Here is a 54090-nt window from a genome sequence, read left to right on the forward strand (position 1 = left end):
GCCGCCAGGTGACACTGCAGCGGCTGCGCGTGCCGGCCCATGCGCCGCTGGATTTTGAGCTGCCACCCCTGGCGCCGGACTCTGCCGTCTGCCTGGGGCTGACACTGGACTGGACACTCGAGCGCGTCTTTCACCCGGCCCTGGCGGCGCATACCGCCACCTGCGAACATGCGCGCGCTGCGCGTTTTGTGCAGGGGCGCGATGCGCTGCGCCACCTCGCGGGGCGCAGCCTGCTGCGGCGTCTGGCCAGCGCCTATGGCGGCATGCCGGCGCTGGCGCCGCTGGCACTCAACTCCTTTGGTCGGCCCGATTTCGCGGCCTTCGGGCTGGGTTGCAACCTGAGCCACAGCGGCAACCAGGTCTGGGCCGTGGCCACGCGCTGCACCACGGCAGGCATCGACGTCGAATCCGCCCAGGCACCCCCTGACTTCCTGGGCATTGCGGCCTGTTTCCACCCCACGGAGAAGCGGGCCATCGAGGCCCTTGCCGAAGAGGCGCCCGGTGCGGCCATGCGCTGCTGGGCGCGCAAGGAGGCAGTGTCCAAGGCAGTGGGCCAGGGGCTGTCGCTGCCGCTGGATGCCTACGCCGTGGACTGCGGGCCTGCCGCCTCCGGTTGGCTGTGCCATGCTCCGGCCGGCATGGCGCCACAGGACTGGACCACGCTGGATCTGCCTGTGCCGGCCGGCTATGTGGGCGCGCTGGCCGTGGGGGCGCCGGGAGTCCAGGTGCAAGTGCTGCTGCTGGAGATGGTGGCCTGAGCGGGGCTGATCCCGGCGCGCCGTGCATACCATGCGTGAAACGAGGGCTGAACCATGACCATTTCCCGAGCCTTGACCCGCAATGGCCTGCGCCGGCTGCGTGCGCGCGAAGTCATCCGCAATCACACGCTGATGACCGCTGCCAGCGCTGCGGCGCCTCCCGGCATGATCAGCGCGGCCGTCGCCATGGCCGTGCAGCTGCGCATGGCGCAGCGGCTGTGCCTGCTGTTCGGCGCGCCTTTCACACAGGAGCTTGCGGTGCAGGTCATCACCGGGCTCGTGCAGGCCATGGAGCCGCCGCGCCTGGGCACGCAGGTGCTGCGCCTGGCTTCCATTGCCAGCTGGTTTACCGGACCGATGACTTGTGCAGGCATCAATGCCGCCTATACCTGGGCCATCGGCGAGGCCTTGCTGGAGCAACTGGCCACGCATGCCAGCCTGGGAATGCCGCCTGCCAGCCCGCGCCTGCCGGCTTGACGGCGCGCGACCTGCAACGGGCTGCGCACTGCGGCCTGGCAAGGTCGCCCTTGAGACGCTGTTGCGCGCGGCAAGGCCCGCAGGCGCGTCGTACGCGGCTACCATCAGGGTTACTGCTGCGCCGGGTGCTGTGGGCGCTGCCTAGAATCTGTTGCAGTGCAATAGATCAATTGCCCGTACAAGCACGTACAAGAGGAGAAGCATTGCAATGCAAGAGACGACAACAGCCGCCGCCCCCAGCGCACAGCGCGTGATCAAGAAATACCCCAACCGCCGTCTCTACGACACCAACACGTCCTCCTACATCACGCTGACGGAAGTCAAGCAGCTGGTGATGGGCAACGAGCCCGTGGTGGTCAAGGACGCCAAGACGGGCGAAGACCTCACGCGCAGCATCCTGCTGCAGATCATTCTGGAAGAAGAGGCGGGCGGCGCCCCCATGTTCTCCGAGACCGTGCTGGCCAACATCATCCGTTTCTACGGCCACGCCATGCAGGGCTACATGGGCTCCTACCTGGAAAAGAACGTGCAGATGTTCACCGACTTCCAGAACAAGCTGGCCGAGCAGGCCCAGGGTACGTCGCCCGAGGCCTGGAGCCAGTTCATGCGCATGCAGCCGCCCGCCATGCAGAACATGATGAGCAGCTACATGGAGCAGTCGCAGAACATGTTCGCCCAGATGCAGGAGCAGATGCAAAAGCAGACCGAGCAGATGCTGGGCGCGCTCGGGATCAAGCGCAATAGCTGAGCTTGCAGGGATAAGTTCGGGGGCGGTTTACCAAGTTCGCGCAGAACTGGGACAATATCGCCCCTATGACCCCCACGAGCGACGCAACAACCATGACAACCCCTGCCGGCGCGGCCGCTCCGCGCGTGGGCTTCGTCTCCCTCGGGTGCCCCTGAGTGATTGTAAATATATCAATTTAACCGAATTTTAACTGGGTGTATGATTGATTAACCTTAGCAATCGACAGGACGATCTTAGCTAGCCTTAGTTGTCTACATCTTGCGACCAACTGCGTGGCCTTAAAAAGGGGCTTGGTAGGCGATGCCATGAGGTTAGCCTAGTCAGCTGGGGGTCAGTTTTCTCATCCTGAGCGGCTTGTATATGCTACGGAGTCTTTTGTGTAGAAGATTTCTTGCATAGAGAGCGCAAATCATCACCCCTGCAAAGAAGATTGCCAAAATGATAATTCCGCCAAAAGCCATCGACCTTATGCAAGGAGTATCGCCCATACTAAATCTGTCTGATAGAGAAATTTTTAATCCGGAAGGCGTGGGTTTTGATTTGCGTCTCTCTACTGTCCATACTTTATATGGCAGAGGGGCGCTTTTGGTGGATACTCGGAAAACACCGAAGGCCGCGCAGTTGGATCATGATTCAGATGGAGTTTTTAGTTTAAAGCCAAAAAAGTGGTATTTGGTGACGACAGTGGAAACCATGAATTTGCCTAAGAATATGGCTGCTGTTGTATTTCCCCGAAGTACTCTTTTCCGTAGTGGTGTTGAATTACATACTAGTATTACCCCTCCAGGGTACGAGGGGGCTCTGACATTCGGTCTTTCAGTTAGTCATGAGGATGGCTTTCTTATTGAAAAAGGGGCGCGTTTCTGTCACTTGGTGTTGTTTGAGGTTCAAGAAGGTTCTACTAACTACCGTGGGCAATGGAATAGAGGTCGTATAGACTCACCTAACGAAGAGAGGCAAGTGTAGTGAGCGTTATCCATGTTAAAAAGAGATCTACAAAAGATTACAAAATTTTCAATGAAAGCTCATCTTCTGATAAAAGCTTACTTTGGTTATCCGATAAGGCCGATGTCGAGTCATTCTCAATAGACCTTACCGTAGGTCAGGAGTGGAGTGAGAAGTATGGGCCGGAATCGAATGCGATGCACGAAATTACCGAGGCAGGCATTCAGATACTTAGGCACGGCTCAGTTGTTGTGGCTGCAGCAGAAGAAATCCGGGTTCCATATAATATGTATGGAATACTCGTTCCTACCGGAAGTCTTTTTTTGGATAAAGGTGTGCTTATCGCACCTGCAAAAGTGGAGCCTGCTTTTCAAGGGAATTTGAAGCTTCGTCTTTTTAATACTACGGGAATTAAGCATAGATTAAAAAAGGGGGATAAACTCGGTTCTGTTGTTTTCTTCTCTACTGAAACTACCCAATTCCAGGAGCCAATAACGAAGAAGAGCATATTGGTTGCTGAGCCTGTGCCTATAGGACGTCGAGTGCTAGGATGGTTTAGGGCATATGGAGGTTCTATTGCGAAGTATTTATTTTTATTTTGTAGTGGGTCGGTCGGCGCTGCTTTGTTGCTTCACTTTGTTTTGCAGCCATATTTCCCAAATAATAGTGCATCGGCTACATCGGCTACATCGGCTACATCGGCTACATCGGCTACATCGGCTACATCGGCTACATCGGCTACATCGGCTACATCGGCTACATCGGCTACCCCATCTACTGGCTCGCCAGCATCTACTCCTACTCAGCGTCCGAAAAATAAACCATGATTGTTGTGTCTGAAAATTTGGCAGGTATCGTACGATCGCTTCAAATCTGCGATCAAGCGCTTGTTGAAGAGTTTTCAATAAAAATTCGCCTTGATCGTAAGATTTATCGACTGCAGAAGCCTGTTGATGATCTGCCTTCTATTAAATATGGTTCCCATATTGATCATAAATTGTATTTTGGTGATTTGGAGACAATCACGGAGACGTTGACTCTTGGTCCAGGAGAATGCGCTCTGGCATGTTCACAAGATAAATATATTATGCCAGCGGGATATTTCGGACTGATACAAACCAAGGGAAGTCTGGCTAGAATCTTCGTTTCAGCCACAGCGAATGATGGTCAGGTTGAGCCGGGGTACTCTGGAAAAATTACCTTGGAACTAATAAATCACTCACCGTTTTCGATAGAAATTCGCCCCAGTGCCATCGTTGCCCAGATGTTTGTTTTTCGGTGCAGCAGCGAGGCCTCTAAGCTTTACAACGGACGTTATCAGGGCGCGGAAGGTCCTACGTTGCCAAATTTCGATTCTATCTGAGCTAGCCAATTTTCATGAAATTTTCGTGCTTTATGTTGGATGGGTATTTCATGATTATATAGCCCAGTGTTATTTTGAAAATTTAATGTTTCAGTATAATAATATTATCTAATCTGAATTGCTTTATATATTTTTTAGGGTGAGTTATTAACAATCTAAGTTTCTTCGTCCATTTACTCTGATAAACCTATGTTGATAGGCTTGCTCAGAATACGTAGGAAACCCTTACCCTGCAAAAAGTTGCGGTAGCAGTTGATAGCCACCGCCTGCGCCTCGCGTGCCACCTCTTTGCCAGCGGCGATGACTTGGCCATCCTCCGTGATGATGGCCAAGCGCCCGGGCTTGCCATTGATGCTCACGCTCAGCCCCTCATGGCTCACCGCACTGATTTGTACGCCGTCAATGTTGCCGGTAGGTTGGGTGCCGATCATGCGTATACCTCCTCTCGACTATTGCGGTACGGTTTGGTTGTGCTGAGGTCGCTATTAACTTGGAGCATTTCGCCACCGCCGCTCTCTGTACGAGCGATCAGCCTGCGCGTCACTTCTTGGATCTCGTGAGCCGTCAACTGCTGCAACTGGAATTCATGCAGGTCAATCGCGGTTGTGAGAGCGTCCAGCTCGTAGAAGTGCACAGCGCTTGGATGCCATGCGCTGCCGGTGCGGCAGCGTGCGAAGTAGGCTTCGCATGCTGCCTGGGCACTGTCGAAATGTTCGGCCAAGCCGTGGACGATGCCCCCGCGTTCTATCTCCTGGGCCACCTGAATAGTGCTGTGCATGACGGTGGCATGTAGCTCCGTGGCTGTACCGGCGCGGATCTGCGCGAAGCATTCGCGCACGGGGTCGATGATGGAGGCGATCTCTTTGCTCGTCAGCTTGGTGCCGTGGTGATTGATCACGGCAAACGTGTCGGGACGACCCGCCCAGCGACTGCGGAAAGGTTTGCGGCGTCCGTTCATGCCAGGCTCTCCAGTTCCTTGGTATCGAAGATTGAAGCCTTGGCCACGGTGCCAGGCTTTCCCGAGAACTCCACTTTCCAGCCGTCTGCCGTGCATGCCCTGATCGTGCCTTCTCGCCAGCGATAGGCGCTATCCGGATTGAGCACGCGCACGCGCTGGCCCACGATGGGGTCTGCTGTGTAGCACTCCAGCTCCTCTGGCTCAAAGCCTGTGCGTTGGCCGACGCCGGCGCCAAATTCCACGATCAGTGCCAGATCTCCAAGGCGCACCACGCCTACGCGGCCGCACTCTTTACGCGGGCGCCCGGTCGTGCCCTTGAGGCCAGCTTTCACGCGCACCAGGTCACCGGCCGCGAACGTGGGCGCCTGGCTGGTGGCTGCTTGATCTGCTGCCCCGGTGTCGGCGTGCGCACTGTCCTGGCCATCGTTAGCGGTGGCAGTCTGCGCGGGCGCAGACTGCTGCGTGTCAGGGGTCTTGGCTTGGTCAACATCAGCGGCCGCAGGGGAGGGCGGCAGGCCCTGCGCAGCGTCAGCTGCGACTGGGCCTGCGTCGTCGCCCTGTGCGGCTGCAGCCGCACCTTGATCTTGGTCTTGGAGCGCGGCCGCGATAGCGGCCGAGGCTTCGGCGGCAGTCGTCTTCGGCTCGGCGCTCGCACGCGCAGCGGGGGATTTTTTGGCTTTGCCCTTCGCGCGACTCTCGCCAGCGCGCGCAGCGGGATCAAGGGGTAGATCCGCCTTCGGAGCTGCAGATTCGGAGGCCTTCGCGGCTGCTTTCGCCTGGGCCTGTGCTTCGGCGGCGCGCTGATTGGCCTTGGTCTTGGCCTTGACGGCTGCGATGTCTACGCTCCAATGCGCAGCAACCAGGTGCAGGCCTTTGTTTGCGTCGGCGTCGTCATTGAGCCAGTGGCGGTATTCAACGTCTCCATACATCACCAGCAGCTGCAGCAGGTCGCCGGGCGCATCGTTGTCGGCGATGTGCTGCAAGAGGCCCTCTACGGGCGCAACCTTGCCCAGATCCAGCAGCTTGCACAGCTTCTTCGCGCGGTCCTGGCTGTAGGTTCTGGCAATGTTGCGGGCGCAGTAGCGCAGCAATTCATCGGACACCGGCGCGCCGCCAAGTTCGCTGAGCGCGGCCCAGGTTTCGGTGAGCACGTCCCAGCGCCATTGCGTTTCGTAATCGCTTTTTCGCTTCTGGTCGGCGGCATACTTGGCTTGCTGTTGCTCGCGTTGGGCTTCCTGCTGGATCTTCTCGGCAGCCTCTTCCTGCTGAGCCTCTTTGAGCAGTAGTTGTGCCTGGTCTGCTGTGATCACCGCGACAAGTTCGCCATTCTTGTGGGGATTGGCGATCAGGGTGGGCAGGATGCCCTGCCTTTCCATGGCTTTGCCGATCAATTTGCGCAGGGGCTTTTCGGTGGGGCTGTCGCGCTTGTCATCGAGGCGCAGATAGCCGGCCACTTCACCGGACCAGGCGCTTGGCATCAGGGTCTTGGCTTCGCGGCCTTCGATGATGTGCTGCCCGCGCTCTACCGCTGTGCGCTTGATGGCGATGGCGTGGGCCTCTTCTTTCTCGCGGTAGCACTTGGGGTCGGTGCACACGTCTGCACTGACATCCGTAAACAGGTCCGGATTGGCGCCGGTGCGTTTGGGGCAGGCCTTGCAGCTTCCTGCGGCCGGTAGCAGAGCCTCGTCCGTCATCTTGAACGGGGCACTGTGCAGATTGAGCATGTAGTTTTGCTGGACATGCTCGGCGCAGGAGCGATAGCTGGGGGTGTCGCCTCTGTAGTTGGCCTCCGCGCAGTAGCTCAGCGCCTTGAGCTGCAGCCCTTCGTCGGGAATGCGAGCGATCAACTGCGCCTTGCTGAAATCGATCTTGCCCTGGCGCAGTGCGTCGCGGCCTTCCTCGCACAGGTCGAGCACCTTCATCACGTTGAAAATATAGGTGCGGCTTTTGCCCACGTCCTTGGCGATTTCTTCGGCAGTGGTATTGCCCAGATCCAGCAGCTCGCGGTATCCCTCGGCCTCCTCCAGCTTGGTCACGTCCTCGCGCTGCAGGTTCTCTATGACAGCGGCCCGCAAAGCCTCCGCGTCGGACATCGGGCGAATCATCGCGGGGATCTCTGCCATGCCAGCGATCTGGCTGGCGCGCCACCGGCGCTCGCCTGCAACCAGCTCATACTGCGCGCGCTCGCGCTTTTCGGCCTTGGCCCATGCTTGCTCATCGGCAATGCGAGATTCGGGCAGCGGGCGCAGCAGGATGGGCTGGTGCACGCCCGTGGCCTTGATGGACTCAGCCAGTTCCTGCAGCTTTGTGGCGTCGAAGTGCTTGCGCGGGTTGCGCAGGCTGCGGGCGATGCTCAGGACGGGCACATGCAGCATCAGCGCGCCGGCGCCGGGTGTGGGTAGTGCGGCTGTCGGGTTGTCGTTGGCGGTGGTCATGCTGCAAGGCCCTCCTGATGTCCCTTGATGCCGATGGCGCGGCGCGCTGCGTTGCGGACCTCGGCGCTTACGCTGTGCCCGAACTCCTCCGGGTCCAGCAGATCGCGCACCAGGGCAACGCAGGCGGCTGTGTCGGGATCGACGCGCGGGCTGTCATAGATCACGCGGCGGCAGGCCGGTTGCCGCTGGATGTGCTGGATCATTTCCAATGCTGCGGATTCCTGGGGAGCCAGAGGTGCGCCTACGCGGGGTGTGCGCAGATCCGATTCGACTTGGACTGCACCAGGGCCGACATGCTTGATTTCGATGACGATTGCTTTAGCCATGAGCGGCCTCCAGAAGTTGCATTTGGGGTTGGATGGGGGCGGGCTCATGCAGGGGCTGTATGTCGCTGCAGTGGCCCAAGGTGTGGCGGATCTGGTGGACGGGCGCGGTGATGGATACACGCATACCGCGCTTGAATGACTTGGCGCGCTGCTGGGCCTGCGCGCGGGCTGCTGGCGGGTAGACCTGCTCGGCTTTGACAGGCAATTGGCCGGGGCCGTCGCTGTCGATGAGCAGACACAGGACCGGCATGGGTGTGCTGTCCACGCCTTGGGGCAGCGTGCGCACTTCTGCGTCCTGCACCAGGGTGCCGGTGATGAGGATCAGAGCCATGGCGCGCCCCCGAACTTGATGGCAACGAGGGCGCCGAACATGGCCAGGACCAGCCAGCGCAGCACAGTGCGGCGGACGCGGCGCGGCAGGTATGGGCCTTCCATCTGGATGGGCGGGCGGCTCATCGTGCTGCCCTTGCGCTGATGGGATGTCCGTGCCCGAAGAGGTCCATGGCGCGGGCGATGGCATCCGCTGCGCCCGTGGCGCGGATCGTGTGGCGAGTCCGGCCGCATGTGACGGTGTAGAGGGTCATCACTCGCCCCTTGCGTCGTCCGTCAGCTCGACGCCGGCCAGGCCGGGGATGGACATCAGCACGTCGATGACGTGGCAGTCCGGGGGCGGGATGTCGAGGGCGATGTATGCCTCGCCGGCGGCGTGCAGGATGCCTTGCTGCACCCGCGCATTGGCGGCGTCGCACATGGCGGCGAGTCGATAGGGCCAGAGCAGGCGTTCAGGCTGCTGGATGTGCCGCTGCAGCGGCGTCGTGTCTACGGCGAGAGAGAGGGTGCAGACGTGTGCACTGTCTGCTGTACTGCTGCATTGCATGCCGGGCCTCCTGTGCGGTGGAGGGCGCGCGGCGATGCAGGCCAGTGCGCCCGCCTGGGCGATAGCTCAGGCAGGCGAATTACAAATCAATTTGTTGGTTGTGTCAACAAGGCAATTTGTAGATCAAGGAAGCGTTCCGAAAGATGCATCCACAACTATCCCGCTGAACGTGTCTCCGGGTTTCATTTCCAGGTACTTGTGCGGCCAGTCGGGATTGATGGCTTCAAGGTACGGTTTGCCATCGATGACCGTGTAGCGCTTGAAGGTTGCTTCGTTGTCGGCTTCTCTTCGCGCGATCACGAACTGACCAGGAGTGGGGTCTTTGTCGGGATTGACAAACAGCAGCATCCCCTCGGGAAAGGAATAGCGCCCTTGACGATTCGTCATGGAATCGCCTCTAACGCGCAACACATAGCCTCGCGGGCCGAGGTTGTGCGGACTCATGTACCAGTGTTCCGCTTGATAAGGGGTGAATGCTTCGCAGTTTCCATTCCACGCGCCAGCCTGCACCCAGGTGATGAGCGGATAGAGAGCACCCTGTCGGACATCGGGACCGGGTTCAATGTTCGAGGGAGCAGATACATCCGTCGGCTCCCCCTGGCCCGTCGCAAGCCATACAGCACTCACTTTCAGTGCTTCTGCGATCTTCACCAAGTGTTTGCTGCCGGTCGCATTGTTCTTAGGGTCCAGCAAATACTGAATTGCCTGCGGCTTCACGCCCACCACACGTGCTAGCTCGCTCTGGCTGGGCGTGTTGGCACGTTCCATGGCTATGCGGATGCGTTCGGCAAGTTGTGGATTCTGTTCAGGCATGGACTGATGCTACAAATTTCTTTGTTTTGTCGGTTGCAAAATTCTTTGTAGTAAGATACAAAGCAGCTTGTTATGAACCAACAAACTGCTTTGAATCCTCACGACGCGCTCCTTGCTGCCATCAAGAAGGCAGGTGGCCAAGCCGCGCTTGCTCGTCTCCTCGGCAAGAAGCAGGGGCATGTGTCGTATTGGCTGGACTCTGGGAACGGAGTCCCAGCTGAGTACTGCCCTCTCATCGAGGAGGGCACTGGGGTTCTCTGTGAACAGTTGAGGCCGTGTGTGCGCTGGGACGTTCTGTTGCGCCGTGGCGCTCATACGGTGGGAGACACCAGTGCATAGCCTTTTCTCCCCCTCCAGCCTCCCGGCAACGTCGCCCGGGATTCGTCTCCTTCCCCAACTTGGTGCTGCACGCGCGGGAAGGCGTGTGTGGCTTGCGTTGCTGGCTGGAGTGGGGCTTTTTTTTATTCGTCCACAGGAGGGTTCCCATGGCTGAGCCACGATGCCAATTCGGCGCACTTGTGCCCCTGTTCGTGAAATGGCTGGCAGCGGCGTGTGCCCGCGTCGAGCGGACTACCGCTCGAGTCACCCTCGATCGTCGCGCTGCTGGGCTTCTTTCGAAAGATGAGATAGCAGCAGCCGAGAACCAAAGTCCATGCCAGCACGGTATTGGTCGCTGACCGGAATATCCAAGGTGGTCTCGGTCCAAATTTCTACGTTCTTGGCAAACACTTCGTTGAATACCTTCAGCGGCACCGTGTCCTGCATGCGCATAAACGTTGTGAATGCCAGCTCCAACGCTCGCAAACGTCCTTGGTCGAAGGTCTGCTGGTGTGACCGGTCGATGTCTTGTTTCATGCCCGTCCTCCTTGACATTGGTTGTGTTGGAGCTTCCATCGTAGCTCAGGGTGCAGCGGGCACCTTTTCCCACTCCAGTCCTTCGGCAACGTTGCTTGCTGGAGTGGGGCTTTCTTTTCGTCATGCCCGCAGTGTCTTGCGCATTGCGGGTTGTCGCCATCCTGAAATTTCAACTGCTCAAGGGGAGCGCGTATGTCCTTGAAGAAATCATTGTCCGAATCGGATTCGCAAATGAACATCCTTGCAATGGCCTGCAAGGATGATGTTCTGCTTGCAGAAGTCAGCGTGCCTTTCCTGAGCCGCGCCGACGCGCCGGAGCTACACGCACTTGCTCAGGTTCGGATTCGGGAACCGTTTCTTTCCGAATCTCGGCTAGTTGTTGTTGACGCTTCGCGTCTGCGCGCTCCATGAACATGGGCAGCAGTGCAAGTGCGTGCTCAGGGGTGGCCTTCTTTTCAAAGACGGCCTGGGCTGCTGCCCAGCACAGGTCCAGCGTGTCTGTCAATTCAATCGCCGCATCCCGGACGGAATGTGGCATGGACTTCTGTACCTCAATCTTCGTGTCAAACGGATTCACTGTTTTCACATCATTCCCTTTCAATGCCAATGGCGGCAAGTCATTGTGCCTTGAAGCTTTTTGCGGAAAACAGTTTCTAGGGCATCTGCAATGACTTACCGGTATGTGAGTGCCGATTGGCGTGACGTTCTTTACAACACCGTGCGTCAGGCTCAGGGGGGTGTGAATGCTGCTGCTGCCTTTCTGACGGAGCGCCGCGAACGCTCAATCCACCCTGAAGATCTGAGAAGGCGGTTGCGAGGCGCGGATGGTGAAACGCTCAGCACAGAGATGCTTGAGTTGTTGACCGAGTGGCTGATTGATCAAGGCCGAGTCGATGCGCGCCGTTGGCTTCAATCGTTCAATGCGCGGTTTTCTATGGCGGCGGCATATCTGCCTCCACCACCTGAGGGCGGGTGGGCCTGTGAGTCTTCGGCCATTCGGGAAAAGCTGCTGCAGATCACTGCTCATAACGGTGCCCTCGCAACGATTGGCATGAGCGCGACAGCCGACGGCCGGATTGATGGCAGAGAGTGTGATGAGCTGGAGGCGCAATGCATGCAGGCCATCGAGCTGCTGTGGCGCCTGCGCCGCAATGCGCGCCGTGCTGCTGGTCGGTCGGAGGACTTCACATGAGGCCTGCAGGCGAAGTGAGCACCACGCTGCTGCATGTGGTGGAGAGCCTTTGGACGCCCGAGCGCGGTCCAACGCTCAGCGAGATTTCAGCGGCGGCTGCTGTCGCTGGTGTCGCGGTATCTGCGGCCCGCACCACGGTGGCCAACATGAAGCGCTATGGCCGCCTGGTCATTTGCGGGGAGCGCAAGGTGCCAGGGCGCAACAGGCCGGCAGCCGAGTATGGCCTGCCCCAACCAATTTCAAAAACCGCCGCGAACGATGCGGCTTTCGGCCTGGCACAGGCCATTCAACTTTGGGGGTAGTTCTCTGATGGGTTCGTTGCATGTCGTCGGTGTTGGGGACGCCGATGTGATGTTTTCGTGGGTGCGTGGAGGCCGCTATGTCTGACGAAAAGCCAGCATTGCCCGCCGCCCCGGTCCCGGTGTGGGACAGCATTCCCGCTGAACTTGCGCAGCGTCAGCAATGGGTGCTGTGGAAGTTTGAATGGGATGCCCGTCGCTCGGCATGGCTCAAGGTGCCCTATTACGTGGGCGGTGGACGCCGTTCCGGCGATCAGGGCAGCGACAGGGACCGCCAGCGGCTTGCAACACTGCCGGTGGTGCGTTCGGCCTTCGAGCGCAAGCAGGGGCTTGCGGATGCGTGGAGTGGGATCGGCTTCGGCTTCCTGCCGGGCGATGGCCTGATTGGCATTGACCTGGACAAGCATGTGGACCCAGCCACCGGGGAGATGTCTGAGCGCTGCAAAAAGATCATTGCGGCCTTCCACACGTTCACGGAAATTTCTCCCAGCGGCACGGGCGTGCATCTGTACCTGCAGGGGCATACGCAGACGGCCAAGAGCAATGACATCGGCGTGGAGATGTTTTGCGAGCGGCAGTATTTCACGGTCACGGGCAGGCATGTGGCGGGCACGCCCTTGGAGGTGTCGCAGGCGGATGAATCGGCAATCCGCCGCATGCACGCCACGATTCAAGAGGCGAAGGAAAAGCGGCAGACGCCTGGATCTCCCCAGCCTTCCCGGCCAGCGCAGCAGGTCGCAGGGGTCGGTGAGGGCCGCAATGATTTTGCTCACGTCAACGAGCAGGCGATGCGTGCCTTGCACGTCTGGGTGCCTGCCCTGTTTGGAGGGCGTGAGCAAAAGAGCCCGAAGGGCTATCGCATCACATCCAAAGCGTTGGGCCGAGACCTTCAAGAAGACATCTCCATCCATACCGATGGAATGGACGATGGAATCATGGATTGGGGTGTGGCGGATATGGGCGATGCGCGCGGAGGCCGCCGCTCGCCCATTGATCTTGTCATGGAGTGGGGTCCGGGTACGTCCAAGCCTGCCGAGGCCTTGAAGTGGCTCGCTGGCGTGCTGGGCATCGTGCTCCAGCCCCCAAAACCAAATCGCGCGAACGAGCGTGCTCCCGCTGGGGGGGATGCTGTTGCGGCAGGTGCTGCTGAGACTGCTGCCGCGGACGGCGGCGATGCCGACAAGCCCAAGAAGGGCAAGCGCAAGCCGAGTCATGACGGCGAGTTGACGGCGCTCTATGACAAGCTGGTGTGGGGCAAAAACTCGTACATGGACTGCCGTCCCAACGTGATGTATTGCCTTCAGCTGGACCCAGCCCTGGCAGGCCTGGCCCGATACAACACCTTCACGATGGCCGTAGACCGCAGCCGCGAGGCGCCATGGGGACGGGAGGCGGGCGCCTGGGATGAAGAGGACGACATGATGCTGGGCGAGTATCTGCTGCAGTCGCACTCGCTCAACATCAACTCCAAGGGCACGCTGCGGGACGGTGCTGTCATGGCAGCGCTGCAGGACAAATACAACCCCATTGAGGAGTTGATCCGCGCTGAGGTTTGGGATGGTGAGCAGCGTCTTGAGCACTGGCTGACGAAGGTGTACGGCATTGAAGAGCGTCCATACACGCGCCTCATCGGCAAGTGCTTCATGATGGGATTGGTTAACCGGGCCATCAACCCAGGTTGCAAGTTCGACTACATGTTGATCATCAAAGGCGACCAAGGCCTGAAGAAAACTTCCGCTTGGCGAGCCATTGCCTACCCCTACTACACGGATAACGCGATTCGTGTTGGCGATAAGGACAGCCAGCTGGCCCAGCAGATGGCCTGGATTGTGGAGTCGGCCGAGCTGGAGTCTCTGAACAAGGCTGAGTCCACGGCGATCAAGCAATACCTCTCAGCACAAGAGGACTGGTTCCGCCCGCCGTATGGCGCGCAGATGGTCAAGTCCAAGCGCCATTTCGTCAACGTGGGCACCACGAATGCCGACACCTTCCTGCGTGATGCCACGGGTGATCGCCGCTTTTGGCCTCTGGAGGTGCGCCAGGTCAACGCGGACGCATTGATCGAGATGCGCGGCCAATTGCTGGCTGAGGCGCTGCACCGGCTCAATTCCGGCGAGCGCTATTGGCCGGACAGGGACGAGGAAAAGACCTTGATCTTTCCTGAGCAGGAGCCTTTCAAGCGGTCCGATCCATGGGAAGACCTGTTGGATGCCTATGTCAACGGCAACGATGGCCTGCACGTCAACGATCCCGCGCCGTTGCGGCGCCAGTTCTTCCCGCGCACTGAGCTGTATCAGGTGCTGCAGATCAAGCCCGACAGGGTGGACAACGCAGGCCAGATGGACACGCGGATCAGCAATGCCATGAAGTCGCTGGGCTTCAAGGTGCACAGGGAAAGCACCGGCCTGCGCAAGCGCGGCTTTCTCCGGCAGCCCAAGGATGCAGTCACGCCGGTGCTGGCGGCCGCTCCTGCTGCGCAGGAAGCGCCTCAGTGGCCCTATGACGCTCCGGGGGAGGGTGATGACCTCCCGATCTGATTTCAACGCTGTGGAGCACAGCGGGATGCCTTGCGGGCTGGTCACGCCCCGGCTGAGTGGATGCGTCTGCATCCGCGTTGCCGGTCCTGTCGCCACCGCCGTCCTGCCGTCCACCGTTCGTCCACCCCGGGGTGGACGGCGTAAGTGATTGATTTTTATGGGTGAATCGGCGATCCGTCCAGCCGTCCACCGCCGCGTGCAGACGTGTGCACATAGGCGTGTGTGCGGACAGGCGGGCGCGTGTCTGCGCGCTCGCGTGCGGGCAGTTTTTTATTTTTTTCTGTGGTCGGGATGGACAGATGGACGGATTGAGGATTGGCGCGGGTTTGCGCCGTCCTCCCCTCGTCCACCAGCCGTCCATGCCGTTGATCTGTTGGGGAGTTGGGAATGAACAAACCAGCCAGCTTGAGAGACCGGATGCCTGAGACAGCGGATTGGGTGGACCAGAAGCGTGTCGAGTGGGGCAGGGACTACGTGGACCAGTGCATCCGCCGATCCTTGCGCGGCGAGCCGGGGTGGTTCTATGCGATGGAGGGCGGCAAGGTGCTCGGCACGCCCTGGCCCATGGATGTCCTGGCGCCATTGGTCGGCAGCGGCACCCGCACAGTGGCACAGCTGCAGGCTGCTGCGGTGCTCCTGGGCGTTGGCTTCGCTGGGTTCATGCGTGAGCCGGAAGGGAATGCACATGGCGCGCATTGAGCGAATCAGGCAGCGGCTGGAGAACTGGGCACTTTGGAGATCCAGGCTCGACAGCAACAGCCTGGGGTATCACACGGTCAACGTGCTGGCGGTGGATGTCTGGGGACGCAACAGCTACAACGGCAGCCAGATTCCGCACGTCGAGCAGGAAGCAGAGGAGACAGACCAGGCTGTGCAGGCAATGGAGCAGGCGAAGGCTCATCTTTATGACACGGTCTATGCCTACTACCTGCAAGACCTGGGAGTGTCGAGCATCGCCCGCACCTTGGGCAAGGGGCAGAGCACTGTCCATGCTCAGCTTGGCCAGGCAGACCAGTTCATCGACCGATGGCTGCAGGAGCAGCAACGCATCAAGGAAGAGCGCGAGGCACTGGCGCGTGGCCGTGAGTACATGCGGCGCGCGGGGAGTTTTACAACATAGAGAGTTGGGCTACATTTGCGGCAAGCTAGTGCTCAGTGACCCCAACCACTGGACACATGCCAGCCCCGCCCGGTGCAGACCCGGCGGGGCTTTTCTTTTTGTCCCCCTCGGAGCATCTATGACGCCGGAGACCCGCCGAGCCATCAGCCGCCAGGACCACGATGAGCGGCGAGGCTCCGCTTCGTCGCGTGGCTACGGTGCCGCATGGCGCGCTGCTCGGGACCAGTTCTTGCGGGATCACCCGCTGTGTGCTGAGCACGGAAAGCGTGGCGAGTCGATCCCGGCCCAGGTCGTGGATCACATCGTCGCGCCTCGCCTTGCTGAAGCCCGGGAATCTGGAGACCCGGAGCGCATGGGCGAAGCGCAGCGGCTTTTCTGGAGTCGGTCCAACTGGCAGCCGCTGTGCAAGCTGTGCCACGACTCTGACAAGCAGCGCCTTGAGAAGTCCGGGCGCATTGCCGGCTGTGCACCTGATGGTCGGCCGCTGGACCCGCGTCACCCGTGGAATCGGCCCGCCGCATCGACGATTTCGGCGTTTTTGGCCCGATCCGCCCCAAAACCGGCTCCGAGGGGGTAGGGGGGGTGAAAAACTTTCGCCCTTTTTAGCAAGAGACCGACCGTTCCTCTCCGTACGCAAAATGCGGGAAATATGGGGAGGGGGGTATACGACAGGAGGCACCCCAATGGCTGGAAACGCCAATTCCGGGCGCAGTGCAAAACCGCCGTTCCTGCATCTGGCGGGTGGCAACCCCGGAAAAAAAGACGCGGCTGCACTGCTGCGCGAGCAGGAGGCCAACACGGTTTCCGCCAGCGAGCCCGACATGCCCGAGGTGCTCACGCCGGAAGCCCGCGAAGAGTGGAAGCGCGTGATGCCCGACTTGCTGCTGCTGGGCTGGGTGCACCGTATCGATGTAATGGCGCTTTCGTCCTACTGCGAGGCGGTGGCGGACTGGCGGCGCTTTCGCGCGCTGATCGTCAAGAAGAATGCAGAGCAGGCCGAGGCCGGCGATGTGCAGACCTATGCGACGGGCGCCAAGCAAATCAGCGTGTGGCGGCAACTCGCCAACGATGCCGAAAAGCGGGCAAATGCCGCCGGCGCGTTGTTCGGTATGTCGCCCCTGGCGCGACGAAACATGAAGGCCCAAGCGGCACCGCAAGGGGAGTTGTTCGGCAATGACGAAAAGGACGCTGCCGCTCGCTACTTCTGACTGCCGAGTGAAGAAGTTCGCCCGCCGCGTGCTGCAGGGGCGAATCATTGCGGGGCCATATGTGCGGGCCGCGTGCAAGCGCCATCTGCTGGACCTGAAGCAGGGACACAAGCGTGGCCTGGTTTGGGATCAGGCGGCAGCAGATCGAGCCATCGGATTTTTCGAGGATGTGCTCAAGCTCAACGGCGGCGAATACGAAGGCAGGCCTTTCCTACTGGCCCCCTGGCAGGCGTTCATCGTGGGCAGTCTGTACGGCTGGTACACCGAGGACGGCTACCGGCGCTTCCGCGTTGTCTACATCGAAACCGGAAAGGGGTCGGGCAAAAGCCCGCTTGTCGCTGGAATCGGGCTGTACGGCCTGACTGCCGACAAAGAGCAGCGCGCCGAGATCTACGCTGCCGCGACCAAGAAGGACCAGGCGCAGATCCTGTTCCGCGATGCCGTGGCAATGGTCAACCAGTCGCCGCATTTGCAATCGCGCCTGGTCCAGTCGGGTCGTGATGAGAAGGTTTGGAACCTCTTCTATGCGGAGACGAACAGTTTCTTCAAATGCATCTCTGCAGATGAGGGGCAGTCCGGCCCGCGTCCCCATGTCGGGCTGATCGACGAAGTGCATGAGCACAAGACGGCGACGGTGATCGACATGATGGTGGCCGGCATGAAGAGCCGCCGGCGTGCCATGGTGGTGATGATCACCAATAGCGGCAGCGACAAGACGACGCCGTGCGGCCAGTACCACGACTACGGTGCAGACGTGTGCACTGGGCGTGCACAGGATGACCATTTCTTTGGCTTCATCTGCTCGCTGGACAAGGGCGATGACCCGTTCAAAGACGAACGGTGCTGGCCGAAGGTCAACCCGTCGCTGCGCTTTCGCCTGGCAGGGCAGCGCGAGGGCATCCCCGGCTATCAGTATCTGCGTGCCCAGGTGCAGAACGCGCGAGGCATGCCGGCGAAGTTGGCCAAGGTCTTGCGCCTCAATTTCTGTGTGTGGACGCAGGCCGAATCGCCTTGGCTCGACTGGGAGATATGGGCGGCGGCAGAGGGGAAAGTGCCGCTGCAGCTGCTGCGACATCGCAAGGCGGTGGGCGCGCTGGACCTGTCCAGTACGACCGACCTGACGGCCTTCGTTCTGCTGTTCTTTCCGACGCTGGAAGATCCTTATTGGCGGCTGATGCCGTATTTCTGGATTCCAGATCACGACCTGGACGAGCGGGAGAAGCGCGACAAGGTGCCCTATCGGCAGTGGATTGCCGAGCGCTGGCTGGAGACAACACCAGGCCGAGCGGTGAGCCGGCTGTTTGTGCTGCGGCGCCTGCAGGCCATCAGCGCCTATTTCACGGGGCTGGAGCGCATCGCGTTCGACCGCTGGCGTATCGAAGATGTGATTCAGCTGATGGCCGAGCACGGGATAACGCTGCCGCCCCTGATTGGCTTCGGTCAGGGGTACGAGTCTTTCGGGCCGGCCGTCGATGAGTTTGAACGCCGGCTGCTGGGTGCGCCTGTGGATTCGGGAAGTGCAGACGAGCCGGCCGAACCACTCGCCGAAGTGGAGCAACTGCGCCATGACGGCAACCCGGTGTTGACGTGGAACGCCGCCAATGCGGTGTTGACCCATGACCCGGCCAATAACCGCAAGGTAGACAAAGCCAAGTCCGTGGGCCGGATTGACGGCGTTGTGGCCTCAATCATGGCCTGTGGCATCAGCGGCAAGGGTCGCAAGTTGGGCGGCCCGTCCGTCTATGACAAGGGGATAAAGATATGACGTTTCAGCTGCCGAGTTTTCGGATGGCACTGGTGCTGCTGTCGCTGCTGTGCGGCCTGCTGGGCTTCGGCCTGGTGGTGGCGGGCATTTGGCGCATGCATCCACCAACGGCCATGGTGGTGGCGGGTGTCGCCCTGGTTGCCTACGCCTGGCGCGTTGACCGCGCCGCATCTGGCTTGGCTGCGCTGGCGGCTGCGCGAGGGGAGGGGTAAGACATGTTCTTTTCTTCCTTGGTTGGCGCCAATGAGGGCTTGGTTTCTGATGGCTCCAGCGGCTTTTGGCGTGGACTGATCGGGGCTGCTCGCAGCAGCTCCGGCATGCGCGTGACGCCAGAAACTGCGTTGGCCCTGCCGATCATTCAGAACTGCGTCACGCTGCTGGCCGAAAGCCTGGCGCAACTGCCGCTTGAACTCTACGAGCGCAAGGGCGGCGGGCAACGCGAGTCGGCGAGCAGCCATCCGCTGTATCAGGTGCTGCGCTACACGCCCAACCCGTTCCAGACGCCGTATGACCGGGTGGAGCTGTCGCAGATGTCCGCAGGGCTGCGCGGCAATTCGTACACGTTCATCGAGCGTGGGCAGGACGGCCAGGTGGCGCAACTGTGGCCTCTGGATACGGCAAAGGTGACGGTGCTCAAGGGACCTGACATGCTGCCCTATTACCGGGTGGCTGGCGTGTCCGAGATCTTGCCCATGCGTCTGGTCCATCATGTGCGCTGGCATAGCCACAATGGCTATGTCGGGCTGTCCCCCATCGAGCTGCACGCCGACTCCATTGGCCTGGCTCAGGCGGTACGCCAATACACGGGCAAGTCGTTTGCCAATGGCGTCACGCTGTCGGGGGTGATCGAGCGGCCGAAGGAAGTGGCCGCGATCAAGGAGCAGGGCACCATTGACTCCATCGTGAACCAGTGGGGCAGCAAATTCAGCGGCGTGGACAACGCCAGGAAAGTGGCGCTGCTGCAGGAGGGCATGACGTTCAAGCCGGTGTCCATGAGCAATGTGGACGCGGACGTGGCGGCCATCCTCAAGCTGTCGGGCGTGGATGCCGCGCGCATCTACAAGGTGCCGCTGCCCATGGTCAACGACTTGGACAAGGCCAACTACAACACGATTGAGCAGCTGCTGATTCACTTCGTGGTATTCGCACTGTTGCCCTGGGCCAAGCGGCATGAGCAGGCCATGATGCGCGACTTTCTGCTGGACGATGAGCGTCCGCGCTACTTCATCGAATTCAACCTGTCGGGCCTCATGCGTGGCGATCAGAAGAGCCGCTATGAGGCCTATGCCATCGGGCGGCAATGGGGCTGGCTCTCGGTCAACGACATCCGGCGCCTGGAGAACCTGCCGCCCGTGGCCGGGGGCGATACCTACCTGCAGCCACTCAACATGGTTGCGGCGGGTGCTGCGGCGCCCGATCCGAAGAATCCCGCAGTGCGGGCACAGCTGGAGATCCAGCGGCAAGAAATCGAAAGGCTCCTGATCCAATGAAAAGCTATCTTCGCGCAGCGGGCCTGCTGTTCAATCAGCCGCTGCTCACTACCCCGGATGCCATGGATATGGCGGTGCGCTGGGCCAATCAGGTGATGAGCCTCAACATCATCAACATGGCGCCGGTGGCCGAGTCCCGCATGTGGCACGACGATGACGACTATGAGTCGCGCATTGCCCGCGAGGAAGAACGGCGCCGGGCCAACCTGCAGGCCACGGGCGTGCAGGTGATCCCGGTCCATGGGCTGCTGGTCAGCCGTGCGGCGCACCTCAATGTCTGCGAAACCATGACCAGCTACGAGGATCTGCGCAGCCAGCTGCGCCAGGCGGTCGCTGATCCACTGGTCGAGCGCATCGTGCTGGACATCGACAGCCCGGGGGGCGCTGCCACCGGCGCATTCGAGCTGGCGGCGGATCTGCGGTCCATGGCTTTGCAAAAGCAAATCATCGGCCTGGTCAATTTCTCGGCCTACAGCGGGGGCTACCTGATCGGTGCGGCCTGTACCGAACTGGTGGTAAGCCGAACCAGCGGCGTGGGCAGCATCGGAGTGATCGCCAAGCACATGGACCGCTCGGCCATGCTGGAGCGCGAAGGGATCAAGGTCACGACCGTGTATGCCGGCGCGCATAAAAACGACCTGTCGCCGCATGAGCCGCTGACAGAACAGTCCATGAAGTTCCTGCAGGAGCTGGTCAACGAAGGCTATGACATGTTCGTGAATGCCGTGGCCGAGTACCGGGGCCTGAGCGCCTCTGTCGTGCGCGCCACCGAGGCCGGTCTCTACCGTGGCCAGGCAGCTATCGCCGCCGGCCTGGCCGACCGGCTGCAGACCCCCACCGATGCACTGGACGGTATCACCCGTGCCGTGGTCGAAAGCCGCGCCAATCGCCCCGCGCCTGGCCGGTTGGCTGTGCGTGCTGCTGCAGCCCATCTGCAAGCCCAGATCTGACCGCGTTCGCGGCAGTTTTCCGGCCCGCCTCGGCGGGCTTTTTTCATTGCTCTTTAGGAAGCAAAACCATGTCCCTTGTGACCCAACTGCGTAGCGAACGCGCCCAGCTCAATGAAACGCTGCAGGCCCTCGCAAAGAAGGATGCCGCCGGCGAGCAACTGTCTGCAGAAGAGCTGCAGCAGTTCACATCGCTGGAAACCCAAATCGGCGAGCTGTCCGCCAAGATTGCACGCGCCGAATCCGCCGAACGCCTCAATGCTGCAGCGGCGGTGCCCGTCAACGAAAGTGCGCGCGGCATCAACGGCCCGCTTGCCGGCGCCCACGTCACTGTCACCGACAACGCCCCGCCGGGCGCATCCGTCGCCCAGGTGGCCCGGCTGCTGGCCGCTGCTGGTGGCAACCAGCAGCATGCGGCCCAGATGGCGCAAGAGGGCGGTTTCGGGCAAGACATCGTGCAGACCCTGAGCACGGTCACTCCAGGTGCGGGTGGCGTGCTGATCCCCGCCAACATGGCCGCCTCGGTGATCGAGGCGCTGCGCCCTCGTTCTGTCGTGCGGTCCATGGGGGCGGTCAGCCTGCCCCTGGTCAACGGCAACATGACGCTGCCGCGCATCAAGGACTCCACGGTGGTGGGCTACATCGGCACCGAAACCGATATCCCGGTGACCGACATGACCTTCGCGGACATGAAGCTGCAGGCCAAGAAGATGGGCGCCCTGGTGCCGATCAGCAATGACCTGCTGTCGTTTGCTGGCATCAATCCGCGCGTGGACAGCATCGTGGCCAATGACCTGCTGATCAGCACCGGCCTGGCCGAGGATCTGCACTACATCCGTTCTGCGGGCAGTGCGCTGCTGCCCAAAGGCCTGCGCTATTGGGCGCTGCCGGGCAACGTGGTGGACGCGCCCGTCGATCCGGACCTCAAGGCCATCGACCTGTTCCTGGGCGGCCTGATGCTGCGCCTGGAAGCCGCCAATGCCGCGATGGCCAACTGCGGCTGGCTGATGCATCCGCGCACCATCCGCTGGCTCCAGTCGCTGCGCGACGGCAACGGCAACAAGGCCTATCCCGAGATCGATCAGGGCCAGCTCAAGGGCTACCGCTTCGGCCTGTCCACGCAGATCCCGGTGAACCTGGGCGCCGGCGGCGATGAGTCGGAAATCTACTTCGTGGACTTCTCCGATTGCTACATCGGCGAAACGGGGCAGCTGTCCATCGCCTACAGCACCGAGGCCTCCTACAAGGACGCGGGCGGAAACATGGTGTCCGCCTTCCAGCGAGATCAGACCCTGGTGCGTGTGATCGCGCACAACGATTTCGGCGTGCGTCACGTCGAGTCCGTTGCGGTCGGCGCCAAGGTGAAGTGGGGCGCGGGCATGTGAGATGACGCCCCGGCAGGCGCCGGGGCGCAACCAATCGAAAGGACAAGGCGATGAGCAAGCAAGAAGCAGGCAAACAAGAGATCGTTGCGGTGGTGTTCCTGAAGCACTGGCGCGGCTACAACCCGGGCGAAACCGCAGCATTTCCGGCGGACCAGGCGGAACGCCTGGAAGCGGGCGAGGTGGCCGAGAAATCGGGCACTGCGAGCGGTGCAGCAACCAGCGGACGCAGTGCACGGGGCGCGGGGCGCGGCGGCAAGTCCGCAGCGCGTGATACAGCGCAAACGGGGGATTCCGAAAACGGTGGTGACGGCGCGCAGCCTGTCGCTGCACCTGCTGCTGCCAGCACGGAGGCAGGGGCGGGCGATACGGGCAACCTCAACGCTGACCGGCCCTGACCATGGCCCGACGCAAGCGTTACGCAGGCGATCCCGTGCTGACTGCCGCCGAGGTCGCGCAATGGTGCCGCGAGCACATCGATGACCTGCAGCGCTCGCTGGTGGAAAACATCATCGTGCCGGGCGTGACGCAGATGTGCGAGGCGGAAACAGGGGCGGCCATCCGTACTGCCGAGTATGTCGAAGACTGGCCGCAAGACCGTTTGGGCAATGCGCTGGATGTCGGCCAGGTGCGGTCCGTCAGCAGCGTGAGCATGCTGGGCGCTGGGGCAGATCCGGTCCCGGTCGAGGGCTTCGAGCTGGAGGTGGATCAGCGTGTCGGCCGCCTCGTTTTTGCGGGCGGCCGACCGCCTGGTCGTCTGCGCATCGAGTACGTGGCCGGGATCGATCTTGACGCATACCCATCGGTACGCACCTGGCTGCTGCTGCAGGCGGGGACGCTGTATCAGCAGCGGGAAGCCCTGGTGACCGGAACCATTGTTTCCGAACTTCCCTTGAAATTCCTGGGCAGCATGCTGGCGGAGATCGCCGTGCCGCCCCGATTCTGAAAGGTGGCCCATGCTGCAATCAGGAAGGCTCAGGCGCCTTATCGTGATCGAGGCTCTCCAGCAGGGCAAGGACAAATCAGGCGGCAGTGAGCAGGTATGGATTCCGGTCACGCCAACGGATGGCATCTATGCCGGGCACACCAGCGATTCGGGCACATTGCGCCCTGCCACCAAGGCGGCGGGGGGTGAGGTGCCCGTATCTGCGGAGGTGTTCACACTCCGGTGGCGCGATGGCATCAAGGCCGGCATGCGCGTGGTCAGTCGTGGTCTGTACTACCAGATTCGACATGTCAAAGATCTGGCGGATCGCCATGAAACGCTGATCCTGACCTGCGAAACGGGGGTGCGCGATGGCTGACAAACCCGATGTCACAGGCGTGCCCGACCTGACCGCAGCCTTCCGCGAAGTCCGCGAGGACATGGCGCAGAAGGTCTCGCGCCGTATGGTGGTCGCCGGGGGCAAGGTGATCACGGAACGCGCCAAAGCGATTGCCAAGGCAAACGGATCGGTGATCACCGGCGCCATGGTCGAAAACATCGCCATCAAGCGTGAGCCCAACGCCCCGGACGGAACGGCGCAGTACCACATCGGGGTGCGCCACGGCCGTGACCAGACCAAGCGCGTACAGGCCAAGGGGCAAAAGCGCCTGGTCGTGAGCCGGGGGCGCATCAAGGTGCGGCGCGACAACGACCCGTTCTATTGGCGCTGGGTCGAGACCGGCCGCCGTGTGGTGCCTGCATCGGTCAAGTCTGGCGTCACGACATACACGCAGCGGCTTCGCAATGGCCGCGTGGTAGTGCGCACGCGCAAGTACGAGGCCACAAGCCTGCGAGCGCGCCGGCGTGCTGCCTCGCAGGGCGTGGTTGGCCGCAAACCGTTCATCGAGCCCGCGCTGCAGCAGGAGCGTGACAACGCCATCACGGCCATGGACCGGGCGCTGCAGCGCTACCTGGCCAGCGAAAGAAAGAAGGGAGGCGCATGACGGCAGCCCCGAGCATCCACCAGCGTTTGCTGCCTGTACTGGAGTCTGCGCTGGGCAATACATGGTGGCTTGAACTGCCGGCGCGTCCTACCTGGCCAGCGGCTGTTTTCAGCGTCGAGACGGCACCGGAGCCCGGATGGTGCGCCGGCGGCGGCTACGACGCACACGACGCCACGGTGATCGTGCTCAGCCGCAGCGCGGTCGAGCTGGACACCCTGCTGCCGACCAGCGGCGGCGGCAGCGTTCGCGCAGCTGTCGAGGCGATGGAGCACTACCAATGGGAAGTGGGCTGCGAGGACGCGGACTATGAAGACGATCCGCAGGTCTATGCCCGCGCCCTGATCGTGCGCTTGCGCACGCCCCGATTCACCACAGCAAAGGACACGCCATGACGGCAAAGAAAGACAAGGACGACGCAGTGCACACGTCTGCACCGGCCCCGCAGAGCACCAAGCCGGCCAAGCCCGCGCACCACCAGGCCACCGCGCTGCCGCCCCGTGATGAGTTCCACGGCAAGGCGGGCCGCTACGTGCGCGACCCCGACACCGGCCTGCGCGTACCGCAGGACTGAACGCTGGCCCGATCCCTCAACCTCTGAAAGGAACCCCCATGGCAAAGTCCATGAAACAGATGCTGCTGCTGGCCATGGTCCAGACGGCGGCGGGCGCAGCGGCCACGCCCACGGCGGCGGCCAATGCCATCCTGTGCCGGGCGCTGATGCCCGAGCCCATCACGGCCGACCAGGTGGCGCGCGATCTGATCCGCCCCTACAAGGGCAACAGCGGCAAGCTCACGGCCGGCGAGCATCGCAAACTGTCGTGCGAAGTGGAAATCGCCGGGAGCGGCACGCCAGGCGTGGCGCCTGCCTACGGCGATCTGCTGCAGGCTTGTGGCTTCGCGGAGACCGTCACGGCCGGCACCGATGTGCAGTACACGCTGGTGAGCGGCGGTGAGCCGCTGCTGACGCTGTATGGCTATCTGGATGGCACGCTGTTCAAGATCGTGGACGCCAAGGGAACGGTCAGCTTCGAGCTGAACCCCAAGGGCATCCCCGTCATGAAATTCGAGTTCCTGGGCGCCTACTCCAAGCCGGAGGAGGGCGCCATGCCCACGGGCGTGGATTACTCGAAGTTCATGCAGCCCAAGGTCGTTGGCAAGACCAACACGCCCACGCTCACGATCTTCGGGCACAGCGCCTGCACCAGCGCGTTTTCGGTCAACCTGGCCAATCAGTTGAACTGGCGCGAACTGATCAACTGCGCAGGCGCGGCCAGCCCCGACCGCCAGCCCACGGGCTCCATCACCATGGAGTTTCCGAAGGTCACGACAAAGGACTGGACCGAGATCGTGCGCAACAGCGAGCGCGGCGCGGCCGTGATCGTCCACGGTGTGGACCCCGGCAACATCGTTGAGCTGCAGATGCCCAACATCCAGCCCGGCCCGTTCACGCTCAGCGATGACCAGGGCGTGGCAATGATGGCCTTGCCCTTCGACCTGGTGCCCATCGTCGGCGATGACGAATTGGTGCTGATCGTGCGCTGACGTGATTTCCCTTCCCCTGTCGCCAGAGGCCGCCTTGTGCGGCCTTTTGCTTTTGGTGCTCGCACGGGTCGCCGTGCGCCACCGCATCCGCTTCCCTTTTCAACAACTCTGGAGTTCATCCATGTTCAATCTCACCCCCTCGGAAACCTTCAAGGAAACCGTAAAGATTCAGGTCAAGACCGAAAGCGGCTCTTGGCGCGAAGAGTCGTTCACGGCGATTTTCCAGCGCTCCGATGAAGAGCGCCGCCAGGAACTGCACAACAAGCCCTTTGCGGAAGTCGTGGACGAATTCCTGGTGGGCTGGGAAATGAAGGATCTGCAGCGCATGCCCGTCGAGTTCACCCCGGACAACAAGGCCGCGTTCATGCGCCTGCCTGCCGCCGTGCGTGAAACGGCCATCACGTACCTGCGCACCAACGCGGGCGCCAAAGAAAAAAACTGATCGAGGCCGCGCGCTGGTGGGCGGGCATTCGCCCCTCGCCGGCCGATCCCTTCGCGCCGCAGGAATCCATGCTGGATGCAATGCGCGCGATGGGGGCGCCGGCCGGGGACATCGAGCGCGTGGCACAGGCCATTGCCGAGCAGCGCGCGGCCGTCGAGCAGCCCCCCGAGGAATTCGGGATCTACCGCGATAACTGGCCCGTTGTCACGGCCTGGCGGGCGCTGGAAACGCAGTGGCATTTCGCGGGCATGGATGGCACCCGCATGGGCCTGAACTATTCCTGCGCTTCGGCCTGGCTGGGCATGTTCGTGCCCCAGCGGCAGCGCCGCAAGGTCATGGTGGGCCTGATGGTCATGGAGCGCGGCGCGCTCGCGGCCATGAATGAAATCCGAGAACAAAGCAAGGAGGACTAGCAATGTCTGCATTGGGATCGCTGGTCGTCAAGCTCGCGCTGGAGTACGCGCAATTCAGCCAGGGGCTGCAGTCCTCTGAGCAGGACGTGAAGCAGCACGCCAAGCGCGTGCAGGATGCCTATGACAACATGGCCGCCGGCGTGTCGGCCCGCATGGACAGCCTCAAGGGCGCCGTGCTGGGCGCCATCGGCGGCGCGATCAGCGTGGTCGGGATCACCTCGGCCATCGCCAAGATCAAGCAGGAAACCATCGACGCCGAAAAAGAGCAGACTCAGCTCGCGGCCGCGATCAAGTCCACGGGTGGCGCGGCTGGCTGGAGCGTTGAGCGGCTCAACGCCATGGCCGACAGCATGGAGAAAACCAGCACTTTCAGTGCCGGTCAGATCAACCAGGCGCAGACCCGCATGCTCAGCTATGCGGGCGTGGTGGGCGATCAGTTCCCGCGTGCCATGCAGGCCGTGATCGACATGTCCGAGCGCATGGGCTACGAGGTCACGGCCTCGGCCGAGACCATCGGCAAGGCGCTGGACGTGCCCAGCGAAGGGCTGACGGCGCTGTCAAAGCAGGGCTTTCGGTTCACCGATGCGCAAAAGGAGCTGGTCAAGCAGTTCGAGCGCACAGGCCAGACAGCCAAGGCGCAGGACATCATCCTGCAGGCCCTGGAGTCCAGCTATGGAGGCGCGGCCCAGGCCGCCCGGGACACGCTGGGCGGTTCGCTGACGGCTGTTGGCAACACCATCAACAGCCTCATGACGGCAGACAGCGCGAGCCTGCCAGGCCTGCGCGATAGCGTCGAAGGGCTCAACAGCACGCTCAACAGCGATGACGTGCGCAACGGCTTTCAGACGCTGATCAGCGGGCTGATTGACGTGGGCAGCTTTGCCGCCAGCAGCATGGCCGGCATCGTCAAGCTGGGCCAGGCCGTGGCCGAGCACAAGGGGGAAATCGGCGTGGTGCTGGGCATGATTGCCGGCACGGCCACGGCGGCCGGGGCGCTGCAGGTTGCCAATGCCATCGGCGCCGCTGGCGGGGTGTGGGGGGCATTGACCAAGGTTCGTGGTGCGGTGATCGCGCTGAGCCTGGCCCTCGCGGCGAACCCGGCCACCCTGGTGCTGCTGGGCATTGGTGCGGCCACGGGCGCTGCCATTGCGTCGAACCTGGGCGACCCAGTGGGTGACAGGCTCAGCAAGGAAATCGAATTCCAGACCGAGCGCTTGGCACAGGCCGAGGCACTGCTTGCGCGCGCTGGTGGTCCCAAGGGGCAGATGACGGCCAAGCTTGAAGAGCGCATTGCCGGCATCAAGAGCCATCTGGATGTCTTGCGAACTGCCGCCGGCGCCGCAAAGCCAGCCGTTGAGGAGGTGGCTACTCAGGTTGCCGGTGTGGCGGCTGCCGCCAACAGCACGCAGATCCCGCTGGGCCAGTCCGAAGACTGGATCAAGAAATACGGCACGGCGGCGCAGAAAGCCGCGCTGGAAGTCGAGGAGTGGAAACGCAAGCTCGGCTCTGCATTCACGCCGGAGATGCAGCGTCAGGTCGAAGAGACCTATGCCAAGCAGGATGCGGGGGCCAAGGCCAGCGCGCAATCGGCCAAGCAGCTGCAAACCAGCTACGACAACCTGCTGCAGTCCATCGCAGAGAAGACGGCAGAGCAGCGACAGGAATTGTCCAGCGGCGAAGCCCTGACCGAGTCCGACAAGATCCGCATCAAGTTCAATGAGGATCTGAAAGACAGCCTCAAGGGGCTGACAGCCGCCCAGCGCGCCAACGTGCTGGCCAAGATCGACACGCTGGCGGCGCTGGAGAAGGAAAACGAGGCCGCGAAGAAGGCAAAGAAGGCCGCCGAGGAAGAGCGCAAGTACCGCCAGGAATGGCTTGGCGTACAGGCCAAGACGGTCGAAGAGATGGAGGCCGGCAACAAGTCCCTGCGCGAAGAGATTGAGCTGATCGGCCTGAGTGCGGACCAGCAGCGAGCGGTCCTTGAACTGCGGCAACTGGCTGTGATCCTGTCCAAGGAGCAGCAGCTGGCCGAGATGGAGCGTGCTGCTGCCTTGACCGGCACCATGACGGCCGAGCATGCGCTGCTGCAGCAGGAAATCACCCTGCTGCGCGAGCGTCTGGCCCTGACCTCCCAGAAGGACGGGAAAGAGGCCGCTGCCAAGGCTTCGGCCGCCAGCGTGACCGAATGGCAAAAGGGCGTGGACCAGATCGGCCAAAGCCTCACGGACCAGCTGATGGCCGGAGGGCGGTCGTTCGGCGACTACCTCAAGAACCTGGCGCGGACGTTGATCCTGCGGCCGCTCATCATGCCGATGGTGCAGCCTGTGGCCGCCTACGCGGCGAACATGCTGGGTCTGTCCAATGGCGGTGGCGCGCAGGGCAATGCGCTGGCGGGCGTCAAGAGCCTGGCAGACATCTGGTCGTCGTTCTCCGGGGGCAGTTCGGGCTTTGTCGCGTCGGGCGTCATCGGCCTGGGCAAGCTCATGGGCAGCAGCTTTCTGGGTGAATTGGGCGCGGGCATCGCTGCAGGCGGGCAACTCGGCATTGGTGGCGTTGCGTCGCTGTGGGGGTCGGCCAGCGGTACGACTGCTGCGGGCATGGGCCTGGGTGCTGCATTGCCCTACATAGGCGCAGTGGTTGCGGTTATCTCGCTTCTGAAAAGTGGCATGTTCGGCTCGCGCGGCGCCAATCACACGGGTGCGGCCTACAGCACCACGGGGGCCAGCAATGACGAAGCGGCTGCCATGCTTTTCGGGCGTGCAGCTGGCGACTGGTACGACGATCTGACAAAACGCGGTAACAAGGAACTTGGCACACAGTTGGGCACCACGGTGGATTCGCTGGTAGCGGTCTACAAGTCGCTTGCCAAGTACGCTGGTGATAGCGCGCGTGAGATTGACATCATCGCGGGCTTTGCGACGAATCCTAAATATGGCGATGAAGATTCGTACGGATATTTCAAGCTGATAGACAAGATCACAGGGGAGGTTCTCACCAGCTATACGAAACGGGATGGCGGGCTTGGCACTGATCCCGAGAAAGCATGGACTCAGTTCGTAGCCGACATGGGGGGTGCCCTGGTGGGTGAGCTGAAAAAGGCTGACCTACCGGCATGGATGCGCGATGTCTTTGATGAGCTGGGCGACGACATCACGCTGGACAGCTTCAACGCGATGCTGCAAAAGGTCCAGCTCACGGCCACGGCGGTGGAGGGCTGGACAAACAACATCGTCAACTTCGGCGAGATGGGCGACAAAGCGATTGCCAAGCTCATCAAGGACATGGGGGGCATCGAGAGCGCGATTGTGGGCATCGACGCCTTCTATGCCGGCTTCTACACGGAAAGCGAACGGGTCGAGAACGCCGCGAAGGTGCTGGACAAGTCGCTGAAGGATCTGAAGCTGGAGATTGACCCGCGCCACGGCCAGGCCGCGAAAGAGCAGTTCCGCAAACTGATCGAAGCGGCGATGGCCGCCGGCGATGTCGAGCTGCTCGCCAAGCTGCTGCCCATGGCCCAGATGTTCGGCGAAGTGGCCGACGCTGCTGGCCGCGTGCTGGATGGTTTGAAGGAAGACCGCTCCAAGCTGGAAGCCGAGTACCTGCGCGCAACGGGCCAGACGGACAAGTACCGCGAGGCCCTGCGCAAGCTGGCGACCGAGGGCATGACCGAGGCTGAGCGCGCCGCGTGGGACTACAACGAAGCGCTGCGAGCAGAGATTGCCGCGCGTGACCAGCAGCAGGACCTGGAGCGCCGATGGCTGGAGTTGTCTGGAGACACTGCCGAACTGCGGCGGCGCGAACTCGCTGCACTGGACCCCAGCAACCGCGAACTGCAGCAGCGCATATGGGCGCTGGAAGATGAGCGGGAGGCCGCAGCCGCGGCCGCTGAAAAAACGCGGGAGGCTGCGGCTGCTGCAAAGGCTGCGTCGGACACGGCTTATGACCTGTTCCGCCGTGCGTACCAACGCGACCGCGATGCGCTGCAGGACCAGGCGTCAACGCTGCAAAGCACCATCAGTGCGATCAGCTCGGCCGTCGGCATGCTCAACAGCACGGCCAATGACCTGTGGGGCAGCGTGGACAGCACGCGGCAACTGCTTGCAGCGCAGGGGATGGTCTACATCGAGCGCGCGCTGGCGGGCATGCGTGCCGGGGCCTCGGTCACGGACTATGCAGGCCTGCAGGACGCCATCGGTGCAGCGCGCAATGGCATCACCAGCGGGGAATACACCAGCGAGTTTGAACGCCGGCGCGACACCAAGGTGCTGGCGGGCCAACTGGCCGAGATGGGCGAGATTGCCGGCATACAGCTGTCGTTTGAAGAGCGGCAACTGAAGGCGGTGCAGACCCAGATCGAGCAACTGGATGTGTTGGCCAAGACCGCAGACGAACTCGTCAACGGCACGGCCGCGCTCAGCGACACGGTGCGCGGGTACTTCGACAAGCTGCTGGCGACGCTTGGCACGACAAAGCCGAGCACGCCGGGCAAGCAGCCTGGCAAAGACGACGACGGCCCAGTGTGGGGGCCTGGAGGCGGTAGCACCACTCCCGTGGTCTCCAAGTATTCGCGGCCGCGCATTGATGGCTCTGGCGGCACCTGGTACGAACCTGTTGTGGACCCCGGGACGGTCGACAAGCTGGACGGCCTGTATGACAAGTACCACGCCTTCGACGGCACGGGTGACATCAACGGTCTCATGCAGACCATGCGGGACGCCGGTGCCACGCTCCAAGACATGGAAGCCTTGAGCGGGTTCTACGCGCGCGATTGGGCCGAGGTCGAAAAGACTACCGGCATCAAGCTGCCCGCGTTCGACATCGGCACCAACTACGTCCCGTTCGACATGCCGGCCATCGTGCATGCGGGCGAGCGCATCGTGCCTGCGGCCGACAACCGCCGGCTGATGGCGGCGCTGGATGGTGCTGGCGGCCCTGCAGGCGGGGCAGTGCTGGAGGTGCTGCAGGCGGTGCGCGAAGGGATCGACGCCCTGCGCGAAGCGGCCGAAGCAACCGCAGGACACACGAGCGTGCTGCCCGATTACACGGACCAGCGCGACCGCGTGAGCGGCGGCGGAAATGCGGACTACGTGGTGATTGCCAATGTGGAAGAGGTGGCCGAAGGGCTGGCGAAGGTATTGGAGAAAGGAACGGCATGAACATACTTTTGCCCATCACGATCACGGAAGCCATGATTGCGGCCGGGACCACCATCCCGGCCGTCGATGCGGGCATGGGGGAGGTGGCTTGGGTGGCCGGCGACTATGCGCTCGGCGCCCGCCTCACCTACAAGGGCTGGACCTGGCAGTGCACCAAAGCCATTGCCGGTGCTCCCGTCAATGCCTACACGCCCGACGATCCGCGCGCATCGCAGCACTGGGAAAAGGACGAGAACTCACCCACCAACCGCATGGCGCCGTTTGACGAATACGTCTTTACGGCAGCCAAGCAGCGCGGGGGCCTCAAGTACGTCTTGACGCCCCCGTTTTTCAATGGCGTGGCGATGTACGGCGTGGAGGCGGATGAGACCGGCATCAAGGTCTATGAAGCCGGTGCTTCACCTGGTGCGCCGCCCATTCACTCTCACGGGCAGACGATGTGGGAGCAGGCGTTTGGCGAGTGGGAATACCTGTTCGGCAACCTCGACAAGACCAACAAATACACGGGCTCGGGTTATCCAATCCGGCCCGTTTCTTCGTTGGAAATCACGCTGAGCCGCAGCGATCCGCAGGCCATGGCCGAGCTGGGCTATCTCAGCATCGGCCAATGGCAGCAGCTGCTTGCGCCGCTGTCCACCAAGGGCGGCACGGAGTTTGGCGCCGAGGTTTCGCCCAAACGCTATGGCCTCTGGAAGGCCAATGGTGACGGCACCTATCTGCGACAGAAGGGCCGCGTCGCAAAGCTGATCACGGCCTCCGTGCTGATCGATGCCAAGGACGCCCCGCGTGTTTCGCGGCTGCTGGAAAAGATCATCGACATCCCCGTCGCGGTCGAAGCCAGCGATCTGCCGCAGTACGGCCATATCTCAACGGTGGGTTTCGTCACCGGCACGGTGCGTGCAGAGCGCGGCACTTACGCAAGAGTCAATATCAAAGTAGAGGGCAACGTATGAGCCTGATCCCTGAAATACCGGCAGCACCATTCGTGCCGCTGTATCCGGCCCTGGGGAGCCTGAATTTCAACCAGGAGGCCTATGCCTATGGCACGGCCATGCCTGGCGTGACGACGCGGCTGCGAGAGATTGCGGCCGCATGCCGTGAGTGTGCTCTTGCCGCCCGTGAAGATGCGATGTCGGCCGAGTCCTCGCGCATGCTGTCAGCGCAGCAGGCTGACCAGGCCAGCCGCGCCTGCAGCCAGGCTGCGAACTCAGCAACGGCTGCAGCTAGTAGCGCGTCAACGGCCAGCACCCATGCAAGCAATGCTGTGGGGGCTTACACGCAGATGCAGGCCCTGTATCTGGGTGCGAAGACCTCCAACCCGGTCAAGGACAACCAGGGCAATGCCTTACAGCTCGGCGCCTGGTACACCTATGTGGGCACTGACCCAGATCTTAAGGGCGTGTGGCTGTGGTGGGACGGCACAGGCTGGAACCCCGGGATCGGGCCTGTGATCGGCACGCTGATGCCTAAATCGGGCGGCAAGTTCACCGGCTACGCGTCGGGGCCAGGGGGGGCGACTGGAGAACAGTTCCCGCAAGCGCAGGAAGTCATACCTCGTGTGAGCATGCAGCCGTCTGGGAAGAGTTTGCGCACGATCGTGACCTCTGGCTTCCATCGCCTGGACACGTATTCAGACGGGCCACCTGGTGTCGATCTCTCCTATGGCCAGCTCGTGGTCTCCAGGGGCGGCGACACCGCTTTCCAGTTGGGCGTGCCCTACACCGAGGTGGGCGGCCCTTTGGTGTTCCGGCGTGGCAATCCGACCGAAGCGGGCGGCGCAGGTAGCTATGGGCCCTGGCAGCAAGTGCTCAGTTCCCTGTGGTTTGTCGAGAACGTGAAGGCGAGCACGGTCCCCGCTGGCACAGGCTCGTACGCCGTGAATCCAGGGGAGGGAAGCGTGCACTACGTCGTCATCAATGGGGCAGTGACCTTCAATTTGCCTGCTCAAGGCCGCCAACTCGGGGACCAGGTCACATTGAGAGTTTTCAGCAGCGGCGCAGTGCGCCCGATTTCGTTCTCGGCAAATGTGCGCATGCCCAGCGGTCAGTCCTTCCCCACGTACGCCGCCGACCAGGTCGTGACCTTGGTTCTCTTTTACGGTCGGCAGAACGTCTGGGACTGCTTCTTTGCAGGAGTGCACTCGGCATGACATCCAGATGGCTTATGGCATGCGGACCCCGCATGACGCGCATCGTGATCTCGGCAAGTGTGCGCGCCCCAGACATCCGTGCCTTGGCGTTGGCCGCTGGCTGGAGTGGCTCCGGCCTGATCGAATTGACGATCAATCCTGGTGTGGACGTGGCGTCGATGAACATTGCCGTGGCAAGCATTCCGCACGACGTGCTCACCATCTTGACCAGCGGGCGGATCGGAGGGGTAGTGAATGGAGGCACCGCCTTGAAAACCACATCCCGGATTCGCATCGAGAACAACGGCACGATGTTCGGCGGCGGCGGTTCGGGCGGCACAGGGCAAACCGTTGACGTTTGGTACAACGTCAACGAAGCAGCGACCGTAGGCTGGGGCGGCAACGGTGGCTCGGGTGCAGGCTTCACTTCGTCCGGCAATGTGGCCATGCTCGGAGCCACAAGCGGCCAAGCAGGAAGCTCCGCAATATATTCTGGGCCAGTATTTGCTCCAGACACCGCTCCTACTGCCTATGGCGGGTCGGGAGGCGCTGGCGGCCCCATTGGCGGCGCGGGCGTCCAGGGCGCATACGGTAACTATTCAGGGACCGCGCGCAAGACCGCCACCTCTGGCCCGTTGGCTGGCAATCTCGCGGGGGCCTACATCGACGGCAACGCCTTGGTTACGTGGATCAAGCTCGGCACTGTGCTCGGGAGGGCAATCTAATGAGAATCATCGACAAACAAACCGGCGAGTACCCGGTGGATATGACCATCCTGCAGGAGCGCCATCCGCGCACTTTAATGCCCCAGTACCTGCCTCGCTATGCCGAGGTGCGGGACACCCCATTGCCGGAGTACGACCCAGAAACCCAAAAAACCATCGAAGTCGATCCAGCTGTGGAGGACGGCCTATATGCCCGGCAGTGGCTCGTTACTCCACTGTCTGAGCAAGAACTTGCAGCGATAGCGGCAGCCCGGGCGCGGGCAGAGCAAGAGGCGCGAGATGCCGCGCGGGTCAGCGTTACGAAGCGCCAGGCCCTGCTCGCGCTGTTTGATCTCAAAGGCATCAAGGAAGACGCGATCTTGGCGGCTATCGATGCCATCCCTGATGAGCACACCAGATATCGCATGCTCGTGGACTGGAGAGCTGAATCAATAGAGAGCGACAGCCCCACTGTGCTGCTGCTTGCCAGCGCGCTCAACATCATGGCTGATCTGCCTGCGCTCTTCGAGTATGCCGAGGCCATGTAGCCGCCGCACCACCCCAACCACAACCCGCTTCGGCGGGTTTTTTCATGCCCGTAGGAGGGCACATGGACAACAACTGGTTCGATCAACTTCTACCCAAAGTGCCGGGGATTCTCGGCAGTGCAGGTGCGCTTATGTGGATGCAAGGTACATGGCCCCGCAAAGGGGCAATGCTGGTTCTCGGGATCGCGGCGAGCAACTACGGTACGCCTGACTTCGTGGTGGCGACAGGCCTTTCCGAGGGGCTGGCCGGCTTTGTCGTCGGCATGTTCTCGATGACCGCGGCCGACTGGGTGTTCCGGGCGTGGGATCAATTCGCACTCGGGCCGCTGCTCAATGAGTGGGTGCGCAAGCACCTGGGCCTGCCGCCAAAGGATGGGGGTGCTGTATGACCCCCCATTTCAGCTTGGCCGAACTCACGGCCAGCGCCACGGCGCAGCGCCAGGGCCTGGACAACACGCCCACGCCCGAGGCACTGCAGCACCTGGCGCTCACGGCCGCGATGCTGGAGCGCGTGCGCGCGCACCTTGGCGTGCCCCTCATCGTGACCAGTGGCTACCGATCGCGCTCCGTCAATGCGGCCGTGGGCGGCGTCACCAGCAGCGACCACGCGATAGGCGCGGCCGCTGACATCGTGGCGCCCCAGTTCGGCATGCCCTACGCCGTGGCCAAGGCCCTTGCGCCGCACGTCAACGCGCTGGGCATCGGGCAAATCATCTATGAGAGCGTGGGTGGCAAGCACTGGGTGCACCTGTCCACGCGCACGCCGGACAAGCCTGTCAACCGCGTGATTACGGTCAGCGGCAAAAGCACGCTGGTGGGCATTCAGGAGGTATAGCCATGCATAAATCAACTGCCGGCGCTTTGCTGGCCCTTGCCTTGGGCGGCTGCACGATCTTGCCTGCTGGGAGCGCGGTGCAGGCGTGTGCACTGCTCGACATTGCTGCCCGCGAGGCTGATCTTTCGCCGGCCTGGTACATCCGTGCCGGCCAGGTTCTGCATGTCTGTGGCGTGCCCGATCCACTGGCGCAAGCAGAGCTTGCCGCGTGCGCGGCGCAGGCTCGCAATGGCTACTCCAGCGACTGCGAGGCGCAGCCATGATGGCGCAGCTCAAGGCCTATGCCTTGCAGATCCTCGCCCTGGTGCTGGCCGCGCTGCTGCTTTGGCAGAGCGTTGGTCATCTGCTCGCTTTGCGCGCAGCCGACAAGGCCCGCGCCGACCTGTCGAGCGTACGCGCGGCCACAGCTGCAGCGGCCGCCGAAACATCCGAACGCTATCGAAAACTGGAAGGCACCTACCGTGAAAAACTCGACACCATCGCTCGCGAGTCTGGCCAGGCACAAGCCCGCGCTGCTGCTGATGCTGACGCTGCCCGCGCTGTTGCTGGCCGGTTGCGCGGCGACCTCGCCGACTACATCACCGCCCATCGTGCGGCCGCCAACGCTCGCGCCGTTGCCGGACAGTGCGCGCCAGACACCGGCGCCGTCGATCTGCTTGCCGAGCTGCAGCGCCGCGCTGACGAACGAGCGGGAGAATTGGCGCGCATTGCTGACGATGCCAGAACGAGGGGCGAAAGCTGTGAAGATGCATACGATGCAGGTCGTGCAATGATGAAGCTCACTAAATAGCGCAGCTCGGAAGTTGTTTTGGCAATCATGTGTATCATGGTGTAGGCCGATTTTTATCGGGATACTGCTATCGCCGATATTTGGTGTATCTTTTATTTGGTTTTTGATTTTGGGGGCGTCATGGAAAAATGGGCAGATCAACCAATTTCTGTAATTACAGTTATTGATGAAATTAATCGCGAGCAACAGTTTCTAGTAAAGGTTATTCCAGCGTCTGGCTATTCTGCATACATGTTGGTTGATAAGGAAGGAAATCAATCGCCGAAATCTTTTAAAACTGAAACTGGATCTGTTGTTAATTATGTGTTTTTTGATGCTTTGTGGATAGAAAAAGATGACGTGTATTCTTTGGTGATCGCGACAAAGCAGAAAGATATTTATATGGGAAAGCTCAAATAAAATTTCGCCTTTGTCAGTAAAATGCAGGGAGAAGATTGATTAGGCAAAAATTCTCTGATCGTCATTCATTTGTTTGACGCTCTAAAATTTTTAGACTTGAGCTTTGCTCTCCAGCGATCCAGGCACCTTTTCTGTCGACGGTTAATAACCTTGCTACACCGCCGCGCGCAATCAGCACTAAGTCAATTTTGTAGTTTCGTTCCGAGACATCAGTGTTGGGGTTAACGCCGCGTGCGTATACAACAATGCGTTCGAACGTGTCCGCCACTAATTGGCGAGCCTGAAGCCGCGCGTCGATCTGTTGCGCCTCCACGTCGGCAGTCAACGCGCGCCATGCGACATCGGCACCAGTGATGTCCATGCGTGCGGCGCCGGCCAGCTCCAGTTCGGCCGCCTGCTGCCTGGCCTGAGCAGCGGTTAGTTCGACCTCCAGCTGGCGAGCGCGCCGTGCGAACACTGCCGGCGTGCCCTCGTCGGCGCTGGCCAGCATTGCGTCGGTGAGCTTGTCGAGCTGGGCGCTGATCTGGTCCACCTCCTGGCGGGCTGCTGCCACCTGGGCGCGCGGCATCTGGCTGCGGTCTGCCCCATACAGAGCCTGCAGGTTCACGATGTCGCTGCAGTAAGACATGATGGCGCGCTCAACTGGTGCCACGCTTGTGCTTCCGAACACCGCGCACCCACCGCCATAGGCCGCTGCCGAGGCGCAGAGCAGCCGCCGGTATCCATCCCGAATGCGCCCATCGGGCAGGCGCTTCTTTGTGGCCAGGTGCTGGCCCGACATGGGCCGGCCGCAGTAGCCGCACACGGTAATGCCGAGGCCGGTAATGATGTGGGGCAGATCGCCCTTGACCCGCCGGCGGCCGCTTTGCGCTGCTACCCGCTGCAGTTCAGTCCACTCGTCTGCACTCAGGACGGCCGGGTAGTAGTCTTTGAGTTGGTATTCCTCGCCGTCAAGACTTACGGGCTTTATGCCCGCGAGCTGGGGCATCTTGATGATGCGGTAGACCTGGGTTGTGACGTTAACCCGCGTTGTCGAATACAGCCGCAATCCCTCTGCATCGAGCCGCTGCACGATGCCTTTCCCGCCGTGCCCTTGCGTGTACAGCTCAACGGCCCTGCGCACGGCCGCTGCGCGCTCGGGGTCGATCTCCCATCCCGCTTCCGTCTCCTTGATCCATTCGGGATCATGTCCCTGGCGGACACGTCCCCGGTACGTGCCGTTCTGCCATCCCTCGCACAGGCGCCTGATGCTCGCCTTCACGCGCTTGCTCTTCGTGTCGCTTTCTTCATGTGCCCGGATCATCACCAGCAGGCTGTAAACCAGATCCATGGGGTTTTCTTTGAGCCGTGTACGGCTGTAGGCCTTTCCGTCGCTCGCTGTGACCACGGTGATGCCCGCATTTACAATCTGGGCTAGTTGCGCCTGAGCCTGGATGGGCTCTGCGCGAGAGAGGCGGTCCAGCCCCTCCACGATCAGCACAGATCCATGCGGTACACGCCCGTCCTCCACGGCCCGCAGGAACACCCCAAGCGCGCCACTTTTGATGTGCTGCTGGTGGTAAGCGCTCAGGCCCTCGTCGCGGAGGGTCAGGCTGCTGTCGAGCTGCAGGCCGTGCTCAGAGGCCCATTTTTCCGCGTATGCCAGCTGCCTGTCCGTGCTGCTCCCCGTTGACTGCTTGGGGTCCGAGAACCGCAGGTAGCTATAGACAAGACCTTTAGAAGTTTTTCCCATGAATGAAACTGCTGTCAAAGTGGATCGGCTGCCCCGTATAGGTATGGTATCCCTCGGGTGCCCCAAGGCACTCACGGACTCCGAACTCATCCTCACCCAGCTCAGCGCCGAGGGCTACCAGACCTCCAAGACCTTCGAGGGCGCTGACCTGGTGATCGTCAACACCTGCGGCTTCATCGATGACGCCGTGCGCGAGAGCCTGGACACCATTGGCGAGGCGCTGGCCGAGAACGGCAAGGTCATCGTCACCGGCTGCCTGGGCGCCAAGGCGGGCAAGGACGGCGGCAACCTGATCCAGGAAGTGCACCCCAGCGTGCTGGCCGTGACCGGTCCGCACGCCACGCAGGAGGTGATGAATGCCGTCCACACCCATCTGCCCAAGCCGCACGATCCCTTCATCGACCTGGTGCCGGGCGCCTTTGGCGAGGCGGGTATCAAGCTCACGCCCAGGCACTACGCCTATCTGAAGATTTCCGAGGGCTGCAACCACCGCTGCACCTTCTGCATCATCCCTTCCATGCGCGGCGATCTGGTTTCGCGTCCGGTGGGCGATGTGCTCAAGGAGGCGCGTGCACTGTTCGAGGGCGGCGTCAAGGAACTGCTGGTGATCAGCCAGGACACCTCGGCCTATGGCGTGGACGTGAAGTACCGCACGGGCTTCTGGGACGGCAAGCCGGTGAAGACACGCATGCTCGAACTGGTGCAGACGCTGGCCGAGATCGCCGAGCCCTATGGCGCCTGGGTGCGCCTGCACTATGTCTACCCGTACCCCAGCGTGGACGAGATCATTCCGTTCATGGCCACGGGCCGCGTGCTTCCCTATCTGGACGTGCCTTTCCAGCACAGCCATCCCGATGTCTTGAAGCGCATGAAGCGCCCCGCCAACGGCGAGAGGAACCTGGAGCGCCTGCAGCGCTGGCGCGAGATCTGTCCCGACCTGGTGATCCGCTCCACCTTCATCGCCGGCTTCCCCGGCGAGACGGAGCAGGAGTTCGAGCACCTGCTGCAGTTCCTGCGCGAGGCGCAGATCGACCGTGCGGGCTGCTTTGCCTACAGCCCGGTCGAAGGCGCTGCCGCCAACGAGATCCCCGGCATGCTGCCCCACGAAGTGCGCGAGGAGCGCCGCGCGCGCTTCATGGCCGTGGCCGAGGAGGTTTCCACTGCGCGCCTGCAAAAGCGCGTGGGCCAGACGATGCAGGTGCTGGTGGACAAGTCCGTGGGCCTGGGCAAGAAGGGTGGCGTGGGCCGCAGCTATGCCGATGCCCCCGAGATCGACGGCCTGGTGCACCTGCTGCCGCCCGAGAAGGCCAGCAAGACCTACAAGGTGGGCGACTTCGTCAAGGCGCGCATCGTGGGCACGCAAGGCCACGACCTGGTGGGCCAGCCTGTGTAAGCCTGCCGTTCTGCCATCTCCCGAAAACGGGCAAGGTTCTCCTTGCCCGTTTTTTTGTCTTTTCCGGACCAGTGCCTGATATCGATCAAGGCGGCCGGACCTCTTCGCTGAAATGCTGTACCTACTTTGACGCAAAGAAAGGATGGCGCGAATGAACAGGACCATGAAGGCCGCCGTGGTGCGGGAGTTTGGCAAGCCGCTCACCATCGAGGAAGTCCCGGTGCCCAGGCCCGATCCCGGCCATGTGCTGGTGAAGATCGAGGCCTGCGGCGTCTGCCATACCGACCTGCATGCGGCGCAGGGCGACTGGCCCGTCAAGCCCAATCCGCCTTTCATTCCCGGCCACGAAGGCGTGGGCTACGTGGCCGCCGTGGGCGCGGGCGTCACCCACGTGAAGGAGGGCGACCGCGTGGGCATTCCGTGGCTGTACACGGCCTGCGGCCATTGCGAGCATTGCCTGGGCGGCTGGGAGACACTGTGCGAGCAGCAAAAGAACACCGGCTACTCCGTCAACGGCGGCTTTGCGCAGTACGCGCTGGCCGATGCCAATTTCGTGGGCCTGCTGCCCGGCAGCGTGGACCTGATCGAGATCGCGCCCGTGCTGTGCGCGGGCGTCACGGTCTACAAGGGCCTGAAGGTCACCGACACCAGGCCCGGCAACTGGGTGGTGATCTCGGGCATCGGCGGCCTGGGCCACATGGCCGTGCAATATGCCAAGGCCATGGGCCTGAACGTGGCGGCGGTGGACGTGGATGACGACAAGCTGGCGCTGGCCCGGCGCCTGGGCGCCCAGGTCACGGTCAATGCCATGACCACGGACCCTGCGGCCTATCTGAAAAAGGAGATTGGCGGCGCGCACGGCGCACTGGTGACGGCGGTCTCGCCCAAGGCCTTCGAGCAGGCGCTGGGCATGGTGCGGCGCGGCGGCACGGTATCGCTCAACGGCCTGCCGCCCGGCAGCTTCCCGCTGCCCATCTTCAACATGGTGCTCAGCGGCGTGACGGTGCGCGGCTCGATCGTGGGCACGCGGCTGGACCTGCAGGAGTCGCTGGATTTCGCGGCCATGGGCAAGGTCAAGGCCACCGTGTCCACCGACCGGCTGGAGAACATCAACGACATCTTCGCGCGCATGCATGAAGGCAAGATCGAAGGGCGCGTGGTGCTGGACCTGAACGCCTGACGCTTTGCCCACCCTCAAAAAAACAGGCTTCCCTCGGGAAGCCTGTTTTGCATGGTGCACGCCTTACACCATGCGGCGGATCGGGCGCTTCTTCCACACCAGCTTGTAGTAGGCGGTCTGCAGGCACAGCGTCAGGGTGTAGGACAGCGGAAAGGCCATCCAGATTCCCATCAGCCCGAAGCTGCGGCTCAGCCACCATGCCATGGGCAGCTCCAGCACGGCGAGCACCGTGATGGTGATGGCCGTGGGAATGACCACATCGCCGCTGGCGCGCATGATGGACGACAGGGCGATGAAGCAGCCCAGCAGCAGGCCGCTCCACAGCACGATGTACAGCAGCTCGATGGCCAGCACCAGCACCTGCTCGTCGGTGATGAACATGCCCAGCAGCGGCCGTGCGAACAGGCTGCCGATCAGGGCCAGGGCGGCGCCCAATGCCAGGTTCATGCGGATGGCCGTGGCCGTGATGGCTCCCAGGCGCTCGCTGCGGCCAGCGCCGATGGCCTGGGCTCCGAGGATGGAGGCCGTGATGGCCACCGAAATGACCGGGAACTGCGCAAACGAGTTGATCTGGTTGACCGCACCGTAGGCTGCCGTGGCGCTGGAGCCGAAGCCGTTGACCAGCGACACGACGACCAGCCCGGCCATGGACGAGGCGATCATCTGCACGCCCGTGGGAATGCCCACGCGCAGGATGCTCTTGAGCAGGGTCCGGTCAATGCGCATGGCCTTCCACAGCGCGGCATTGGGCGCCAGCGGGCTGGCTATGCGGCGCAGCCGCCAGCCCAGCCAGGCCAGCGCCAGGGTGAAGCCCAGGATCATGGACACGCCCGCGCTGGCCACGCCCAGGCGCGGCAGGCCGCCCCAGCCCGCGATCAGCGCCGGCGTGCAGACCAGGCCCGTGCCGGTGGAGATCAGCAGGGCCAGCATGGGCGAGACCGTGTCGCCCACGCCGCGCAGCAGCGAGGTGGCCAGCAGGAACACGAACAGCCCCGGCATGCCCAGCAGCACGATGCGCGAATACAGCGTGGCCTGCTCCATGATGTCGGGCGGCGTGCCCAGCAGACGCATCAGCGGCTCGGTGAACAGTCCGCCGAACAGGGCCACGACGGCGCCGAACAGCAGCCCTATGCACATGGCCGTGCCTGCGATGGCGCGCAGCTTGTCGTGCATGCGCGCACCGTAGGCCTGGCCTATCAGCACCGAGGAGCCTGCGCCCAGGCCGATCACGAAGGCGATGAAGAGAAACATCACCGGAAAAAAGGCCGCGACGGCCGCCAGGGCCTGCACGCCCAGCATCTGGCCGATGAAGACGCTGTTGATGGTGCCCGACAGCGACTGCAGGATATTGGCCAGGACCATGGGGCCCAGGAACACCAGGAAGGTGCGCCACAGCGGCTGGGTGCCGTGGGCGATGGGCGGCCCGGCGGGGCTGGATGCGGCAGGCGCAGCAGCCTGGGGCTGAGGTTCGTTAGGTTTCGTCATGTTGTGTCTGTTAATGCGACGAGAAAATGCAATGGAAGGCGGGGGCTTCAGTCCTGCGCTGGCGATGGCGGCGATGGCGGCGAGGACCAGGCAGCGCTGCTCAGTTGCTGCAGATAGCTTCGCACATCCTCGGGCCAAGTGGCGGTGTGCCTTGCAAAGGCGTCGGCCTGGTGTGCAAAGAGGGCGCGGCTGGCGTCCTCGAAATGGGGCAGGTCGCCCGCCATCTCGCTCATGAATCGGTAGGCGGCCTCGGTGGCGGCGCGCACGGCATCCTGTGCGGCATGCTTGCCACGCGCCTCGTCCACCAGTCTGCGCAGTGCGCCGGAGGCGCCGCCGGGCTGGCGGTTCAGCCATTCCCAGTGCCGTGGCAGCAAGGTGACTTCGCGTGCCACCACGCCCAGCTTGGGGCGGCCCACGCTGCGCGGTGCGGCGGCTTGGCCGGGTGCGGGCGATGCGGCCAGTTCGCTGCGCCAGTCCAGGTCCAGCCGCATGCCGCTGTGGTCGTCGAAAACCCACAGCGGCGGCGCCGATCCGCTGCCTTGCGGCTGCTGTTCATGGCTTTGCAGGAACTGCAGGACGGCAGGCCTGTCCCCCTGCAGCACGCGGCCATGGCCCTGGAAGATGGTGTAGCTGGGTGCGGGCTCGGCGCCCGCCATGCAAGAGTCGGTAGTCATGAGCTGGATATTAGCCGGGTAAAATATGCAAGTCAATTAAACCCGGGTAAATATCTGTATGGATGCCGCGCGCCCAAAGAAAAAGCCCCTGGCAGAGACTGCCAGGGGCTTCGCAGAGGGAACTGCAAGCGTTGTTTAGACGCGCTTGCGGTACTCGCCCGTGCGGGTGTCGATTTCGATCTTGTCGCCCTGGCTCACGAACAGGGGCACGGGCACTTCAAAGCCGGTGGCGATCTTGGCGGGCTTGAGCACCTTGCCCGATGTGTCGCCCTTGACGGCGGGTTCGGTCCAGGTGATTTCGCGTTCCACGGACGTGGGCAGTTCGCAGGAGATGGCCTTGCCGTCGTAGAACACGACTTCGGCCTGCATGCCGTCTTCCAGGTAGTTGATGGCGTCGCCCATGTTGGCGGCTTCCACTTCGTACTGGTTGTATTCGGCATCCATCCAGACGTACATCGGATCGGCGAAGTAGGAGTAGGTGCACTCCTTCTTGTCCAGGATCACGTTGTCGATCTTGTCGTCGGCCTTGAACACGACTTCGGTGCCCATGTTCGACAGCAGGGCCTTGAGCTTCATGCGCACGGTGGCGGCGCCGCGGCCACCGCGAGCGTATTCGGTCTTCAGGACGATCATCGGGTCCTTGCCGTGCATGATCACGTTGCCGGCGCGGATTTCTTGAGCGATTTTCATAGCTTGCTTGGCTGAGGTTGAAGCCGCTCAACAGGGCAGGCAAGCGAAGTCGCTGGGACGGTGCGCCTGCCGCAGTTCCGCGGCGGGTGCAACCCTGGTTGGTCGATGGCGGCCGGCTGGCGGTCGCCCGCAACGGCGCCTCCAGGGAGGCAAAACGTGCATTCTAGCTTTTTTCGGTCACGAAAGCTTGCAGCTGCTCAATCAATGGGGTCTGTTGCAGCAGCCGCGCACGCGCGGCCAGTGCGCAGTCCTGCCATTGCCGCAGCAGCGCAGGCGTGATTGCGGGCAGGGTGCTTGCCGGTGCCATGCCGTTCCAGGCATGGTGGAAGGCGCGCAGGCTGGCCGGCGCCTGCAGCCAGTCCAGGAAGGCGTCTAGCTTGTCGTGGTGGGCGTCGTCGTGCTGGGGATAGATGTGCCAGACCAGCGGCTGGCCGGCCCACAGCGCGCGTACCAGCGAATCCTCGCCGCGCACCAGGTTCAGGTCGCAGGCCCAGAGCATTTCGTCGAACTGCGGCTGGGGGCAGGGCTGCGGCGCATGCCGTGTCACCGTACCGTGGTCTGCGGCGGGCACGTCGGCCATGGCCTGTTGCACGGCGGCGGCTGCGCGCCCCGGGGTCACCAGCAAATGCGTGGCCTGCGGCGCAGGGGGCGCTGCATGCAGCTGGTACAGCCAGTGCGGCAGGGCAGGGGGCTCGTAGCAGAACAGCGAGATGGCGCAATCGTCGGTGCCTATGCCGTGGCGTGTGCGCCAGGCCTGCCGGCCCTCGGAAGCAAAAGCCGCCTGGCGCGCGGCCAGGTCCGGCTCGCGCAGCAGGCCGCCCGTGGCGGCCGTGAAGCCCGGATAGAAGAACCAGCGCGTCAACCCCGCAGCCGGCCCCGACATCAGCGGCGAGGGCAGGCGGTGGCAGCGCTCCACATAGTCCTCTGCCGACAGGTATTCGAGGTTGATCCACAGCGGCGCGCGGCGCGCGATGGCCGCCAGAAAGGGCGGCGGAATCTCGCAGCCGAAGGCCTCGATGACCACATCACCCACGGCCTGCGGAATGTCCTGCGCCTGCGTGGGCCAGCCGTGCACGCTGAGTCCGGCCGGGTGGGGCTGGGGCGCCATCCAGGCCAGGGCGCTGGCGTCGTCCATCCACAGCCGCACGCGCTGGCCGCGTGAGGCCAGGTCGGCAGCCGCGCGCCAGCACACGCCGATGTCGCCGAAGTTGTCTATGACCTGGCAGAAGATGTCCCAGGTCCGTGCAGCGGCCTGTTCTGGCAGAGGGGCCGGGGGGATGGGGTTGAAGGCAAGCATGGGAATCAGGGTTCGCACAGGTGTTCGACCAGCAACTGGGCCACGGGCGGCAGGGCCTCCTGCGAGCGTACGCACAACATCAGCTGGCGCTCGGCCCAGGGCTCGTCCAGCGCAATGCAGCGCAGCGGCAGGGCGCCCAGGTACAGGCGTGCGCTGCCTTCGGGCAGGATGCCGACGCCCAGGCCCGAGGCCACCATCAGGCACAGCGCGTCATAGCCCGTGACCTTCATGCGCAGCCGGGGCTGCAGGCCCAGGTCGGCCGCGGCGCGCGTGATCTGGTGGTTGAGCGCGCTGCCGGCGTGCATGCCCACCAGGTCATGGTCCAGCACCTGGGCCAGCCGCAGCGAGCGCCGGCGAGCCAGCGCATGGCCCTGGGGGACGATGACGATGAGGCGGTCGCGCCGGTAGGGGCGCAGGCGGATCTTCTCGCCGTAGCTGCCCTGGTTGAGGATGCCGATGTCGGCCTCGTTGTCGGCCACGGCGCGCGCGATGTCGCTGCTCACGCGCTCCTGCAGGCGCACGTCCACATGCGGGTGCTGGTCCAGGAAGCGCTGCAGCTGGGAGGGCAGGAACTGCGTGATGGCCGAGATGTTGGCCATCACGCGCACATGGCCGCGCAGGCCGCTGCCGTACTCGCGCATCTGCTCGCCGATGCCGTCCAGGTCATTGAGCACGCCACGCGCCATGTTCAGCAGTGCAAAGGCGGCAGCCGTGGGTACGCTGCCGCGGTTGCTGCGGGTGAACAGCTCCACCTGCAGCTGGCTCTCCAGCTCGGCCAGCCGCCGGCTGGCGGCCGAGGGGGCGATGTGTTCGCGTGCGGCGGCGCGGGCGATGGCGCTTTCCTCCATCACGGCCACGAACAGGCGCAGCGAAATCGGGTCGAGTTTCATGGGGTGGCGATTATCGCCCGGCCCCGCCCGACCGGGTTCTGCCATGCCGGTTTGCGATGGCAGCGTCGCGCTTGAGCGTTTTGCGGCCGGCGCGGACGGCGGCAAGATCGGCGCCGCGGCAATGCCATCGGAGGCCGGCCGCAGGAGACAAAGAGGAAGCGCTAACCCATGACACAACAGACAAGGCAGGCCCCCACACCCGGCGCGCTCAGCGGCGTGCGCGTGGTCGAGATGGGGCAATTGATCGCCGGGCCGTTCTGCGGCAAGACGCTGGGCGAGTTCGGCGCCGACGTGGTCAAGATCGAGGCGCCGGGCGCGGGCGATCCGCTGCGCAACTGGCGCCTGATCAAGAACGGCACCTCGGTCTGGTGGCAGGTGCAGTCGCGCAACAAGCGTTCGGTGGCGCTGGACCTGCGCCAGCAGGAGGGCCAGGACATCGCGCGGCGCCTGATCGCCGAGGCCGATGTGCTGGTGGAGAACTTCCGTCCCGGCACGCTGGAGGGCTGGGGCATGTCGCCCGAGCAGCTGCATGCGCTCAACCCCGGGCTGGTCATCCTGCGCATCTCGGGCTACGGCCAGACCGGCCCCTACCGCGACCTGCCGGGCTTTGGCGTGATCGGCGAGGCCATGGGCGGCCTGCGCCACCTGACGGCCGAGCCGGGCCGGGTGCCGGTGCGCGTGGGCGTGTCCATTGGCGACACGCTGGCCGCGCTGCATGGCGTGATCGGCGTGATGATGGCCCTGTACCACCGCAAGGTGAACGGCGGTGCCGGCCAGGTCATCGACGTGGCGCTGCATGAGGCCGTGTTCAACGTCATGGAAAGCCTGCTGCCCGAATACAGCGCCTTCGGCGCCGTGCGGGAGGCCGCAGGCAGCGCGCTGCCGGGCATCGCGCCGTCCAACGCCTATCCCTGCCAGGACGGCTGGGTGCTGGTGGCCGGCAATGGCGACTCCATCTTCAAGCGCCTGATGGCCACCATCGGCCGCCAGGACCTGGCCGACGATCCGCAACTGGCAGACAACGCGGGCCGCGTGGCGCGCATTGCCGAGATCGATGCCGTCATCGGCGGCTGGACGCGCACGCAGAGCGTGCAGGCCGTGATGGACCAGCTGGCCGCCGCACGCGTGCCGGCCGGCAAGGTCTACACCGCCAAGGACATTGCCGAGGACCCGCACTACCGCGCCCGCGACATGATCCTCAGCCAGCACACGCGCGACGGCGACGACATCGAGGTGCCGGGCATCGTGCCCAAGCTCTCGCTCACGCCGGGCACGGTGCGCACCAGCGCCCCCCATGTGGGCGACGACACCGATGCCGTGCTGGCCGAGGCCGGCCTCACGGCCGAACAGATTGCGCTGCTGCGCAGCAAGGGAGTGATCCAATGAACGCCGTCCACCCCACGGATGTCTGGCAGGGCGCGGGCCGCCGCGTCTTCTTCAACGAGGTCGGCACGCGCGACGGGCTGCAGATGGAGCAGGCCTTTGTCCCCACCGAGGACAAGATCGCCCTGGTCAATGCGCTGTCGCAGGCCGGCCTGTCCAAGATCGAGGTCACGGCCTTTGTCTCGCCCACCGCCATTCCCGCGCTGCGCGACGGCGAAATCGTCATGCGCGAGATCGAACGCCGCCCCGGCACCGTCTACACCGCCCTGGTGCCCAATGCGCGGGGCGCCGAGCGCGCCATCGAGGCGCGCACGGACGAACTCAACCTGGTCATGTCGGTCAGCGAGACCCACAACCTGTGCAACCTGCGCATGCAGCGCAGCCAGTCGTTCGCGGCGCTGGCCCAGGTCGTGGCCACGGCGCAGCAGGCGGGCGTGCCCGTCAACGTCTCGCTGTCATGCTGCTTTGGCTGCCCCATGGAGGGCGATGTGCCGCAGCAGGAAGTCTTCGGCTGGGTGCAGCGCTTTGCCGATCTGGGCGTGCAGGGCATCACGCTGTGCGACACCACGGGCATGGCCTTCCCGGCCCAGGTGCGCGCCATGGTGGCCGCCTTCCGGCAGCGCTGGCCGCAGCTGAGCATGACCCTGCATTTCCACAACACGCGCGGCATGGCGCTGGCCAATGTGCTGGCCTCCATCGAGGCGGGCGGCGACCGCTTCGATGCCTCCATCGGCGGCCTGGGCGGCTGCCCCTATGCGCCGGGCGCCTCGGGCAATGCCTGCACGGAGGACATCGTCCACGCGCTGCAGCTCATGGGCTACGACACCGGCGTGGACCTGGCGCAGATCGTCGCGGCCGCGCGCAGCCTGCCCGCGCTGATCGGCCATGACACGGCCAGCCAGATCGCCAAGGCCGGCGCGCGGCTGGACCTGCACCAGCCACCAGCCGACTTTGCAGCCATCCGCGAACGGGCTTTGGCCAAGGGCTGAGGCCGGCGCGCATTCTCATTCACAAGAACCGAGCAAACCAAGGAGACAAAGATGAAGAAGATTCAACGCAGACAGATCGCAGCCGTGGCCATGGCCATCGCAGGACTGGGCCTGGGCGGCACGGCCGCACTGGCGCAGGGCGGCTACCCCGCCAAGACCATCACCATGATCGTGCCGGCCGCAGCCGGCGGCACCACCGACCTGGCCGCGCGCATGGCGGCCCAGGCCCTGGCGCCCGTCATCGGCCAGTCGGTGGTTGTGGACAACAAGGGCGGCGGCAACGGCTCCATCGCAGCCAGCCTGGTCAAGCGTGCCGAGGCCGATGGCTACACCCTGCTCATGCAGTACTCGGGCTACCACGTGATCTCGCCCCACCTGACCAAGGCCCGCGCCTGGGAGCAGGGCGACTTCCAGCCCGTGGCCAATGTGCTGTCGGCGCCGCAGATCATCGTGGTGCGGTCCGAGCTGCCCGTGAAGACGCTGGCCGAACTCGTGGCCTATGCCAAGGCCAACCCGGGCAAGCTGAACTACGCCTCTTCCGGCAACGGATCGCTGCAGCACGTGACCGGCGCCATGCTGGAGCAGCAGGCCGGCATCAAGATGGTCCACGTGCCCTACAAGGGCACGGGCCCCGCGCTGCAGGACCTGCTGGGTGGCCAGGTGGACCTGACCTTCGGCACGGCGCCGCCCTTCATGCCCCATGTGCAAAGCGGCAAGCTGCGCGTGCTGGCCGTCACCGGCACGCAGCGCCTGCCCAGCCTGCCGGATGCGCCCACCACGGCCGAGGCCGGCTACGCAGGCGTCAACGCCACCTCCTGGTTTGCCGTGTTCGCGCCCGCCGCCACGCCCAGGCCCGTGATCGACAAGCTCACGGCCGACCTCAAGAAGGTCGTGGAGAACCCGGCCTTCAAGCAAAAGGCGCAGGAGCAGGGCGCCACGGCCGACTACATGAACCCGCAGCAGCTCGGCGCCATGGTCAAGACCGACTGGGCCAACTGGGCCCAGGTGGTCAAGTCCTCGAAGATCGAGGCCGAGTAAGAGCCCGAGGGCCCGCAGGCCCGCTGCGGCGGGCCCGGGCAGCGGCCACAATAGGCGCATGTCCGAACCCCATTCCGATGAACTGCTGGCCCAGGTGGCAGCGCTGCCGGGTCTGCCCGGCGTCTACCGCTATTTCGACGCGGCAGGCGCGCTGCTGTACGTGGGCAAGGCCATCAACCTCAAGCGCCGCGTCTCCAGCTACTTCACCAAGAACCATGGCGGCACGCGCATAGGTCACATGGTGGGCAAGATCGCCCGCATGGAGACCACGGTGGTGCGCTCCGAGGCCGAGGCCCTGCTGCTCGAAAACAATCTGATCAAGACGCAGCAACCCAAGTACAACATCCTGTTCAGGGACGACAAGAGCTATCCCTATCTGAAGATCACCGGCGTGGCCGCGCGCGACGGCCGGGATGGCGAGCCGGCCCACCAGCTCTTTGCCCGCATGGCCTACTACCGCGGCGCCGTGGACAAGCGCCACCGCTACTTCGGCCCCTATCCCAATGCCTGGGCCGTCAAGGAAAGCATCCAGCTGCTGCAAAAGGTCTTCAGGCTGCGCACCTGCGAGGACACGGTCTTCGCCAACCGCTCGCGGCCCTGCCTGCTCTACCAGATCAAGCGCTGCTCCGGCCCCTGCGTGGACCTGATCTCGCCCGAAGCCTATGCGCTGGATGTGCGCAATGCCGAGGCCATGCTGCGCGGCGAGACCCAGGAACTGCTGCGCCAGCTGGAGGCCCGCATGATGGAGCACGCCGGGCGCATGGAATACGAGCAGGCCGCCGAGGTGCGCAACCAGATGACGGCACTGTCGCGCGTGCTGCACCAGCAGGTCATAGAAACCGCCGACGACCGCGACGTGGACATCCTCGCCGTGAAGGTGCAGGGCGGCCGCGCCTGCGTGAACCTGGCCATGGTGCGCGGCGGCCGCCACCTGGGCGACCGGCCGTACTTTCCCGCCAACCTGGGCGATGCCGCCTCGGTCTACGCCGGCGAGGAAGAGGCCAGTCTTGCCGAGTCCGCGCGGCCGGTCGAGGAGATCGTGCTGGAGGCCTTCATCGCCCAGCACTACACCGGCGTGGCCGTGCCGCCCGTGCTCATCGTCAGCCACCCGGTGGACAAGAAACTGCTGGCGCTGCTGAGCGAGCAAGGCGGCGTGCGCATCACCGCCGTGCAGCAGCCGCGCGAGCAGCGGCGCATCTGGCTGGAGATGGCGCAAAAAAACGCCGACATCCAGATGACCCGCCTGCTGGCCGAAGAAGGCTCGCAGCAGGCGCGCACGCGCGCCCTGGTCGAGGCGCTGGACCTGGCCTGCGAGAACCTGGACGAACTCACCATCGAATGCTTCGACATCTCGCACACGGCAGGCGAGGCCACGCAGGCCTCCTGCGTGGTCTTCCATCACCACAAGATGCAAAGCAGCGAATACCGGCGCTTCAACATCGAAGGCATCACGGGCGGCGACGACTATGCCGCCATGCGCCAGGTGCTGACGCGCCGCTACAGCCGCGTGGCCGAGGCGCAAAGAGAGGCGGGCGGTGCCGAGCTCACCGGCAAGCAGCCGCAACTGCCGGACCTGGTACTGGTCGACGGTGGCAAGGGCCAGGTCAGCATGGCGCGCGAAGTCTTCGAGCAGCTGGGGCTCGATGTCTCGCGCATCGTGGGCGTGGAAAAGGGCGAGGGGCGCAAGGTCGGCCTGGAAGAACTGGTCTTTGCCGACGGGCGCGAGAAGATCTACCTGGGCTACGACTCGGCCGCGCTGATGCTGGTGGCCCAGATCCGCGACGAGGCCCACCGTTTCGCCATCACCGGCATGCGCGCGGCGCGCGCCAAGGTGCGCGTGGGCGGCGGCAAGCTCGAGGAGATTCCGGGCGTGGGCCCCAAGAAGCGCGCGCGCCTGCTGCAGCGCTTCGGCGGCGTGCGCGGCGTGTCGGAAGCCACGGTGGAAGACCTGTGCAGCGTGGACGGCATCTCGGCCGCGCTGGCTGAAGATATCTACCGTGCATTGCATTGAAACGACTGTCCCGCGGGCTGCACCGCAGGCCCGCAAACAGAACCTCAAACACCAAGGTACGTGACACAATGGCGGCCATGTTTCTCACAATCCCCACCTTGATGACCTGTACGCGGATCGTCGCGATTCCGCTGATCGTCGGGGTGTTCTATGCGCCTTTCGACGTGGCGACCCGCAACCTGGTCGCCACGGTCATGTTCATCGTCTTCGCGGCCACCGACTGGCTCGACGGCTACCTGGCGCGCAAGCTCAACCAGACATCGGCCTTCGGCGCCTTCCTCGATCCCGTGGCCGACAAGTTCCTGGTCTGCGCCTCGCTGCTGGTGCTGGTGCATCTGCAGCGCACCGATGTGTTCGTGGCCCTGATCATCATCGGCCGCGAGATCGCCATCTCGGCCCTGCGCGAATGGATGGCCCACCTGGGCGCGGGCAAGAGCGTGGCCGTGCACATGCTGGGCAAGCTCAAGACCACGGCGCAGATGGTGGCCATCCCCTTCCTGCTGTACGACGGCCGTGTGTTCGGCATGATCGACACCGGCGTCTGGGGCCAGGTGCTGATCTGGGTGGCGGCGGTGCTCACCGTCTGGTCGATGGTCTACTACCTGCAAAAAGCCCTGCCGGAGATCCGCGCGCGGGTCACGCACTGAGGGCGTTGCGGATCGCTCCCCCAGCCCATGCGCCTGACATGCGGGGCGGTCTGGGGTGCTCTTCTTTTGGAAGCATATGAGTGAGGCAGGGCAGCTGCTGCAGCCTTGCCGGCGCGCAGCGCCAAGGCGCATTGCAGCACTGGCAAGGCCTGCGGCGGGCAAGTCCATTGTCAACCCTTGTCAATTCGTGAAGCCGCTAGCACCCGCTGCGCGCAAAAAACCGGCCGCAAAGCCAAAGCTGGCGCCAAAACCGCATAGAATCGTGCCCTGTCGTTGCGATGCACAGCGTGCATTGACACCTGGAAGGTCGATGGCTTTAATTCACCGATGCCTGCCCCGAGGCAAGCGTCGAACGGCAAGCCAGATTCCGTATCCGTCGCGCCGGGTTTCTGGTCGCGCCAAGTTGGTGGCCGCAGAGACATTCCATTCACTTATTTCTCCAGAGGCATCTTGTGAATAAAACCGAACTGATTGAGCACATCGCTAACAACGCCGACATCTCCAAGGCTGCGGCTGCTCGCGCACTGGATTCCACGATTGAGGCTGTGAAGAAAACCCTCAAAAAGGGTGGTACAGTGTCGCTCGTTGGTTTTGGTACATTCGCCGTTGGCAAGCGCGCCGCCCGCACGGGCCGCAACCCCCGCACCGGCGAGACCATCAAGATCAAGGCCGCCAAGGTTCCCAAGTTCCGTCCGGGCAAGGCATTGAAGGATGCCCTGAACTGACACCAGTCAAGGTGGGGTGCTTAGCTCAGTTGGTAGAGCGGCGCCCTTACAAGGCGTAGGTCGGCGGTTCGACCCCGTCAGCACCCACCACCATAAACTGAATGAAATCAAGGCCCTAGAGACATCTAGGGCCTTTTTCTTTGCCCGTTTTACCGCCCAGAATGGTAGCCAAAGGGAGCCTCTACCAGCCGGAAATAGTTGTCTGCCAACTTGCCTGGGCGTAGACTCGCGCCCCATTCGCAGCATGTCGGAGTCCAGTCTTGGCAGGTAAAAAACAGTTCCCGAATGGCACTTGGCAGTACACCTTCAAGCGAAAGGGTGTGCTGGATAAGCCGCTATATCTGACCTTCGACACAGAGGTCGAGGGTGATGAATATGCGGCTCGGCTGGATGCGCTCCTGGCCCGAGGCATCGTGCCCGCAGAGCACCAGAAGGCTGAGGTGGTGCTGACGATCAAGGAGCTGGTGCGCGAGTACGAGCGTGATGCGCATCCGTCGCCGAAGGATCGCAGTGCCCTCGGCACCATCCTGGACAGCCGTGGTCACTACCCGCTGAGTGAGATCAATTCGGCGTGG

General features: G+C 63.1%; 62 protein-coding genes and 1 tRNA gene (2 of these 63 only partly in view). 48 read left to right on the forward strand and 15 right to left on the reverse strand.

Annotated features, from left to right (window positions below):
- The 7 genes from GRX31_RS10950 to GRX31_RS10980 all read left to right on the forward strand — a co-directional run.
- Window positions 1–12, forward strand: the 3' end of a protein-coding gene (locus GRX31_RS10950) for a prohibitin family protein (protein WP_160852613.1). It extends 1158 nt beyond the left edge of the window; only the last 12 of its 1170 coding nucleotides appear in the window; the start codon falls outside the window, past its left edge; the stop codon is at window positions 10–12.
- Window positions 9–758: a 4'-phosphopantetheinyl transferase superfamily protein gene (locus tag GRX31_RS10955; RefSeq protein ID WP_160852615.1), complete on the forward strand. Its 750-nt coding sequence runs from the start codon at window positions 9–11 to the stop codon at window positions 756–758. The genes GRX31_RS10950 and GRX31_RS10955 overlap by 4 nt, the downstream gene beginning before the upstream one ends.
- A 54-nt stretch (window positions 759–812) precedes the next feature.
- Window positions 813–1235 (forward strand): hypothetical protein, encoded by a 423-nt coding sequence (locus GRX31_RS10960; RefSeq protein WP_160852617.1) that lies wholly within the window; start codon window positions 813–815, stop codon window positions 1233–1235.
- 208 nt (window positions 1236–1443) lie between these two features.
- The gene (gene phaR, locus GRX31_RS10965) at window positions 1444–1983 is read left to right on the forward strand and encodes a polyhydroxyalkanoate synthesis repressor PhaR (RefSeq protein WP_016445296.1); all 540 of its coding nucleotides are present in this window, start codon (window positions 1444–1446) and stop codon (window positions 1981–1983) included.
- Between the two features lie 438 nt (window positions 1984–2421).
- Window positions 2422–2949, forward strand: a complete 528-nt coding sequence (locus tag GRX31_RS10970) for a dCTP deaminase (RefSeq protein ID WP_160852619.1) — start codon at window positions 2422–2424, stop codon at window positions 2947–2949.
- Window positions 2949–3755 carry a dCTP deaminase domain-containing protein gene (locus GRX31_RS10975; protein ID WP_160852621.1) on the forward strand — a complete coding sequence of 269 codons (807 nt, stop codon included), beginning with the start codon at window positions 2949–2951 and terminating at the stop codon, window positions 3753–3755. The genes GRX31_RS10970 and GRX31_RS10975 overlap by 1 nt, the downstream gene beginning before the upstream one ends.
- Entirely contained in the window at window positions 3752–4291 is a 540-nt protein-coding gene (locus GRX31_RS10980; protein WP_160852623.1) for a dCTP deaminase, read from the forward strand. Before GRX31_RS10975 ends, GRX31_RS10980 begins: the two co-directional genes overlap by 4 nt.
- Before the next feature lie 173 nt (window positions 4292–4464).
- On the opposite strand, the gene GRX31_RS10985 is transcribed toward GRX31_RS10980, so the two are convergent.
- From GRX31_RS10985 to GRX31_RS11015, 7 genes are all read right to left on the reverse strand, one after another.
- The gene (locus GRX31_RS10985) at window positions 4465–4722 is read right to left on the reverse strand and encodes a hypothetical protein (RefSeq protein ID WP_160852625.1); all 258 of its coding nucleotides are present in this window, start codon (window positions 4720–4722) and stop codon (window positions 4465–4467) included.
- Complete coding sequence (locus GRX31_RS10990; RefSeq protein ID WP_160852627.1) at window positions 4719–5249, reverse strand: hypothetical protein; 531 nt, start codon at window positions 5247–5249, stop codon at window positions 4719–4721. The genes GRX31_RS10985 and GRX31_RS10990 overlap by 4 nt, the downstream gene beginning before the upstream one ends.
- A complete protein-coding gene (locus tag GRX31_RS10995; RefSeq protein WP_160852629.1) occupies window positions 5246–7684 on the reverse strand; it encodes a ParB/RepB/Spo0J family partition protein in 2439 nt (812 codons plus the stop codon). Before GRX31_RS10995 ends, GRX31_RS10990 begins: the two co-directional genes overlap by 4 nt.
- A complete protein-coding gene (locus GRX31_RS11000) occupies window positions 7681–8010 on the reverse strand; it encodes a hypothetical protein (RefSeq protein WP_160852631.1) in 330 nt (109 codons plus the stop codon). The genes GRX31_RS10995 and GRX31_RS11000 overlap by 4 nt, the downstream gene beginning before the upstream one ends.
- The gene (locus GRX31_RS11005) at window positions 8003–8341 is read right to left on the reverse strand and encodes a hypothetical protein (RefSeq protein ID WP_052155259.1); all 339 of its coding nucleotides are present in this window, start codon (window positions 8339–8341) and stop codon (window positions 8003–8005) included. Before GRX31_RS11005 ends, GRX31_RS11000 begins: the two co-directional genes overlap by 8 nt.
- 252 nt (window positions 8342–8593) lie before the next feature.
- Window positions 8594–8887, reverse strand: coding sequence for a hypothetical protein (locus GRX31_RS11010; RefSeq protein ID WP_160852633.1), 294 nt, complete (start codon window positions 8885–8887; stop codon window positions 8594–8596).
- Between the two features lie 123 nt (window positions 8888–9010).
- The gene (locus GRX31_RS11015; protein WP_237426654.1) at window positions 9011–9700 is read right to left on the reverse strand and encodes a LexA family protein; all 690 of its coding nucleotides are present in this window, start codon (window positions 9698–9700) and stop codon (window positions 9011–9013) included.
- A 72-nt stretch (window positions 9701–9772) separates the two neighbouring features.
- On the opposite strand from GRX31_RS11015, the gene GRX31_RS31160 reads away from it, so the two are divergent.
- Window positions 9773–10039, forward strand: a complete 267-nt coding sequence (locus tag GRX31_RS31160; protein ID WP_160852635.1) for a YdaS family helix-turn-helix protein — start codon at window positions 9773–9775, stop codon at window positions 10037–10039.
- A gap of 243 nt (window positions 10040–10282) precedes the next feature.
- On the opposite strand, the gene GRX31_RS11025 is transcribed toward GRX31_RS31160, so the two are convergent.
- Together GRX31_RS11025 and GRX31_RS11030 are read right to left on the reverse strand one after the other, a co-directional pair.
- Window positions 10283–10555 (reverse strand): hypothetical protein, encoded by a 273-nt coding sequence (locus GRX31_RS11025; protein WP_160852637.1) that lies wholly within the window; start codon window positions 10553–10555, stop codon window positions 10283–10285.
- A gap of 280 nt (window positions 10556–10835) precedes the next feature.
- On the reverse strand, window positions 10836–11171 hold the full coding sequence (locus GRX31_RS11030; RefSeq protein WP_160852639.1) for a hypothetical protein: 336 nt from the start codon (window positions 11169–11171) through the stop codon (window positions 10836–10838).
- Between the two features lie 51 nt (window positions 11172–11222).
- Between GRX31_RS11030 and GRX31_RS11035 the strand changes: the two genes are divergently transcribed.
- The 30 genes from GRX31_RS11035 to GRX31_RS11180 all read left to right on the forward strand — a co-directional run bounded on the left by GRX31_RS11035 (window position 11223) and on the right by GRX31_RS11180 (window position 37381).
- Window positions 11223–11747 carry a phage regulatory CII family protein gene (locus GRX31_RS11035; protein WP_160852641.1) on the forward strand — a complete coding sequence of 175 codons (525 nt, stop codon included), beginning with the start codon at window positions 11223–11225 and terminating at the stop codon, window positions 11745–11747.
- Between the two features lie 14 nt (window positions 11748–11761).
- A complete protein-coding gene (locus GRX31_RS11040) occupies window positions 11762–12049 on the forward strand; it encodes a hypothetical protein (RefSeq protein WP_235264139.1) in 288 nt (95 codons plus the stop codon).
- 77 nt (window positions 12050–12126) lie between these two features.
- Complete coding sequence (locus GRX31_RS11045; protein WP_160852643.1) at window positions 12127–14583, forward strand: VapE domain-containing protein; 2457 nt, start codon at window positions 12127–12129, stop codon at window positions 14581–14583.
- A 387-nt stretch (window positions 14584–14970) separates the two neighbouring features.
- Entirely contained in the window at window positions 14971–15282 is a 312-nt protein-coding gene (locus GRX31_RS11050; protein WP_160852645.1) for a hypothetical protein, read from the forward strand.
- Window positions 15269–15703: a hypothetical protein gene (locus tag GRX31_RS11055; protein WP_043819329.1), complete on the forward strand. Its 435-nt coding sequence runs from the start codon at window positions 15269–15271 to the stop codon at window positions 15701–15703. The genes GRX31_RS11050 and GRX31_RS11055 overlap by 14 nt, the downstream gene beginning before the upstream one ends.
- 683 nt (window positions 15704–16386) lie before the next feature.
- Window positions 16387–16911 (forward strand): P27 family phage terminase small subunit, encoded by a 525-nt coding sequence (locus tag GRX31_RS11060; protein ID WP_061288460.1) that lies wholly within the window; start codon window positions 16387–16389, stop codon window positions 16909–16911.
- Window positions 16912–16918: 7 nt separating this feature from the next.
- Window positions 16919–18676 carry a terminase large subunit gene (locus GRX31_RS11065; protein WP_337193882.1) on the forward strand — a complete coding sequence of 586 codons (1758 nt, stop codon included), beginning with the start codon at window positions 16919–16921 and terminating at the stop codon, window positions 18674–18676.
- Complete coding sequence (locus GRX31_RS11070) at window positions 18673–18888, forward strand: hypothetical protein (RefSeq protein ID WP_202396552.1); 216 nt, start codon at window positions 18673–18675, stop codon at window positions 18886–18888. Before GRX31_RS11065 ends, GRX31_RS11070 begins: the two co-directional genes overlap by 4 nt.
- 105 nt (window positions 18889–18993) lie before the next feature.
- Window positions 18994–20166 (forward strand): phage portal protein, encoded by a 1173-nt coding sequence (locus GRX31_RS11075; protein ID WP_237426655.1) that lies wholly within the window; start codon window positions 18994–18996, stop codon window positions 20164–20166.
- Window positions 20163–21116 (forward strand): S49 family peptidase, encoded by a 954-nt coding sequence (locus GRX31_RS11080; protein WP_160852651.1) that lies wholly within the window; start codon window positions 20163–20165, stop codon window positions 21114–21116. Before GRX31_RS11075 ends, GRX31_RS11080 begins: the two co-directional genes overlap by 4 nt.
- A gap of 68 nt (window positions 21117–21184) precedes the next feature.
- Window positions 21185–22498 carry a phage major capsid protein gene (locus GRX31_RS11085; protein WP_160852653.1) on the forward strand — a complete coding sequence of 438 codons (1314 nt, stop codon included), beginning with the start codon at window positions 21185–21187 and terminating at the stop codon, window positions 22496–22498.
- A gap of 50 nt (window positions 22499–22548) precedes the next feature.
- A complete protein-coding gene (locus tag GRX31_RS11090) occupies window positions 22549–22893 on the forward strand; it encodes a hypothetical protein (RefSeq protein ID WP_160852655.1) in 345 nt (114 codons plus the stop codon).
- Window positions 22894–22895: 2 nt separating this feature from the next.
- The gene (locus GRX31_RS11095) at window positions 22896–23441 is read left to right on the forward strand and encodes a hypothetical protein (RefSeq protein ID WP_160852657.1); all 546 of its coding nucleotides are present in this window, start codon (window positions 22896–22898) and stop codon (window positions 23439–23441) included.
- Window positions 23442–23451: 10 nt separating this feature from the next.
- On the forward strand, window positions 23452–23799 hold the full coding sequence (locus GRX31_RS11100; RefSeq protein ID WP_160852659.1) for a head-tail adaptor protein: 348 nt from the start codon (window positions 23452–23454) through the stop codon (window positions 23797–23799).
- Complete coding sequence (locus GRX31_RS11105) at window positions 23792–24424, forward strand: HK97-gp10 family putative phage morphogenesis protein (RefSeq protein WP_160852661.1); 633 nt, start codon at window positions 23792–23794, stop codon at window positions 24422–24424. Before GRX31_RS11100 ends, GRX31_RS11105 begins: the two co-directional genes overlap by 8 nt.
- The gene (locus GRX31_RS11110) at window positions 24421–24816 is read left to right on the forward strand and encodes a hypothetical protein (protein ID WP_061288442.1); all 396 of its coding nucleotides are present in this window, start codon (window positions 24421–24423) and stop codon (window positions 24814–24816) included. Before GRX31_RS11105 ends, GRX31_RS11110 begins: the two co-directional genes overlap by 4 nt.
- Window positions 24813–24995, forward strand: a complete 183-nt coding sequence (locus GRX31_RS11115) for a hypothetical protein (RefSeq protein WP_160852663.1) — start codon at window positions 24813–24815, stop codon at window positions 24993–24995. Before GRX31_RS11110 ends, GRX31_RS11115 begins: the two co-directional genes overlap by 4 nt.
- Window positions 24996–25033: 38 nt before the next feature.
- Window positions 25034–25966 carry a phage tail tube protein gene (locus GRX31_RS11120; RefSeq protein WP_160852665.1) on the forward strand — a complete coding sequence of 311 codons (933 nt, stop codon included), beginning with the start codon at window positions 25034–25036 and terminating at the stop codon, window positions 25964–25966.
- A gap of 73 nt (window positions 25967–26039) precedes the next feature.
- Entirely contained in the window at window positions 26040–26408 is a 369-nt protein-coding gene (locus tag GRX31_RS11125) for a hypothetical protein (RefSeq protein ID WP_160852667.1), read from the forward strand.
- Between the two features lie 68 nt (window positions 26409–26476).
- Window positions 26477–26821, forward strand: a complete 345-nt coding sequence (locus tag GRX31_RS11130) for a DUF1799 domain-containing protein (protein ID WP_160852669.1) — start codon at window positions 26477–26479, stop codon at window positions 26819–26821.
- Between the two features lie 2 nt (window positions 26822–26823).
- The gene (locus GRX31_RS11135; protein ID WP_160852671.1) at window positions 26824–31977 is read left to right on the forward strand and encodes a phage tail length tape measure family protein; all 5154 of its coding nucleotides are present in this window, start codon (window positions 26824–26826) and stop codon (window positions 31975–31977) included.
- Window positions 31974–32930, forward strand: coding sequence for a hypothetical protein (locus GRX31_RS11140; protein ID WP_160852673.1), 957 nt, complete (start codon window positions 31974–31976; stop codon window positions 32928–32930). Before GRX31_RS11135 ends, GRX31_RS11140 begins: the two co-directional genes overlap by 4 nt.
- The gene (locus GRX31_RS11145) at window positions 32927–34126 is read left to right on the forward strand and encodes a hypothetical protein (RefSeq protein ID WP_160852675.1); all 1200 of its coding nucleotides are present in this window, start codon (window positions 32927–32929) and stop codon (window positions 34124–34126) included. Before GRX31_RS11140 ends, GRX31_RS11145 begins: the two co-directional genes overlap by 4 nt.
- A 32-nt stretch (window positions 34127–34158) precedes the next feature.
- Entirely contained in the window at window positions 34159–34830 is a 672-nt protein-coding gene (locus GRX31_RS11150) for a hypothetical protein (RefSeq protein ID WP_160852677.1), read from the forward strand.
- Window positions 34830–35357: a hypothetical protein gene (locus tag GRX31_RS11155; protein WP_160852679.1), complete on the forward strand. Its 528-nt coding sequence runs from the start codon at window positions 34830–34832 to the stop codon at window positions 35355–35357. The genes GRX31_RS11150 and GRX31_RS11155 overlap by 1 nt, the downstream gene beginning before the upstream one ends.
- Before the next feature lie 62 nt (window positions 35358–35419).
- Window positions 35420–35746, forward strand: a complete 327-nt coding sequence (locus tag GRX31_RS11160; RefSeq protein WP_160852681.1) for a hypothetical protein — start codon at window positions 35420–35422, stop codon at window positions 35744–35746.
- Window positions 35743–36192 (forward strand): D-Ala-D-Ala carboxypeptidase family metallohydrolase, encoded by a 450-nt coding sequence (locus tag GRX31_RS11165; protein ID WP_160852683.1) that lies wholly within the window; start codon window positions 35743–35745, stop codon window positions 36190–36192. The genes GRX31_RS11160 and GRX31_RS11165 overlap by 4 nt, the downstream gene beginning before the upstream one ends.
- A gap of 2 nt (window positions 36193–36194) precedes the next feature.
- Window positions 36195–36455, forward strand: coding sequence for a hypothetical protein (locus tag GRX31_RS11170; RefSeq protein WP_160852685.1), 261 nt, complete (start codon window positions 36195–36197; stop codon window positions 36453–36455).
- Window positions 36452–36982 carry a DUF2514 family protein gene (locus GRX31_RS11175; protein ID WP_237426656.1) on the forward strand — a complete coding sequence of 177 codons (531 nt, stop codon included), beginning with the start codon at window positions 36452–36454 and terminating at the stop codon, window positions 36980–36982. The genes GRX31_RS11170 and GRX31_RS11175 overlap by 4 nt, the downstream gene beginning before the upstream one ends.
- A gap of 120 nt (window positions 36983–37102) precedes the next feature.
- The gene (locus GRX31_RS11180) at window positions 37103–37381 is read left to right on the forward strand and encodes a hypothetical protein (protein WP_160852687.1); all 279 of its coding nucleotides are present in this window, start codon (window positions 37103–37105) and stop codon (window positions 37379–37381) included.
- A gap of 61 nt (window positions 37382–37442) precedes the next feature.
- Here the strand turns inward: GRX31_RS11180 and GRX31_RS11185 are convergent, their stop codons facing one another.
- A complete protein-coding gene (locus tag GRX31_RS11185) occupies window positions 37443–39113 on the reverse strand; it encodes a recombinase family protein (protein WP_160852689.1) in 1671 nt (556 codons plus the stop codon).
- Between GRX31_RS11185 and rimO the strand changes: the two genes are divergently transcribed.
- On the forward strand, window positions 39112–40506 hold the full coding sequence (gene rimO, locus GRX31_RS11190) for a 30S ribosomal protein S12 methylthiotransferase RimO (RefSeq protein ID WP_034399347.1): 1395 nt from the start codon (window positions 39112–39114) through the stop codon (window positions 40504–40506). The two genes, GRX31_RS11185 and rimO, sit on opposite strands and share 2 nt — an antisense overlap.
- A gap of 151 nt (window positions 40507–40657) precedes the next feature.
- Complete coding sequence (gene adhP / locus GRX31_RS11195; protein WP_016445343.1) at window positions 40658–41686, forward strand: alcohol dehydrogenase AdhP; 1029 nt, start codon at window positions 40658–40660, stop codon at window positions 41684–41686.
- Between the two features lie 63 nt (window positions 41687–41749).
- Here adhP and GRX31_RS11200 read toward each other — a convergent pair whose 3' ends face one another.
- The 5 genes from GRX31_RS11200 to GRX31_RS11220 all read right to left on the reverse strand — a co-directional run bounded on the left by GRX31_RS11200 (window position 41750) and on the right by GRX31_RS11220 (window position 46722).
- The gene (locus GRX31_RS11200; protein WP_160852691.1) at window positions 41750–43171 is read right to left on the reverse strand and encodes an MATE family efflux transporter; all 1422 of its coding nucleotides are present in this window, start codon (window positions 43169–43171) and stop codon (window positions 41750–41752) included.
- A 47-nt stretch (window positions 43172–43218) separates the two neighbouring features.
- On the reverse strand, window positions 43219–43827 hold the full coding sequence (locus tag GRX31_RS11205; RefSeq protein ID WP_074923018.1) for a DUF2239 family protein: 609 nt from the start codon (window positions 43825–43827) through the stop codon (window positions 43219–43221).
- Between the two features lie 153 nt (window positions 43828–43980).
- Window positions 43981–44535: an elongation factor P gene (gene efp, locus GRX31_RS11210; RefSeq protein ID WP_016445346.1), complete on the reverse strand. Its 555-nt coding sequence runs from the start codon at window positions 44533–44535 to the stop codon at window positions 43981–43983.
- A 163-nt stretch (window positions 44536–44698) separates the two neighbouring features.
- Window positions 44699–45832: an elongation factor P maturation arginine rhamnosyltransferase EarP gene (earP, locus tag GRX31_RS11215; RefSeq protein WP_160852693.1), complete on the reverse strand. Its 1134-nt coding sequence runs from the start codon at window positions 45830–45832 to the stop codon at window positions 44699–44701.
- Window positions 45833–45837: 5 nt separating this feature from the next.
- The gene (locus GRX31_RS11220) at window positions 45838–46722 is read right to left on the reverse strand and encodes a LysR family transcriptional regulator (protein ID WP_160852695.1); all 885 of its coding nucleotides are present in this window, start codon (window positions 46720–46722) and stop codon (window positions 45838–45840) included.
- Window positions 46723–46890: 168 nt separating this feature from the next.
- Between GRX31_RS11220 and GRX31_RS11225 the strand changes: the two genes are divergently transcribed.
- From GRX31_RS11225 to GRX31_RS11260, 8 genes are all read left to right on the forward strand, one after another.
- Complete coding sequence (locus GRX31_RS11225) at window positions 46891–48108, forward strand: CaiB/BaiF CoA transferase family protein (protein ID WP_016453012.1); 1218 nt, start codon at window positions 46891–46893, stop codon at window positions 48106–48108.
- Window positions 48105–49094, forward strand: coding sequence for a hydroxymethylglutaryl-CoA lyase (locus GRX31_RS11230; protein ID WP_160852697.1), 990 nt, complete (start codon window positions 48105–48107; stop codon window positions 49092–49094). Before GRX31_RS11225 ends, GRX31_RS11230 begins: the two co-directional genes overlap by 4 nt.
- A gap of 51 nt (window positions 49095–49145) precedes the next feature.
- The gene (locus GRX31_RS11235) at window positions 49146–50132 is read left to right on the forward strand and encodes a Bug family tripartite tricarboxylate transporter substrate binding protein (RefSeq protein WP_160852699.1); all 987 of its coding nucleotides are present in this window, start codon (window positions 49146–49148) and stop codon (window positions 50130–50132) included.
- 58 nt (window positions 50133–50190) lie between these two features.
- The gene (gene uvrC, locus GRX31_RS11240) at window positions 50191–52143 is read left to right on the forward strand and encodes an excinuclease ABC subunit UvrC (protein WP_160852701.1); all 1953 of its coding nucleotides are present in this window, start codon (window positions 50191–50193) and stop codon (window positions 52141–52143) included.
- A 77-nt stretch (window positions 52144–52220) separates the two neighbouring features.
- Window positions 52221–52790: a CDP-diacylglycerol--glycerol-3-phosphate 3-phosphatidyltransferase gene (pgsA, locus tag GRX31_RS11245; protein ID WP_026062576.1), complete on the forward strand. Its 570-nt coding sequence runs from the start codon at window positions 52221–52223 to the stop codon at window positions 52788–52790.
- Between the two features lie 452 nt (window positions 52791–53242).
- Window positions 53243–53515, forward strand: coding sequence for an HU family DNA-binding protein (locus GRX31_RS11250; RefSeq protein ID WP_012204727.1), 273 nt, complete (start codon window positions 53243–53245; stop codon window positions 53513–53515).
- A 14-nt stretch (window positions 53516–53529) separates the two neighbouring features.
- Window positions 53530–53605, forward strand: a tRNA-Val gene (locus tag GRX31_RS11255).
- A 170-nt stretch (window positions 53606–53775) separates the two neighbouring features.
- Window positions 53776–54090, forward strand: partial view of a site-specific integrase gene (locus tag GRX31_RS11260; protein WP_160852703.1) — the 5' end (the start) only. 804 nt of this gene lie beyond the right edge of the window; only the first 315 of its 1119 coding nucleotides appear in the window; it begins with the start codon at window positions 53776–53778; its stop codon lies off the right edge, out of view.

It is taken from the genome of Delftia sp. CH05 (assembly GCF_009827015.1).
In the GTDB taxonomy this organism is placed as follows: domain Bacteria; phylum Pseudomonadota; class Gammaproteobacteria; order Burkholderiales; family Burkholderiaceae_C; genus Comamonas; species Comamonas tsuruhatensis.

Bases quoted from the DNA above. Each gene is read 5' to 3' on its own strand.
- GRX31_RS11160 (WP_160852681.1), top strand. From the start codon at position 35,420: ATGGACAACAACTGGTTCGATCAACTTCTACCCAAAGTGCCGGGGATT.
- GRX31_RS11120 (WP_160852665.1), top strand. From the start codon at position 25,034: ATGGCAAAGTCCATGAAACAGATGCTGCTGCTGGCCATGGTCCAGACG.
- GRX31_RS10970 (WP_160852619.1), top strand. From the start codon at position 2,422: ATGATAATTCCGCCAAAAGCCATCGACCTTATGCAAGGAGTATCGCCC.
- GRX31_RS11005 (WP_052155259.1), bottom strand. From the start codon at position 8,341: ATGGCTCTGATCCTCATCACCGGCACCCTGGTGCAGGACGCAGAAGTG.
- GRX31_RS11100 (WP_160852659.1), top strand. From the start codon at position 23,452: ATGCTGCAATCAGGAAGGCTCAGGCGCCTTATCGTGATCGAGGCTCTC.
- GRX31_RS11055 (WP_043819329.1), top strand. From the start codon at position 15,269: ATGGCGCGCATTGAGCGAATCAGGCAGCGGCTGGAGAACTGGGCACTT.
- GRX31_RS11025 (WP_160852637.1), bottom strand. From the start codon at position 10,555: ATGAAACAAGACATCGACCGGTCACACCAGCAGACCTTCGACCAAGGA.
- GRX31_RS10980 (WP_160852623.1), top strand. From the start codon at position 3,752: ATGATTGTTGTGTCTGAAAATTTGGCAGGTATCGTACGATCGCTTCAA.
- GRX31_RS11070 (WP_202396552.1), top strand. From the start codon at position 18,673: ATGACGTTTCAGCTGCCGAGTTTTCGGATGGCACTGGTGCTGCTGTCG.
- adhP (WP_016445343.1), top strand. From the start codon at position 40,658: ATGAACAGGACCATGAAGGCCGCCGTGGTGCGGGAGTTTGGCAAGCCG.
- GRX31_RS11050 (WP_160852645.1), top strand. From the start codon at position 14,971: ATGAACAAACCAGCCAGCTTGAGAGACCGGATGCCTGAGACAGCGGAT.
- GRX31_RS11090 (WP_160852655.1), top strand. From the start codon at position 22,549: ATGAGCAAGCAAGAAGCAGGCAAACAAGAGATCGTTGCGGTGGTGTTC.
- GRX31_RS11000 (WP_160852631.1), bottom strand. From the start codon at position 8,010: ATGGCTAAAGCAATCGTCATCGAAATCAAGCATGTCGGCCCTGGTGCA.
- GRX31_RS11180 (WP_160852687.1), top strand. From the start codon at position 37,103: ATGGAAAAATGGGCAGATCAACCAATTTCTGTAATTACAGTTATTGAT.
- GRX31_RS11105 (WP_160852661.1), top strand. From the start codon at position 23,792: ATGGCTGACAAACCCGATGTCACAGGCGTGCCCGACCTGACCGCAGCC.
- GRX31_RS31160 (WP_160852635.1), top strand. From the start codon at position 9,773: ATGAACCAACAAACTGCTTTGAATCCTCACGACGCGCTCCTTGCTGCC.
- GRX31_RS11235 (WP_160852699.1), top strand. From the start codon at position 49,146: ATGAAGAAGATTCAACGCAGACAGATCGCAGCCGTGGCCATGGCCATC.
- GRX31_RS11015 (WP_237426654.1), bottom strand. From the start codon at position 9,700: ATGCCTGAACAGAATCCACAACTTGCCGAACGCATCCGCATAGCCATG.
- GRX31_RS11200 (WP_160852691.1), bottom strand. From the start codon at position 43,171: ATGACGAAACCTAACGAACCTCAGCCCCAGGCTGCTGCGCCTGCCGCA.
- GRX31_RS11155 (WP_160852679.1), top strand. From the start codon at position 34,830: ATGAGAATCATCGACAAACAAACCGGCGAGTACCCGGTGGATATGACC.
- GRX31_RS11010 (WP_160852633.1), bottom strand. From the start codon at position 8,887: ATGCAATGCAGCAGTACAGCAGACAGTGCACACGTCTGCACCCTCTCT.
- pgsA (WP_026062576.1), top strand. From the start codon at position 52,221: ATGTTTCTCACAATCCCCACCTTGATGACCTGTACGCGGATCGTCGCG.
- GRX31_RS11185 (WP_160852689.1), bottom strand. From the start codon at position 39,113: ATGGGAAAAACTTCTAAAGGTCTTGTCTATAGCTACCTGCGGTTCTCG.
- GRX31_RS11080 (WP_160852651.1), top strand. From the start codon at position 20,163: ATGAAAAGCTATCTTCGCGCAGCGGGCCTGCTGTTCAATCAGCCGCTG.
- GRX31_RS11145 (WP_160852675.1), top strand. From the start codon at position 32,927: ATGAGCCTGATCCCTGAAATACCGGCAGCACCATTCGTGCCGCTGTAT.
- efp (WP_016445346.1), bottom strand. From the start codon at position 44,535: ATGAAAATCGCTCAAGAAATCCGCGCCGGCAACGTGATCATGCACGGC.
- GRX31_RS11095 (WP_160852657.1), top strand. From the start codon at position 22,896: ATGGCCCGACGCAAGCGTTACGCAGGCGATCCCGTGCTGACTGCCGCC.
- rimO (WP_034399347.1), top strand. From the start codon at position 39,112: ATGAATGAAACTGCTGTCAAAGTGGATCGGCTGCCCCGTATAGGTATG.
- GRX31_RS10990 (WP_160852627.1), bottom strand. From the start codon at position 5,249: ATGAACGGACGCCGCAAACCTTTCCGCAGTCGCTGGGCGGGTCGTCCC.
- GRX31_RS11150 (WP_160852677.1), top strand. From the start codon at position 34,159: ATGACGCGCATCGTGATCTCGGCAAGTGTGCGCGCCCCAGACATCCGT.
- GRX31_RS11110 (WP_061288442.1), top strand. From the start codon at position 24,421: ATGACGGCAGCCCCGAGCATCCACCAGCGTTTGCTGCCTGTACTGGAG.
- GRX31_RS11165 (WP_160852683.1), top strand. From the start codon at position 35,743: ATGACCCCCCATTTCAGCTTGGCCGAACTCACGGCCAGCGCCACGGCG.
- GRX31_RS11060 (WP_061288460.1), top strand. From the start codon at position 16,387: ATGGCTGGAAACGCCAATTCCGGGCGCAGTGCAAAACCGCCGTTCCTG.
- GRX31_RS11085 (WP_160852653.1), top strand. From the start codon at position 21,185: ATGTCCCTTGTGACCCAACTGCGTAGCGAACGCGCCCAGCTCAATGAA.
- uvrC (WP_160852701.1), top strand. From the start codon at position 50,191: ATGTCCGAACCCCATTCCGATGAACTGCTGGCCCAGGTGGCAGCGCTG.
- phaR (WP_016445296.1), top strand. From the start codon at position 1,444: ATGCAAGAGACGACAACAGCCGCCGCCCCCAGCGCACAGCGCGTGATC.
- GRX31_RS10995 (WP_160852629.1), bottom strand. From the start codon at position 7,684: ATGACCACCGCCAACGACAACCCGACAGCCGCACTACCCACACCCGGC.
- GRX31_RS11075 (WP_237426655.1), top strand. From the start codon at position 18,994: ATGCGCGTGACGCCAGAAACTGCGTTGGCCCTGCCGATCATTCAGAAC.
- GRX31_RS11140 (WP_160852673.1), top strand. From the start codon at position 31,974: ATGAACATACTTTTGCCCATCACGATCACGGAAGCCATGATTGCGGCC.
- GRX31_RS11220 (WP_160852695.1), bottom strand. From the start codon at position 46,722: ATGAAACTCGACCCGATTTCGCTGCGCCTGTTCGTGGCCGTGATGGAG.
- GRX31_RS11175 (WP_237426656.1), top strand. From the start codon at position 36,452: ATGATGGCGCAGCTCAAGGCCTATGCCTTGCAGATCCTCGCCCTGGTG.
- GRX31_RS11225 (WP_016453012.1), top strand. From the start codon at position 46,891: ATGACACAACAGACAAGGCAGGCCCCCACACCCGGCGCGCTCAGCGGC.
- GRX31_RS10985 (WP_160852625.1), bottom strand. From the start codon at position 4,722: ATGATCGGCACCCAACCTACCGGCAACATTGACGGCGTACAAATCAGT.
- GRX31_RS11135 (WP_160852671.1), top strand. From the start codon at position 26,824: ATGTCTGCATTGGGATCGCTGGTCGTCAAGCTCGCGCTGGAGTACGCG.
- GRX31_RS11115 (WP_160852663.1), top strand. From the start codon at position 24,813: ATGACGGCAAAGAAAGACAAGGACGACGCAGTGCACACGTCTGCACCG.
- GRX31_RS11205 (WP_074923018.1), bottom strand. From the start codon at position 43,827: ATGGCGGGCGCCGAGCCCGCACCCAGCTACACCATCTTCCAGGGCCAT.
- GRX31_RS11130 (WP_160852669.1), top strand. From the start codon at position 26,477: ATGCTGGATGCAATGCGCGCGATGGGGGCGCCGGCCGGGGACATCGAG.
- earP (WP_160852693.1), bottom strand. From the start codon at position 45,832: ATGCTTGCCTTCAACCCCATCCCCCCGGCCCCTCTGCCAGAACAGGCC.
- GRX31_RS11170 (WP_160852685.1), top strand. From the start codon at position 36,195: ATGCATAAATCAACTGCCGGCGCTTTGCTGGCCCTTGCCTTGGGCGGC.
- GRX31_RS11045 (WP_160852643.1), top strand. From the start codon at position 12,127: ATGTCTGACGAAAAGCCAGCATTGCCCGCCGCCCCGGTCCCGGTGTGG.
- GRX31_RS11230 (WP_160852697.1), top strand. From the start codon at position 48,105: ATGAACGCCGTCCACCCCACGGATGTCTGGCAGGGCGCGGGCCGCCGC.
- GRX31_RS10960 (WP_160852617.1), top strand. From the start codon at position 813: ATGACCATTTCCCGAGCCTTGACCCGCAATGGCCTGCGCCGGCTGCGT.
- GRX31_RS11035 (WP_160852641.1), top strand. From the start codon at position 11,223: ATGACTTACCGGTATGTGAGTGCCGATTGGCGTGACGTTCTTTACAAC.